The organism is Massilia sp. (genome assembly GCF_031995545.1).
Taxonomy (GTDB): domain Bacteria; phylum Pseudomonadota; class Gammaproteobacteria; order Burkholderiales; family Burkholderiaceae_D; genus Telluria.
On record NZ_DAMAGA010000044.1, the window covers coordinates 1 to 40,635 of the forward strand.

The following is a 40,635-nucleotide window of genomic DNA, read 5'->3' on the forward strand; positions in this document are numbered from 1 at the left end:
ATCCGGCCTTCACGCTGCGCAACCCGAACCGCGAGCGCAGCCTGGTGTCGACGTTCTGCGCCAACAACCCGGTCGGTTTCCACGCCCCGGACGGCAGCGGCTACGCCTTCTGGGCCGAGCAGGTGATCGCGCTCGACGCGCTCAACCCGCAAGTGGCCAGCCGCCTGGCGCGCGCCATGGACCGCTGGCGCCGTTATGCGCCGGAGCTGCAGGCGCAGATGCAGTCGGCGCTGCAGCGCGTCGCGGGCCAGGCCACGCTGTCGAACGACGTGCGTGAAGTGGTGACCAAGGCACTGTCGAATTGATTAAAACGGTGGCCATCGTAGGGTTGGCGGCTCCGCCGCCGACGCGGTGATCGTTGGCAGCAAGATCATCCGGCGCGATATCGGAGCCGATAACAATCGACGCGTCGGCGGCGGAGCCGCCAACCCTACGTAGGGTGGATCGGGACGCGCAGTCGATTATTGGCAGTACCACACAAAAGAATTGAAACCAAACCTGAGGAAGTCATGAAACGCGTCAGTCTTACGCAATACCTGGTGGAAGAACAGCGCCAGCACCAGACCATCAACGCCGAGCTGCGCCTGCTGATCGAAGTGGTCGCGCGCGCCTGCAAGCGCATCAGCTATTCGGTCAGCAAGGGCGCCCTGGGCGAAGTGCTGGGCAGCGCCGATACCGAGAACATCCAGGGCGAAGTCCAGAAGAAGCTGGACGTGATCTCCAACGAAATCCTGCTCGAAGCCAACGAGTGGGGCGGCCACCTGGCGGCGATGGCGTCCGAGGAAATGGAAACCATCCGCCAGATCCCGAGCCGCTATCCGAAGGGCGAATTCCTGCTGCTGTTCGATCCGCTCGACGGCTCGTCGAACATCGACGTCAACGTCTCGATCGGCACCATCTTCTCGGTGCTGAAAGCCCCGGAAGGCATGGAGTCGCCGACCGAGCAGGACTTCCTGCAGCCGGGTACCGCGCAAGTCGCCGCCGGCTACGCCGTGTACGGCCCGCAGACCATGCTGGTGCTGACCACCGGCAATGGCGTGCACTGCTTCACGCTCGATCGTGAGCAAGGCTCGTGGGTGCTGACCGGGAGCGATATGCAAATCCCGCCGGCGACGAAAGAGTTCGCGATCAATATGTCGAACCAGCGTCACTGGCATCCGCCAGTGCAGCGCTATGTCGAAGAGCTGCTGGCCGGCTCGACCGGTCCGCGCGGCAAGGATTTCAATATGCGCTGGATCGCCTCGATGGTAGCCGATGTGCACCGGATCCTGACCCGCGGCGGCGTCTTCATGTACCCGGCCGACCGGCGCGACCCGTCGCAGCCGGGCAAGCTGCGCCTGATGTACGAAGCCAACCCGATGGCCATGATCGTCGAGCAGGCCGGTGGCGCCGCTACCGACGGGCAGGGGCGCATCCTGGACATCCCGCCGACCAAGCTGCACCAGCGCGTGCCGGTGTTCCTGGGCTCGAAGGAAGAAGTCGAGGTCGTGACCGGCTATCACGCCGGCTGAACACCTGACCCGGCAAATGATCCGGGAACTTGCCGGGCACTGTAGAAATACAGACTAGCAAGTTTACGGGATTGTTTGCTAGAATATGGTTCTTTCATCAGTACCGCCTGCTTGCGTAAGCAGTGGAACGGTACAGGCGAAACCCAGGTTTCGCCGCTGTAGCTCAGTCGGTAGAGCAGCGCATTCGTAATGCGAAGGTCACCAGTTCGATTCCGGTCAGCGGCACCAAGTCAGTAAGCAGTATCAGGATGTGCAAGAAACCCGCCTTCTCACAGGAAGCGCGGGTTTTTTTTGCGTCCACGCCACTGGCGCATCCAGCTCGGCGTGTGTCTACACCTTTCCAGACATGCGCGACCACCGGTGGCCGGTGAGCCGCTCGAGTTCCTGGAGGAAGCCGGGCGACAGTTCCGGCCAGTTCCAGAATTCCAGGCCGAGCGTGCCGAGCAGCAGATCATCGTGCTCCCATGCCGGGACCGGCTCTTCGCAGCCGCATCCGGTGCACGCCAGTTCTCCCGCGCCGCCTTCAGACCATTCCTGGCTGGCGGCAAAGTAGTCATCGATATCGCGCTCGGCAGCGCAATGCGGACAGCGCGCCGGGCCGAAGGTGCCTTGCGCGTTGGCGAACCCATTGCGCTGCGTGTAAAGCTGCACGCCGTCGGGGCACGTTCCGCTATCCTCGCCGTCGGTGCCGGTCGCGCTGCAAGCGCGCATGAAGTGGCGCCCGGGCGGATAGGCAGGCGTCCCGAGGCCGCAATCGCTGATGTCGGACTCGATGATTTCCTGTCCGATCAGCCAGGCAACGACGCGCGCGCCGAGGCGCTCGGCGTCTTCGCTACGGGTGGTCTCGCGATCGACAACACTTTGCGTGTGCATGCCCATGGGCTGCGCCTTTCCTGGTCGGGTCCAAGGTAATCAAGACAGCGTGACAGCCACTGCGGCAGTACTGCCGGCTGAGAAGCTTACTCTACAGGCAAGCGGGGAGCGGTACACGTCGAACAAGGGCGCTGCACGGAATTACCCGTTGTGCATCGGCCATCCAGTTTTCTCCACGGAGGCAATTGCTGCGAACAATTGTTTCCGTGTGTCTTTTGAAAATTCGATTTTTTACAATCCTCTTAGAATGGCCCTCCAACATACGAGGAGGACCTATGCCAAAGAAAGATGTACCGGGAATCGGAGAATACGGCGGCCCGGCCGGCGGCTGGGGCGCGCTGCAGGCGGTAGCCAAAGCGCTGCGCGGCCAGATGTCGACCAACCGCACCCCCATCATGCTGCAGGTGAACCAGCCGGAAGGCTTCGATTGTCCCGGCTGTGCCTGGCCAGATCCGCGCCACGGTTCGTCCTTCGAATTCTGCGAGAACGGCGCCAAGGCGGTGTCATGGGAAGCGACCAACAAGAGGGTGACGCCGGACTTCTTTGCTCAGCACACGGTCAGCGAGCTGTGGCAGTGGGAAGACTTCGCGCTCGAGTGGGAAGGACGCCTGACCCATCCGATGATCTACGACGCCGCCAGCGACCGCTACGTGCCGATCGCCTGGGAGGAGGCGTTCCGCCGCATCGGCGAAGAGCTGCGCCGCCTGCCGGACCCGAACATGGCCGAGTTCTACACCTCGGGCCGCGCCTCGAACGAGGCGGCCTTCCTGTACCAGCTGTTCGTGCGCGAATACGGCACCAACAACTTCCCCGACTGCTCGAATATGTGTCACGAGGCCACCAGTGTCGGCCTGCCGCAATCGATCGGCGTCGGCAAGGGCACCGTGACGCTCGAAGATTTCGACCATTGCGATGCGATTTTCTCGTTCGGCCACAACCCGGGCACCAACCACCCGCGCATGCTGGCCACGCTGCGCGCAGCGTCCTTGCGCGGCGCGCCGATCGTGGTCTTCAATCCGCTCAAGGAGCGCAGCCTGGAACGCTTCAAGTCGCCCCAGCACGCGCTCGAAATGGTGGGCAAGGCGGTGCCGATCGCTTCGCACTACTACCAGGTCAAGGTCGGCGGCGACGCAGCGGTGGTGAAGGGCATGATGAAGGCGCTGCTGGCGATGGAAGAGGCGCGCGGCGGCGTGCTCGACCGCGCCTTCATCGACGAGCACACCGAAGGCTTCGACCAGCTGGTGGCCGACATCGAAGCCTGCCCGTGGGACGAGATCGAGCACATCGCCGGCCTGTCGCGCGCCGACATCGAAGCGGCGGCCGAGGTGTATGCCAAGGCCGAGCGCGTGATCCTGTGCTACGGCATGGGCATCACCCAGCACCGACATGGCACCTGCAACGTGCACCAGCTGGCCAATCTGCTGCTGATGCGCGGGAACATCGGCAAGGAAGGCGCCGGCATCTGCCCGCTGCGCGGCCACTCCAACGTGCAGGGCGACCGCACGGTGGGCATCACCGAGATTCCGAGCCAGGGCTTCCTCGATTCGCTGGAACGGGTCTTCAATATTCCGATGCCGCGCGAAAAGGGGCACGGGGCGGTCGAGACCATCGAGGCCATGCACGCGGGGCGCTCGAAGGCGCTGATCTGCCTGGGCGGCAACCTGCCGCTGGCGATGCCCGATCCGCAGGTCTGCTTCGAGGCGATGCGCAAACTCGACCTGTCGGTGCACATCGCCACCAAGCTCAATCGCTCGCACCTGATGGTGGGCAAGACCACGCTCTTGCTGCCGTGCCTCGGACGCACCGAACTCGACGTGCAGGCGAGCGGGCCGCAATCGGTGACGGTCGAGGATTCGATGTCGATGGTGCACGCTTCGCGCGGCTCGCTGCCGCCGGCGTCGGAACACCTGAAGTCGGAACCGGCCATCGTCGCCGGCATCGCGCGCGCAACCAAGCCCGACAGTACGATCGACTGGGAAGGCTATGTGGGCGACTACAACCGCATCCGCGACGCGATCGAGGCGGTGTTCCCGGACTTCGACGATTACAACGCGCGCGTGCGGGTGCCGCATGGCTTCCGCCTGGACAGCCCGGCATCGCGCCGCCAGTGGCGCACGCCGTCGGGCAAGGCGCAGTTTTTGGTGGGCAAGCACGACGAGAAGGGACCGCTGGCGCGGCCCGAGGCCAGGGACACGCTGGTGCTGGCGACAGTGCGCAGCCACGACCAGTACAACACCACGATCTACGGCAAGAACGACCGCTACCGCGGCATCACCGGGCGGCGCGACATCATCTTCGTCAACGAGCAGGACCTGGCCGAACGCGGGCTGGCGCATGGCGACGTGATCGACATCGAAGCGGTGGCGGCGCACGACGGCGCCAGCGAGCCGCGCATCGTGCACGACTTCGTGGCAGTGGCGTACGACATCGCGCGCGGGTCGGTGGCGGCCTATTATCCGGAAGCGAACGGGCTGATCGCGCTGGGCAACTTCGACCGCCAGAGCGGGACGCCGTCGTATAAATCGGTGCCGGTGGTGCTGCGCAAGGCGCGTTCGGGGGCGGCGTCGATCGACGTCGGGCGGCAGGAGGATGTGGCGGCGGCCTGAGGCCGTTGTTACCGGGGCGGTCGCGGGACCGCCCTGTTTCGCTGCAGCGCCGTTAGTCCGGGACGCTGTCCTCGGTCGCCGCTTCCTGCAGGCCGCGCACCAGGCTCGACATGCTCGGGTTGTCGACGAACACGCAGCGCTTGCCGTGGCGCTTGCAATGGTCCTTCACGCGCCAGTAGGCGCTGTGGCTGATGCAGCCGGTCTGGCAGATGACCAGGTCGGCCGCCGCCAGGCTGGCGTCGAGCTGGCTGCTGCTGTCTTCCAGGCCGCCGTCGTGGTGAGCGAACTGGGCGCCGACGCGCTCGATCATGTTGCGGTACACCGGGATGCTGCTGCTGCGTCCGCCGACGCAGAGGATGGCGCGGTTTTCCAGACGCACCGGCGCCGGAGACACAGGTTCCGGGACGATCTCGATGACCGGTGCGGCGGTCGGCGCCGGCGCCGGGGTCGGACGCGCCGTCTTCAGTTCGGCCAGCTGCGCACGCAGCGACTGTTCGCGCAATTCCATCTGCGCCACCCGCTCGGCCAGGCGCTCGCGCGTGTCCAGTTCCGGCACCGCGGCCTGCACGCGCGCCAGTTCCGCGCGCAGCTGGGCGATCTCGGCATCCTTCGCGATCAGCGCGGTGCGCGCGCTCATCAACAGGGCATCCTGGCGTTCGGCTTCGAGCTGTTTTTCCTGCGTCAGCGCGTTGCAGCGCTCCTGCAGGCGCGTGGTTTCGCGTTCCAGCCGCGCGTTGTCGAGCACCACCGCATTGAACTTGTTGATGTCGGCGCGCGCGCAGGCGCCGGCCTGGTGCTGCACCATGTGGATGTCGCGGCACATCTTTTCTTCGAGCGAGACGGTGCAGCGCGGATGGGTCAGCCCGGCCCAGAACGCCCCGGCGACATCTCCCGCCGTCACCGCCGCCGTCCACAGCGCCTCGACCTGCTCGGTCGTCTTGGCCGCGCGGAAGCGCTGGATGTGCTGCACATAGCGCCGCTCCAACTCCTTCTGCACCGCCTCGGCGACCGGGGTGCGCAAGGCGCATTCGCTGACGGTGCCGACGTGGATATCGTAATCGTCATGCAGCACCCGCCCGCCGGTCACTTTCTCGACCAGCTTGCGCAAGCCATTCAACGGCAAGCCGACCCCGATCAGCGGGCAATGGCAGGCATGAGAAAGCTCCCACACGCGCCTGCGGCGCGAGCTCTGCTGAGTCTCAGCGGGGCAGGGCTGAGTCGAAGCGTGTTTGTCGCACATGTCGTTCCTCTCGATGCAATGAGTCTGCAAGCCGGGAGGCACCACCTCCCATCAGATGATAATGATTCTCATTTATATTCTATCGAACTCCCGTCATGACGCAAGCGAAATCTGCATGCATACCCCGTTCACCCTGGACAAATAGGGTCAGAGTCAAATTGTTGACCAACATCTTCCGAGCATTTGCAACTAGGGATTCAGTTAGCACCGCGCGCACTCACGTGCAATTGCCAATGGTGGTGACTCTGTCCCCAATTATTTGAATTTGTGAGAAATTGCTCAACAATTTGACTCTGACCCTAATTGTTTGGGGTGCCAAAAATTGTCGGGTGATATCAAAAACGGCGGTTCGTTGAGCTCTCGAAACTTCGTTTCTGTAGAGATGTATAAACGGCCTTCAATCGACCCCAAAACAATGAGGGTCAGAGTCAAATTGTTGAGCAATTTCTTCTTTACCTGAGCCGACGGAAGTGGCTCCTGGTCACGCTGACCCTGGGCAATTGGCCAACAATTCGACTCTGACCCTCATTGTTGGCTTTTGCGAGAAATTGCTCGGTAATTCGACTCTGACCCTATTTGTTGGGGTGTCAGGCGGGGAGGGTGATGGTGGCGGTGAGGCCGGTGGTTGCGTTGTTGGTCAGGCGCAGGGTGCCGCCGTGGGCTTCGATGCAGGTGCGGGCGATGCCCAGGCCGAGGCCGACGCCGCCGTTGGCGGGGCTGCTGCCGGGGGCGGTGTCACGGCAGCGGGCGCTGTCGAGGCGGGCGAAGGGTTCGAACACGCGCTCCAGCTGGTCGGCAGGGATGCCGGGGCCGTTGTCGATGATGGCCAGGACGATGTCGCTGCCGGTGCCGCTGACTTCCGCGGCGCTGGCGCACAGGGTGACGTCGGTGCCGTGGCGGACGGCGTTCTCGGCCAGGTTGCCGAGGGCGCGCCGCAGCGCCAGCGGACGGCAGCGGTAGGGGAGCGATGCGGGGCCGGCGTAGCGTACGCATACGCCGGGACGAGCCAGCTCGCCGGCCAGCTCGCGCATCAGCTGCGCCAGGTCGGCGTCGACCGCGGCTTCGCCAATGCAATCGTCGGCGGCGAAGCGCAGGGTCTGCTCGACCATTTGCCCCATCGTCTCCAGCGTGCGCCGCATCGCGCTGCGCAGTTCGGCGTCGTCGATCAGTTCGGTACGCAGGCGCAGCGAGGTGATAGGGGTGCGCAGGTCGTGGCTGATCGCGGCCAGCATGCGCGTGCGGTCTTCGGTAAAACGCTGCTGGCGCTCGGCCATCAGGTTGAAGGTGGCGGTCAGTTCGCGCGCCTCGCGCGGGCCGGTCACCGGCAATGGGCCGTCGTGCTCGCCGCGGCTGAAGCGCTCGGCGGCGCGCTCCAGGGCGCGGATCGGACGCAGGATGCGGCGGATGAAGGGCAGTGCCACCAGCAGCACCGGCAGCGTGCTCACGGGGATCGAGAAGTGCAGCGGCCGCCACCACGGGCTGGAGCCGGGCGACTGCTGGTAGCCGACCAGCCAGCGCCCATCGGGCAGCTGCACCGAGACCAGCATGCCGGCCTGCGCCGCGCCGCCGCTCTCGCCCGGCGCATGGTCGGTCAGCTGCACCCAGCTGCGCGGCGCCGGCGCGCGCGGCAGGCGCTGCGCCAGTGCGCGCGCCTGCGTCTGCTCGGCGGCGTTCATGTCGGGGCCCGATCCGCTGGCGCTGGAAGCGAGCCAGAAACGCGCCGTTGGCGAACTGATCGCCGCCAGCATGTCTTCGGCGCGATCCGGCGCCAGGCGCAGCGACTGGTAGATGCCGGCCACCCGGTCGAGCATGTAGCGCGCCGCCAGCGGATGCATGCTGTCCGGCGCCATATGCCGCACCGCGATCGCCGCCAGGTGCGCCACGATCACGGCCAGCAGCATGGTCGCGATCAGCTGGCCGCCCATGGTGCGCGGCAGGATGCGCGCCACGATCCGCTTCATCGCTTCCATCATTGCGCACGCCAATGCCATGACGCTGCCGCCACCATCAATCCACTCACGACGCCAGCGCCTTCACATCGGCAGTGAACACATAGCCATCGCCCCACGACGTCTTGAGCAGGCGCGGCTTGCGCGGATCGCTCTCGAGCTTCTTGCGCAGCCGGCTTACCTGGCTGTCGATGCTGCGGTCGAAATTCTGCACGTCGCCGTCGCGCGTCAGGTCCAGCAATTCGTCGCGGCTGAGCACCGTGCCGGCGCGTTCCACCAGAACGCTCAATAGACGGAACTCGGCCCCGCTCAGCGCCACCGGCTCGCCATTGGCGTCGCGCAGCTCGCGCCGGTCCATGTCCAGCGTCCAGTGCGCGAAGCTGTAGCTGCGCGGCGCGCGCCAGTTGCCGGCGGCGCGTCCCAGCTGGCCGAGGCGGCGCAGCATGCCCTTGATGCGCGCCACCAGTTCGCGCGGGTCGAACGGCTTCACCACGTAGTCGTCGGCGCCCATCTCGAGACCGGCCACGCGGTCGGCCTGGTCGGCCATCGCGGTGAGCAGGATCACCGGCGTGGCCGTGGTGCTGGCCAGGTGGCGGCACAGCGACAGGCCGTCTTCGCCCGGCAGCATGATGTCGAGCACCACCAGGTCGACCTGGTGCTGGCGCAGCAGGGTGCGCGCGCAGGCGGCATCGGCGGCGGTGAGCACGTCCAGGTCATGCCGGCGCAGGTAGGCCGCGAGCGGGTCGCGGATGTCGGCGTGGTCGTCGACCACCAGGATGCGGGAAGGGTGTACGGGTTGATTCATTGCGTCGCTGCCAATGTTTGCCACAACTTGACAAACTTTCTGAGGGTTAAGTGCATATGATAATGATTATCATTCGCGGCGACCGCGGTGGCAAGCCTTTACAGCGCCATCGGAAAAGATCGGACGCCGGCAGTACCGGATTTTGAACGACAGAGAGAGAAAAGAGCGTATGCAGTACACGACTACGGGATCCACGGTCTTGAAGAATACCCGCCGCACCGCCATCGCGGCCGCCTTGCAATCGGTGCTGGCGATCGGCTTTGCCCATGCCGGCCCGGATGCCCCGGCCTACAATGGTCAGGCCGCCGGCGCCGCCGGCACCGTATCGACCGTGGTCGTCACCGCAGCAGGCTTCGAGCAGTCGGCGCTGGACGCGCCGGCCAGCATCACCGTGATCACCCGCGAAGAGCTGGACAAGCGCCCGTTCCGCGACCTCACCGACGCGCTGCGCGACGTGCAGGGCGTGACCATCACCGGCGTCGCCAACGAACAGGACATCCTGATCCGCGGCCTGCCCGGCGCTTATACGCTGATCCTGGTCGACGGCAAGCGCCAGAGCACGCGCGACGCCCGCACCAACGGCAACGCCGGCTACGAACAGAGCTTCATCCCGCCGCTGGAGGCGATCGAGCGCATCGAGGTGGTGCGCGGCCCGATGTCGTCGCTGTACGGCTCCGACGCCATGGGCGGCGTGATCAACATCATCACGCGCAAGGTCGCCAAGGCCTGGGGCGGCTCGCTCGGCGTCGACGGCACGCTGCAGGAGCACGGCGACTCGGGCAATTCGACCCAGGGCCAGTTCTTCCTGAATGGCCCGCTGGCCGGCAATGTACTCGGCCTGCAGCTGTGGGGTAAACAATATAAACGCACCGAAGACGAGGTCCTGAACGGCTTCAATGGCGCCAACGACCGCGACCTGACCGCGCGCCTGAGCTGGACCCCGAATGCGGCGCACGACGTGCTGCTGGAAGCCGGCACCAGTGAACTCAAGCGCCACAGCTCGGGCGGCGGCGTGCTCGCTGCCACTGCGGCCGACACGCGCCAGAAGCACACGCGCGACCATTATTCGCTGTCGCACAACGGGCGCTGGGGCTGGGCCACCTCGCAGGTCTCGTTCACCAACGAGAAGGGCCAGCGCGAGACCTTTGCCGAAGACCGCAACGGCGACTTCATCCGCAACGCGCGCGCGCCGGAGATCGAGAACTCGGTGCTGGACGCGAAACTGAACACGCGCCTGGGCAGCCATTTCCTGGTGGTCGGCGGTCAGTGGAACCGCGCCGAACTGACGGACCAGAACCCCGGCCGCCGCACCGGTGTCGATGAACACTTCAGCATCGTCCAGAAGGCCGTGTTCCTGGAAGACGAATGGAGCCTGACCGATACGCTGTCGCTCACTGGTGGCCTGCGCGCCGACGACCATGAAATCTACGGCAACCATTGGAGTCCGCGCCTGTACGCGGTGTGGCACGCCGACGAACGCGTCACGATCAAGGGCGGCGTCTCGCGCGGCTTCAAGGCGCCGGACCTGCGCAGCATCGCGCCGGGCTACGCCTACACCACCGGCGGTGGCGGCTGCACCTATGGTCCGAACGGCACCTGCGGCGTCATCATCGGCGACCCTAACCTGAAGGCCGAGACCAGCACCAGCTACGAGATCAGCGCCCACCTGGATACCAAGACCGGCGTGCAGGCCAACGCCACGCTGTTCTACACCGACTTCAAGGACAAGGTAGCCAACGCCCTGATCTACAACGCCGACGGCAGCATCGCGCGCTGGTCGGAAGACCCGGGCTACCGCCTCTGGTACAGCTACAACATCGACAACGCCACCATCCGCGGCCTGGAGACCGGCCTGACCTGGCAGGCAAATAAAGCGCTGTCGCTCAAGGCCAACTACACCTACACCGACTCGAAGCAGAAGGGTGGCAGCTACGACGGCTACGCATTGACGCGCACGCCGAAGCACCGCGGCACCCTGCGCGCCGACTGGGCCGCCACGCCGGCGCTCGACCTGTGGGCCTCGGTCACCTACAACGGCAAGGAAATCAACGCCGCCGCACGCTCCGGCAGCAATGGCGTGACGCTGCCGAACGGCGCCAAGGAATACGGCGACTACACCCTCGGCGACATCGGTGCCACCTACGACTGGAGCCGCAATGTCGTGCTCAAGGCGGTGCTGTTCAACGTCAGCGACAAGCGCCTGGACGAGCTGACCTACAACACGGTCGGCGACGGCCGCCGCCTGTGGCTGGGTGTGACCACCCGCTTCTGAATCGCCCGAAGGTGCATGGCCGGGCAGGACGCCCCGCCACGCACCAGAATTTATTCAACAACCTGAAAACAGAGACACCATGACCATCAAGAACACCATCCAGCGCCGCCGCGCCATCGTCGCCATCGGTGCCGCTTTCAGCCTGGCCTTGGGCGCACTGCCGGCGCAGGCCCAGTCGACCGTGCAGGTCAAGCACGCCAGCGGCACCACCGCGGTCCCGGTCAATCCGAAGAAAGTAGTCGTGCTCGACGCCACCACGCTCGACAACCTGTCGGCGCTGGACGTGAATGTCGCCGGCGTGCCGACCATGAGCACCACCGCCAAGCCGCTGCCGCGCCACCTGGCGCGCTACAACGCGGCGCAGAAGGTCGGCACGCTGTTCGAGCCGGACTACGAAAAGATCTTCGGCCTCAAGCCCGACCTGATCATCGTCGGCGGCCGTTCGCAGGCCAAGTACGCCGAACTGGCCAAGATCGCGCCGACCCTTGACATGACGGTCGACCGCACCAAGCTGCTGGACAGCGCCAAGGCCAATGTCACCACGCTGGGCAACCTGTTCGGCAAACAGGCACGCGCCAAGGAACTGACCGGCAAGCTCGATGCCTCGATCGCCAACCTCAAGTCGCAAGCCGCCAATGCCGGCACCGGCCTGATCGTCCTGACCACCGGCGGCAAGATGAGCGCCTACGGCCCTGGCTCGCGCTTCGGCATCCTGCACGACAGCTTCGGCATCAAGCCGGCGGTGGGCAAGCTGGATACCTCGAACCACGGCCAGGCGATCTCGTTTGAATTCATCCAGAAAACCAATCCGGACTGGCTGTTCGTGATCGACCGCGACGCCGCCATCGGCCGCGAAGGCGCCTCGGCCGCCAAGTTCCTGGACAATGAACTGGTGCGCCAGTCGACCGCCTGGAAGAACAAGCAGGTGGTCTACCTGGATGGCTTCAACTGGTACACCCTGGGCGGCGCCGGCATCACCGCGATGCAGGAAAACGTCGACCAGCTGTCGAAGGCACTGAGCGCCAAATCGGGACGTTGATCGTATGACGAGAAGTGATCCGCCGCGCCGCGGCGGGGAGCGATGATGGCTGCATCGTCGCTCCATAAGCACGCGCACGCGCCTGGAAAGGCGCGTGCGCTTTCGCACATCTGGCTGGCGCTGCCGATCGTCCTGACGGTGGCGCTCGTTCTATCCAGCGTGGCCATCGGCGCCGGCGACTTCAGTTTCGCCGGCGTGCTCGCGGGCCCCGGATCCGACGCCTGGAATCTGCTGATGGTCAGCCGCCTGCCGCGCACCCTGGCCCTGCTGCTGGCCGGGATGTCGCTGGCGGTGGCCGGCCTGATCATGCAGATGCTGGTACGGAACCGCTTCGTCGAACCGTCCACCGCCGGCACCATCGAGTCGGCCACGCTGGGCGTGCTGGTGCTGGCCCTGCTGGCGCCCGACACGCCGGTGTTCGGCAAGATGCTGGTCGCCGCCGGCTTCGCGCTGGCCGGGACCTTCCTGTTCCTCGGCCTGCTGCGCCGCATTCCCCTGCGCTCTCCGTATCTGGTGCCGCTGGTCGGCCTGATCCTGGGCGGCGTGGTGCAGGCGGTGACCACCTTCTTCGCCTACCGTTACGACATGCTGCAGACGCTGCACGCGTGGACCGTGGGCGACTTTTCCGGCGTGCTGCGCGGACGCTACGAGCTGCTGTGGATCGGCGCAGCGCTGACCTTCGCCGCCTGGCTCGCAGCCGACCGGTTTACCGTCGCCGGCATGGGCCAGCAGTTCACCACCAACCTGGGGCTGAACTACAAGCGGCTGACGTTCTGGGGCCTCCTGATCGTGGCCTGCATCTCGTCGGTGGTCGTGGTCACGGCCGGCAGCATCCCGTTCCTGGGACTGATCGTGCCGAACGTGGTCAGCATGATCTTTGGCGACAATATGCGCCGCTCGGTACCGTGGGTCGCGGTGCTGGGCGGGCTGTTCGTGCTGGCCTGCGACATCGTCGGACGCCTGGTGGTGTTCCCGTACGAGATCCCGATCGGCACCGTGGTCGGTTCAATCGGCGGCGCCCTGTTCCTGTTCCTGTTGTTGCGAGGTCGTCACCGTGGCGAGTAAATCATTCACTAGCAGCGTCACGCCGCCGGTGCGCCTGGCGTTGCTGGCGACGCTCGCCCTGAGCGTGGTCGCTGCCTTCATGCTGATCGGCGCCGGCGGCAACTGGAGCTTCGTGCTGCCGTTCCGCGGCGCCAAGCTGGCGGCGATGGTGCTGGTGGCGTACGCGATCGCGGTGTCGTCGGTACTGTTCCAGACCATCACCCACAACCGCATCCTGACGCCGTCGATCATGGGCTTCGATGCCCTGTATTTGCTGATCCAGGCCGCGATCGTGTTCAGCCTCGGCATCGATCCACTGGGAGACACCGGCAACGTCAACCTGCGCTTCGCGGTCGAGGTGATCCTGATGACGGGCTTCGCCTGCCTGCTGTTCCGCGCGCTGTTCAACGGTGCGGCGCACAGCCTGCACCTGATGCTGCTGGCGGGAATCGTATTCGGGCTCTTGTTCCGCAGCCTGGCCAGCTTCGTGATGCGCCTGATCGACCCCAACGAGTTCCTGGTGCTGCAGGACCGCATGTTCGCCTCGTTCAATGCGATCCAGACCGGCCTGCTGTGGGTGGCGGCCATCGCCATCGCGCTGGCGTCATTAGTGGCGTGGCGCCTGCGCCGGCGCTACGACGTGCTGGTGCTGGGGCGCGAGATCGCGGTCAACCTCGGCATCGACTACCGCCGCACGGTGATGCTGACGCTGGCCCTGATCGCCGTGATGGTGTCGGTATCGACCGCGCTGGTGGGGCCGGTGACCTTCTTCGGCCTGTTGGTCAGCAACCTGGCCTATGTCACCGCCGGTTCGTCGAAACACCGCTGGCTGCTGCCGGTGGCGGTGCTGTGGGGCGTGGTATTCCTGGTCGGCGGCCAGGTGCTGCTCGAGCGCGTGCTGGAGTTGAATGCCACCGTCAGCGTCGTCATCGAATTCGTCGGCGGCCTGTTGTTCCTGTTCTTGATCACCCGAAGAAAGTCGCACTAATGATCGAAGTATCCAACATCAGCAAGCGTTACCAGGACAGCATCGTGGTCGACGACGTGTCGCTGACGCTGCCCGCCGGCGGCGTCACCGCCATCATCGGCCCGAACGGCGCCGGCAAGTCGACGCTGCTGTCGATGATCAGCCGCCTGCTGCCGATGAGCGCGGGGCGGGTCCTGGTGGACGGCATCGACGTGGTGCAGGGCGACAGCGCCCAGCTGGCGCGGCGCCTGGCGATCCTGCGCCAGGACAACCACCTGCCGATGCGCCTGACGGTGCGCGACCTGGTCGCCTTCGGCCGCTATCCGCACACCAAGGGCCGGCCGACGGTGGAAGACGCGGCCCACGTCGAGCGCGCACTGGGCTACCTCGGGCTGGAGGAACTGGCCGAGCGCTACCTGGACCAGCTCTCGGGCGGCCAGCGCCAGCGCGCCTTTGTCGCCATGGTGCTGTGCCAGGACACCGACTACGTGCTGCTGGACGAGCCGCTGAATAATCTCGACATGCGCCACGCGGTGGACATGATGCGCCTGTTGCGGCGCGCGGCCGATGAACTGGGCAAGACCGTGATCCTGGTCCTGCACGACATCAATTTTGCGTCGTGCTACGCCGACCGCATCGTCGCCATGCGGGCAGGGAAGCTGGCCTATGTCGGCACGCCGCAGGAACTGATCCGGCCCGAGGTATTGAACGACCTGTACCAGCTTGCCATCCGGGTGCACGAAGTCGACGGCCAGCGCATCTGTGTCTATTACTGAAAGGACGGCCATGGAACGCTGGGTCGTGTATGCCTTCCTGTCGATGCTGTTCGCCGGCGTCACCGCCGTCATTGCCAAGCCGTGATTGAGCGGCATCTCGGGCGACCTCGGGATGGCGGTGCGCACCTGCTTCGTGTTCGTGTTCGTGCTGTTGTTCGCTGCCGCCGTGGTGCCGGCGCGCGAGCTGCAGGCGCTCACCGCCAGCAATATCGCCTGGCTGGCCGGATCGGCGGTGGCCACCGCGCTGTCGTGGATCTTCTACTACAAGGCGATCAAGGAAGGGCAGGTGTCGACCGTGGCGCTGATCGACAAGGGCAGCGTGGTGATCGCGCTGCTGCTTGGCTGGCTGTTTTTGCAGGAGGCGATCACGCCGGCCAAGCTGCTTGGGGGTGGCTTCATCGTGGTCGGCCTCCTGGTGATCGCGCGCGGCTGAAGAAGCGTCCTCTGCTACACTGGTCCGACTACCGTTTGTATCGACCATCGCTTGAGCAAGACACCTCCCTTCGCCGACCTTCCGCCCGTCCTGGCCGGTCCCATCCTGCGCCGTATCGAACCCGGACGGCTGGTGCTATGGCTGGCCGGGAGCACGCCGCTCGACCTGACCATGGTACTGGCGGCGCCCGGTGGCGCCGAACAGCGCATCGTGCTCGATGAGAACAGCTGCCGCCTGGTGCGCGTCGGCCGCGCCGCCTGGATCCACCTGATCGACGTCACGCTGCCTGAAGCGCTGCCGCAGGACACGCTGATCGATTACGACCTGCTGACCGGCGAAGACCACGGCATCGCGCACTGGGCGCCGCACCTGCTGCACGACGGCCAGGCGCGCCCGACCCTGGTGCTGCGCAGCCGCATGGACGACATCCTGTACGGCTCCTGCCGCAAGCCCCATCACCCGTCGCGCGACGGCCTGGCGCGCGGCGACGCCTTGCTGGCCGAACGTATCGGGCAGGCCGACGCCCGCCCCGCGATGCTGATGCTGTGCGGCGACCAGATCTACTGCGACGACGTCGCCGGCCCGATGCTGGCGGCGATCCACGCGCTGATCCGGCGCCTCGGCCTGTACGGCGAATGTCTGGAGGGCGCGACGGTGGAAGACAGCGAAGCGCTGTACGCCCACGCGAAGTGCTATTACCGGCGCGAAGACCTGCTGCCGGGTTTCAAATCGAACGACAACCTGCGCGACCGCTTCTTCGGCGGCACCGAAAAGCCGGTCTTCACCACCGCCAACGCCCACAACCACCTGGTGACGCTGGCCGAGATCATGGGGATGTACCTGCTGACCCATTCGCCGCTGGCGTGGCAGGTGGTGGCCGGGATGCCGGCGCCCGCCTGCGCACAGGACGAGCGCTCGGCCGAGCGCTGGCAGCGCGAGAGCGCCATCATCGCCGACTTTTGCGCCGAACTGCCGCAGGCGGCGCGCCTGCTGGCGCACGTGCAGACCCTGATGATCTTCGACGACCACGACGTCACCGACGACTGGAACCTGTCGGCCAAGTGGGAAGCCACCGCCTACGGCCACCCGTTCTCACGCCGCATCGTCGGCAATGCCTTGACTGCCTACCTGCTGTGCCAGGGCTGGGGCAACCGGCCCGAGGCCTTCACCGGGGTGCTCGACCAGATGGATACGCTGTTCGCCGCGCCCGACCACAAGGACCGGCTCGACCCGGCGCTGCAGGACGCGCTGGTGGACCGCCTGCTGGCCTTCAACTGCTGGGACTACACGCTGGAGACCGAACCGGCGGTGATCGTGCTCGATACGCGCACCCGGCGCTGGCGCAACCGGCGCGTGCCCGGCCATCCGTCCGGCCTGATGGACTGGGAGTCGCTGACCGAGCTGCAGGTGAACTTGATCGGCAAGAAGGCGGCGGTGATTGTGTCGGCGGCGCCGATGTTCGGGGTCAAGCTGATCGAGGTGGTGCAGCGCATCGCCACCTATGTCGGCCTGGCGCTGACGGTGGACGCCGAGAACTGGATGGCGCACCGCGGCGCGGCCAGCGCCATGCTGAACATCTTCCGCCACTCGCGCACGCCCGGCAATTACGTGGTGCTGTCGGGCGACGTGCATTATTCCTTCGTCTACGACGTCGAGGTGCGCTACAGCGACCGCGTGCCGCACATCTGGCAGATCACCAGCAGCGGCATCAAGAACGAATTCCCGGCGCGGCTGCTGGACTGGCTCGATCGCCTGAACCGCTGGCTGTATTCGCCGCGCTCGCCGCTGAACTGGTTCACCAAACGGCGCGCGCTGGCGCTCAAGCCGCGCCTGCCGGACCAGCGCCGCAGCGGCGAGCGCCTGTGGAACGGGTCAGGCCTGGGCCAGGTGTGGCTCGACGCGCATGGCCGGCCGGAGCGCATCGTGCAGCACAATGCGGATGGCCGGCCGTCGACCCGCTTCCTGCCCCAGGGTCAGGCCGAGGACAAGGGGCCGCCGCCCGCCGCCGGCGCCGCGGCCAGCGCCAGCGGGAGCGCACGCGCCCAGCGGTTGACCGACAGCGAAAAGCTCAGCGCACGCACCTGGTGATACCAGCCGGCGGGCACGTACAGCAGCTCGCCCGGCTCCATGATCACCTCGATCGGCGCCGCCTGGCGCGCCAGCGGAAAGCGGTCATAGTCCGGCGCTTCCGGATCGAACGGCGAGCCGAACAGCATCGGATTGGCTTCGCGTACGTATAAAAATTCATCGTGATGCGGCGGCACCAGGAAGATGCGCTTGCGGCCCCAGACCTGGGCAAAGATATTGTCGTCGTAGTCGCAATGCAACGGCGTCACCGTGCGCGCCGGTCCGATCCAGAAGCGCGGCGGCCCCATTTTGTCGAACCAGGACGGCCAGTGGCACAGCGCGTTGAGTTCGCGCAGCTCGAGGTTGCCGACGTAGGGCGGCAGCGAGTCGTCGCCGGTTTGTAGCGCCAGGTAGTCGCGCATCGTCATGTCCTGCATCGCGCGGTCCGGGGCGAAGGCGGTGTTGACGTAGTCGCCGATGCGGGCGCGCACCGGCGCGTCGCCGAATCGCTCGCCGAGCACCCCGGGCGTCAGCGCGGACAGCGGCCAGCGCCCGACCAGGCCGGTGACGACGAAGGGCAGGCCGGCCGCGGCGCGCTCGCGGAAGGTGGCGCCGTCGGGACGGGCGATGCGGGACACTTGCGTCATGACCGGCAGCGTGCGCGCGGCGGCGCGGATGGCGTCGCGCATCGCCGCGATCGAGGCCACGCCACGTACCTGCGCGTCCTTTTGTTCGCGCGACTGCTTCACGCCGCCGTTGTCGGGCGTGTCCTGGCGCCAGGGGCGGATCGGGGGCAAGCGCTGGGCGGCGCCGGCCGGGGCCGGGGAGGGTGGCGTGGGGTCTTTCTGTGCCGACATACTTGTGTTTCCGATGATCTCTACTCTTGCATATGGTAACCGCCAGACCCGGTCCTCTGCATGGTTTTAGAGGTTTTGCGGATCGATGGAACGGCTCTGTTAGTCAGCGCACTGTGAGCAAGCGGCTGCGCATTGTACTTTTTGTATCACGACGCAGGTGGTCCGATACTGCGCTCGTGACGGCCGCCACGAGCGGTCGACCGAGGACGAAATGCCGGCCTGGACGATCTCTGGAACTTTTACGCTGGTGCCTGGTCAGGAGTACAAGAAACTGACCTTGGGCATAAAGCTAGATTGCCATTGACGCACCGCAGGTCGTTTTCGTTACCGCGCTTGTATCGGACTGAATCAGGGAAGAATGTGGTGATAGTCGATTTTCGGTCTACTCCGCGTTGGTCAATATTTTTATGAGGGATACATCATGGATAATCAAAAGTCTAACGAAGGTAAAGGCAGCGACGTGAACAACGCAGGTTCGAGCATCGGCAAGGATTCGAGCCTGAACAAGGGCTCCACCGCATCGTCGGGTACCCAGCAAAGCGCTTCGTCGAGCGGCAACCTGGGCTCGTCGTCGTCGTCGATCTCGTCGTCGCCAAGCAGCGCCGCCGGCAGCAGCGGCTCGCTGGGCAACAGCGCACTGGGCACCAGCGGCAACAGCGCCAGCACCACCTCGGGCTCGGCATCGGGTTCGACCTCGGGTTCGACCGGCTCGACCACCGGCACCCAATCGTCGTCGGCATCGGCCGCCGACAAGCTGGGCGAAGCCAAAGACCAAGCCGCTGACAAGCTGGGCGAAGCCAAGGACCAGGCCGCCAGCAAGCTGGCCGACGTCAAGGAACAAGCCACCAGCAAGTTCAACGATGTCAAGGCCGCGGTCACGTCGATCACCCCAGAGAAAGTGCATGACGGTATCGACAAGGCAGCGCAAGCCGCCCAGCCGATGGTCGACCGCCTGGTCAGCTCGGCACACGCCGGCGTCGACCGCGTCACCGGCCTGCTGAGCAACGCCCAGCAATCGCTGGGCGACCGCACCGGCCAGCTGTCCGAGAAATACTCGGACCTGTCGACCCAGGGTAAAGAGTACGTCCGCAACAACCCGGGCAGCGCCCTGCTGGCCGCCGTCGGCGTCGGCTTCATCCTGGCCAAGCTGCTGGGTGGTTCGAGCGACCGCGACGAATACCGTTCGTACCGCAACTACCGCGACTGATTCGCGGCGGTAGCGTAGGCGCCTTGCGGCGCCGCGTACCGAAAAGCCCGTCCGGCATATGCCGGGCGGGTTTTTTTTCGCCTCCAGCAGAGCTGCGCCGATCCGCTTATCATTCACCGATGCGATTACACGATGTTGCCTGATGCGGCCATCGACACCGCCACCGATCGGCCGAACAGGCCACCCCTGAAAGGATAAGAATGTCAGTACTGAATCAAAAGCTGGAATGGCGCTACGCCACCAAGAAGTTCGACCCGGCGCGCAGCGTGCCTGCCGAAAAAATCGAGCGCATCATCGAGGCGATCCGCCTGGCACCGACCTCGAGCGGCCTGCAGCCGTTCGAGCTGCTGGTGGTCACCAATGACGAGATCCGCGCCAGGATTCGCGACGTGTCGTGGAACCAGGGCCAGGTGACCGACTGCTCGCACCTGCTGGTGTTCGCGGCCTGGGACGACATCACGCCCGAGCGCGTGAACATGATGTTCGACCTGACCAACGAAGTGCGCGGCTTCAGGAACGAAGGCTGGGAAGCCTACCGCCAGCAGCTGCTGGGCATCGTCGGTGCGCGCGGCACCGAAGCGAATTATCAGGCGGCGGCGCGCCAGGCCTATATCGGCCTCGGCATCGCCCTGGTCGCGGCGGCGTTCGAAGAAGTCGACGCCACGCCGATGGAAGGGTTCGATCCGGAAGCGGTGGACGCCATCCTCGACCTCAAGTCGAAGAACCTGCGCAGCGTGATCCTGCTGCCGCTCGGCTACCGCGCGGACGAGGGCGACTGGCTGGTCAATTTGAAGAAAGTGCGGCGCGAGCGCAGCAAGTTCGTTACCGAGATCAAGTAAGCGGTAACATCAAGGGCCGGCGCCGTAGTGCGCCGGTTTTTTTTCGCGCCGTCATCGGCGGCGCCGGCACCACCTTCCCCCCCCCGATTTAACGCTTTCTTAACGTCTCCCTAACGCGGCAGTGACGACAGGCGTCCTAGCATGCCTGCTGCATGAGCCGCGCCTGGATCGTCGATCCATGCGCTCCCTTTCCAACGCCGGGCCAACGTGCCGTGGCTGCGCAAGATCACGAATCCATGAATACCGAGAAGCTTCCTCTTTCGCAAGGCGTGGCCGTCAGCACGCGGCAGTCCGTGGCAGGCACCCCCCGGCCATGGCGCCTGGCCGTACTGGCCGGCCCCTTCGCCAGCCTGCTGGCGCTGCTGCTGGCCGGTCTCCTCGTCCTGTCGCTGTCGCGTCTGGCGCTGGTTGCCTGGCAATGGCAGCGGGTGCAGGCCACCGGCATCCTGTTCGAGATCCTGGTCCAGGGCGTGCGCGCCGACCTGATCCTGCTGGGCTACCTGCTGGCGCCGCCACTGCTGCTGGCGCCGTTTCTGGCACAGCGCCGCAGTTTCGCGCTGTGGCGCGCCGGGTCCGCCATCTGGGCCGGTGCGGCGCTGGTCTTCATCGTGTTCATGGAACTGTCGACACCACAGTTCATGATGCAGTACGACGTGCGTCCGAACCGCCTGTTCATCGAATACCTGAACTATCCGCAAGAAGTTTTCTCGACCTTATGGAACGGCTTTCGCACCGCGTTGCTGCTTGGCTGCGCGCTGACCGCCATCCTTGGCGTGGGCATGGTGCGGCTGATGCGGCGTACAGCCGCCGCCATGCAGCCATGGCCGGCGCGCCGGCTGTTGCTGGTCTGGCCCTTCCTATGCGTGCTGGCGATCATGCAGATCCGCTCGACCACCGGCCACCGCCCCGCCAATCCGGCGCTGTTCGCGCTCAGTGGCGACCCGCTGGTCAATTCGATCATCATCAATTCGCCGTGGTCGGTGCTCGAAGCGCTGCGCGCAATGGACAACGAAGCCAGGTCGTCCGAGATCTATGGCGAATTTCCGCGCGCGCGCGTCTTCCACGACGTCAAGGCCGCGCCGTGGCTACGCGATATCGCCTTTTCCGATCCCGAGCTGCCGACGCTGCATGTCCAGCAAGCCGCGATCGTGCGCGACAAGCCACTGAACCTGGTGATCGTGCTGCAGGAAAGCCTGGGTGCGACCTTCGTCAAGTCGCTCGGCGGCCTGGCGGTGACGCCGGAGCTGGAGCGGCTCAAGGACCAGGGTTGGTGGTTCGAGCAGCTGTATGCCACCGGCACCCGCTCGGTACGCGGCATCGAGGCGGTGGTGGCCGGCTATGCGCCGACGCCGGCGCGCAGCACGGTCAAACTGTCGCTGGCGCAGCGCAATTTCTACACGCTGGCCGACGGACTGGGACGCCAGGGTTACCACACCGAATTCGTGTATGGCGGCGAGGCCCACTTCGACAATATGCGCAGTTTTTTCACGGGCAACGGCTTCCAGAAGATCGTCGATATCGGCGACATGAAACCGTCCTTCGTCGGCAGCTGGGGCGCGTCGGATGAAGATTTGTTCGACAAGTCGCTCGAACGTCTGGGCCAGCTGCAGGCCCAGCGGGTGGAGAGCGGCAAGCCATTCTTCAGCCTGATCTTCACCTCGTCGAACCACGCGCCGTTCGAATTCCCGGACGGGAAGATCACGCTGCACGACAAAGAAAAGCAGACCGTCAACAACGCGGTCAAGTATGCCGACCATGCGCTGGGCAATTTCATTCGCGCTGCCAGGAAACAAGCCTACTGGAAGGACACCGTGTTCCTGATCGTGGCCGACCATGACAACCGGGTGTACGGCAACAGCCTGGTGCCGATCAAGAAATTCCATATTCCCGCCCTGATCCTGGGCGCCGACGTCGCGCCGCGCCGCATCCAACAAATTGCCAGCCAGATCGACCTGGCACCGACGCTGCTGTCGCTGCTGGGCGTATCCAGTACCCATCCAATGATCGGGCGCGACTTCGTGAAGGATGGCACGTCGCCGGGGCGCGCCCTGATCCAGTACAACGACGTGTTCGCCTATCTGGACGAAGCGGGCGCGACCGTGCTGAGGCCGGGCCACGCGCCGCTGGCGGGCAGCTACGACGCCGTGCGCGGCGAATTTGCCGCGCGCGCCGCCCCTGCCGCGCAGGCCCGGATCGACCAGGCGATGGCGCATGTGATGCTGCCGTCGCTGCTGTACCGCGAGCAGCGCTACCGGGTGCCATGAGCGGTCATCGGTGCCAGGCGTCCGGCGGCATCGTGGCGCCGCGCCGCCTGCCATTGCAGTGCGAAAATCACCCCCAGCAAGATCGTACAGGCGACCCACATCGACCACAGCGTGTGGGTCAGGAAGTGGGCGCCGCGCATCTGCTGCAGCCAGCCGCTGGCGCCGCCGAACGCCAGCGCCATCAGCGCGACCACGGGCGCCCCACGCCGGCGTGGCAAACGCGCCGGCAGCCAGTACACCGCCAGCGCTACCAGCCATAGCGAAGCCGATGCATGGCCGGCAGGCAGGCAGTGGCCGGCCTCGATACCGGCCGGCAGCGCGTCGAACAGGCGCAGGTAAGGCTGATTGCCGCCGTAGCGCGCCAGATCCCACGGACAGTGCGACATGCTGGCGCGCTTGAGCAGGCTGACCGTCAGCGGCACCAGCAGCGCGCACGCGGCCACCACGCGCAGCCGCAGGCGCGCCAGCGCGTCGCGCCGGGCGCGCGGCCTGGCCAGGTCGATCACGGCGGCGCCGATGAAAGCGAGCGCCGCCAGCGTCGACAGCGCTTTGAGGATGACATGGTTGAAGGTATCGGCCAGCCAGGCGTCGCGCCATGGAAAGGTGCGGGCGCTGGCGTCGTACAGCCAGTCGGCCAGGCGCAGGTCGATGTCGCTGTACTGGCCGATCCAGGCAATCGTCGCTGCCACCAGCGCCAGCAGGGCCGCGAGGAAAGCGCCGCTGCCGCCATCGAGCAGCCGCGGACGCTCCAGGTGATCGGATTCAGTCATGCGTCGGTGTGCGGATGCAGGCATGGAACAGATCCAGGCGTGGATTGAGTACTGCCGTGCGGATGTCCAGCATCCCCAGTACCGAATGGAACACGTTGTCGTGCGACAGGGCCTGGCCACGGCGTGCGTTGAGGCAGGTGCGATCGATGCCGAAGCGCGCACTGAAGCCGTCCGACATCCACAGCATCATCGGCACCCGCGTCTGTTCGCCCGGCGCCAGCATGTAGGGCGCACCGTGCAGGTAGACGTTGTTCTCGCCCAGCGACTCGCCATGGTCGGAAAAATACAGCAGCGCCGTGTCGACATCCTGCTCGCGTGCGAGCTCGCGCAGGCGCTCGATGGCGCTGCCGAGCACGTAGTCGGTGTACAGGATGGTGTTGTCGTAGGCGGCCTGGATCGACGCGCGCGAGCACTTCTCGAACCGGCCGCCGTCGCACACCGGCCCGAAGCGGCCGAAGCCTTGCGGATAACGGCTGGCGTAGGCCGGGCCATGGCTTCCTTTCTGGTGCAGCACCAGCACCGTGTCCCTGGCGCCCGCGCGCATCAGCCCGGGCAAGCCGTCGAGCAGGCGCTCGTCGTAGCACTCGTCACCGCGGCAGCGGCTATCGTGTGGCGTCGGCCGCGACACGTCCTGGTAGGCAACCCGGTCGCACACGCCCTTGCAGCCCGAATTGTTGTCGCGCCAGATCACGTTCAGGCCCGCATGCGCCAGCACGTCGAGCAAGCCCTCCTGGCTGGACGCCCTGGACTGGCTGTAGCCATCGCGCCCCAGGTTCGAAAACACGCAAGGCACCGATACCGCGGTGGCGGTGCCGCACGAGCTGACATTGGAAAAATTGACCAGGCCGTCGACCCGGGCCAGACGCGGATTGGTCTGGCGCGGGTAGCCATTGAGCGAGAAGCTGGCGGCGCGCGCCGTTTCGCCGACCACGATCACGGTCAGGGTCTTGCGCGTCTGGCCGGCCCAGGCCACGCCCTTGACCGCGTCGCGGCCGAGCGGCGCCACCACCACCGGTCGGGCCCAGCGGCCATGCAGGTAGCCGTGCACCGCCTGGATCACGTTGGTCGGCACCAGCAGGAAGCGCAGCTCGCGGTGCTCGTGCAGCGCCGGTGCCAGGTTCTTGAACAGGCACATCAGCAGCAGCGCGGCCAGTGCCAGCGAGCCGCCGGCGATGCCGGCTTGCCGCAACAGGCCGCGCACACCGTGCGCGAAGCGGATCCGGGCGCGCGCTACCCACAGCGACGGCAGCACGCCGAGCACGGCGACACGCACAGCCAGCCGCCAGTCGAGCAGTTCGAATGCCTCGCGGGTGTCGGTCTCGAACACGTTCTGGATCATCGCCTTGTCGATCACGATGCCATACGTGGCGATGAAGTGGCTGGCCACCGCGGCGCCCAGCAGCAGGGCGATCAGGACCGGCTTGGCCACATAGCGGAAGCTGGCCGCGGTCAGGCAGGCATTGAAGAACAGGACCACGATCAGGAAGGTGCCGGCCAGCAGCGGCAGGCTGGCATGTGACAGGCCGCCGGCGGCGCCGATGAAGGCCGACCAGAAGCGGGCGTTGGCGGCTGCGGCCAGCAGCAGCGCCACCAGCGCTACCACGACGGACGCGTCGATGCGTCGTGCGAAAAATTTGTTCACGCGTGAACCCCATTGGACATGGCGGCGAGGAGCCGCCGCCTGTTCCTCAGGATAGGCAGGGACGTGTCAGGCGCCGGTCAAGGCGGCGTTAGGATCGCGTTAGGTTCCCCTGAGCCGGGACGGCTGGGCGTCCTGGGCGGGAAAGGCGATCGTGAAGCGGCTGCCGCCGCCGCTGCGCTGCTCGTAGTGGAGCGTGGCACCCAGGTATTCGCAGATGCGGCGCACCAGCGACAAGCCCAGGCCGGTACCGGCCGAGCCGCTGGAAGGCGCACCGCGTTCACCTGGCTCGCCCGGCTCGCCGGCGTCGAGCGTGGCGCGCACCGCCGCCGGCAGGCCGGGACCGGTGTCGTCGACCACCACCTTGCCCGGCTCCAGCCATACCGTGACGGCGCCGCGCTCGGTGTACTGGCAGGCGTTGCGTACCAGGTTGCCGATCGCCGAGATGCACAGCTCGGCCGGCGCGCGGACCTCGATCGCGGCGCCGCCGGCGCAGCGCAGCACGACCGGCTTGTCCGCCACCATCGGCTGCAGGCGTTCGGTTTCACGGCGCGCGATGTCGCCCACCGAGACCGGCGCCAGGCGTGCCAGTTCGGGTGCGCGCGCCAGCAGCAGCAAGACGTTGACGCATTCGGTCGCCTCCCGGGCGGCGCGGTAGATGCGCTCGGCCGGGGCACGGCTGGCCGCCATTGCGCCGTCGTGCAGCATGACTTCGGCCGCGCCCATGATCACCGTGAGCGGGGTGCGCAGCTCGTGGCTGACGTCGCCGGTGAAGAAGCGTTCGCGATCGAGGAAAGCGCGCAGTTCGGAAGTATGGGCGTCGAGCGCGCGCGCCAGGATGCCCAGTTCGTCCTTGCGTTCGGTGAGCGGCAGGCTGGCGCTGCCCTGGGCCACGGCGTCGGCCAGTTGCTGTATCGGCACCACGATGCGGCGCCCGACGAACCCGCCCAGGCTGGCGGCCAGCAGCAGGAAGCCGAGGAACAGGGCGGCGAACATCGAGTACACCACCAGTTCGACCTTCTCATAATCGCTCTCGTAGTCGACCACCACATATGGCCCCAGTTCGGCGCTGCCCGACAGCACCTGCAGCCCGATGCCGTCGACGTCGACGCTGGAGACGCCGGCCGGCAGGTGGCGCAGTGCCGGGGGGATGGCGTCGCCCTGGTGGAAGCGCAGGCCGGCAGGCAGGTCGACTTCGAGGCCGGCGGCATGGCGCGGCACCGCCCACTGCGCCACATCGGCCAGGCGGTTGTCGACCAGGTGCACCTCGATACCTTCGATCGCCAGCGCGGCCAGCCCTGCGCACAGGAGCGAAAGCACGACGCCGAACAGGACGAAGACGGCGATGATACGCCGGCTGAGCGAATCAGCCGCGCGCATCGGGCCCGCTACCGGTGGCAGACGTGGATGCCTCGGGCAGCATCAGGCGGTAGCCGACGCCCGGTACGGTGTGCACCATCGGCTGCGCGAAGGGCTTGTCGAGCGCCTGGCGCAGCGCGTGGATATGGGTGCGCAAGGCGTCGCTTTCGGGCCGGTCGTCGCCCCATACCGCCTGTTCCAGCGTCTCGCGGGTGACGATGCGCGGGGCCGCGGCCAGCAGGCAGCGCAGCAGGGTGTAGCCGGTCCTGGTCAGCGTGATGCGGGCGCCGTCGCGCGACGCTTCCTGCAGCTCCGGGTCGAACGCCAGCGGGCCGAAACGCAGTGCGCTGGACAGCGTGTGGCTGCCGGCGGCGCGCCGCTGCAGGGCGCGCAGGCGCATGTCGAGTTCGATCATCGAGAACGGCTTGACCAGGTAGTCGTCGGCGCCGCTGTCGAAGCCGGCCACCTTGTCGGGCAGGCTGTCGCGTGCGGTCAGCATCAGCACCGGCGTCGCCAGGCGGAATTCCGAACGCAGCTTCTGGCACAGTTCCAGCCCGTTCAGGCCGGGCAGCATGATGTCGAGCACGATGACGTCATAGCTGTTTTCCGACAGCAGGGCCAGGCCCGCGTAGCCATTGCGGGCCGAGTCGAGCGTGTACCCTTTCGGTTCCAGGAAACCGTACAGGTTGGCCAGGATGTCCGGATTGTCTTCGACGATGAGAATGCGCATGGCGGATATTGTAAGAGCATTTGCGCGCCCGGCGTGCCGGGCGGGCAGCGTCAGCCCGGGGTGTGCTGTTCCACCTTGGCCGGCGCGGCGGGCATCTGCTTGCGCCGCAGCCGCCGTCCCTGGCGCTTCATCCAGCCCTCGAAGTCGTCGACGTAGGTGTACACCGCCGGCACCACCAGCAGGCTCAACAGCGTCGAGGTGATCAGGCCGCCGATCACCGCCACCGCCATCGGCGAGCGGAAGCTCGGGTCGCCCGACAGACCCATCGCCAGCGGCAGCATGCCGGCGCCCATCGCGATCGTGGTCATCACGATCGGGCGGCTGCGCTTGTGGCAGGCGTCGACCAGGGCGTCGAAGCGTTCCATGCCGGCTTCGCGCGCCAGGATCGCGTAGTCCACCAGCAGGATCGAGTTCTTGGTCACGATCCCCATCAGCATGATCAGGCCGATCATGGTCGGCATCGACAGCGCGTTATTCGTCAGCAGCAGCGCCACGAAGGCGCCGCCGATCGACAGCGGCAGCGCCGCCAGGATCGTCACCGGCTGCATGAAGTCCGAGAACAGCAGCACCAGCACGCCGTAGATGCAGAGCACGCCGATCGCCATCGCCACGCCGAAGCTGTTGAACAGCGCCTGCATCTCCTGGGCGTCGCCCAGTTCCGCGATCTGCACCGAGGACGGCAGCGACCCGAACACCGGCAGCGCGCGCGCCTCGGCGTTGACTTCGCCCAGCGAGCGGCCCTGCAGCTCGACGTCGAGCGTGACGTTGCGGCTGCGGTTCAGGCGGTCGATCTGGGCCGGGCCGCTGTCGACCGTGATGGTGGCCACGTTCGACAGCAGCACCGGGCCGTTCGCGCCCGGCACCGTCAGGCGCCCGATGGCGTCCAGGTCGGCGCGCACGCTATCGGGCAGCTTGACCCGGATCGGCACCTGGCGCTCGTCCAGGTTCATCTTGGCCAGCGACTGGTCGTAGTCGCCGGCGGTGGCCACGCGCACCGTCTCGCCGATCGAGGCGGCGGTGACGCCCAGGTCGGCCGCGCGCGCAAAATCGGGACGCACGATGATCTCGGGCCGCACCAGCGAGGCGCTGGAGCTGACGTTGCCGACGCCGGCCAGGGTGCGCAGCTGGCGCTCGGCCTCGCGCGCGCTGGCGGTCAGCGCCGCCGCGTCTTCGCTGCGCAGCACCAGCTGCAGCTTGGTGCCGGTGTCGGGCGCGCCGACCGTGAAGCGCGCACCCGGAATCGGCGCCAGCGCTTCGCGGATGCGGCGCTCGATGTCGTCCAGGCCGACCTTGCGCTCGTCGCGGTGCACGGTGGTGAGGGTCAGCACCGCGCGCCGCGCTTCGGCCGCGCCGCCGGGAGCAAACGCGTCGCCGCTGGAGCCGCCGCCGATCGAGCTGAACACGCCCTTCACGCCGGTGACCTTCATCGCTTCCAGGCGCACCCGCTCGGCGACAGCGCGGGTATCGGCCAGCGTGGAACCCGGCGCCAGTTCGACGTTGATCTGGGTCTGCGAGCGGTCGTTGGGCGGCACGAAGCCGGTCGGCAGCAGCGGCACCAGCGCCAGCGAGCCGGCGAAGAACAGGGCCGCGCCCAGCATCGTCAGGCCGCGGTGGCGCAGGCACCACTGCATGACGCGCAGGTACCAGCGCATCAGGGCGCCGTCCTGCGGCGCGTGACCATCGGCGCCGTGCGGCTTTTTCGGCGCCTTCATCAGGTAGGCGCACATCATCGGTGTGAGCAGGCGCGCCACCAGCAGCGACGCCAGGATCGCCAGCACCGCGGTCCAGCCGAACTGCTTGAAGAACTTGCCGGGGATGCCGCCCATGAAGGCGGTCGGCAGGAACACGGCGACCAGGGCGAAGGTGGTGGCGATCACCGCCATCCCGATCTCGTCGGCCGCTTCCAGGGCCGCCTGCATCGGGGTCTTGCCCATGTGGAGGTGGCGCGAGATGTTCTCGATCTCGACGATCGCATCGTCGACCAGCACGCCGACCACCAGGGCCAGCGACAGCAGCGTGACCATGTTGAGCGTGTAGCCGAACAGGTACTGGCCGAGGAAGGCCGGAATCACCGACAGCGGCAGCGCGGCGGCCGCGATCAGGGTCGCGCGCCAGTCGCGCAGGAACCACCACACCACCAGCACCGCCAGCAGCGCGCCTTCGTACAGCATGTGCATCGAGGCGTCGAAGTTCTCTTCGACCGAGAACGAGTTGTCGATCACTTCGCGCAGCACCAGCTTCGGATTCTCTTTCTGCAGCACCGCCACCGCTTCGCGCGCGCCGGTGGCGACGTCGATCTCGCCGGCGCCGCGGGTGCGGAACACTTCGAAGGCGACCACGCGGCGGCCATCCTGCTCGGCCACGGCGCGCGGTTCGGTGACGGTGTCGAGCACACGCGCCACCTGGTCCAGGCGCACGTGGCGTCCGTCCGGCAGCGGGATGTCCATCGTGCTCAGTTCCTGCGCGGTGCGCACGGTGGCCAGGGTGCGCACCGATTGCTCGGCGCCGCTGATGTCGCCGCGTCCGCCCGGCGCTTCGCGCTGCACGTTGCGCAGCTGGCGCGACACGTCCAGCGCCGATACGCGCAGGGCGGCCATGCGGGCGTCGTCCAGTTCCACGCGCACTTCGCGCGCCACGCCGCCGACGCGCTTGACCGCGCCCAGGCCCGGCACGCTGAGCAGGCGCTTGGCGACGTCGTTGTCGACGAACCAGCTCAGGTCCTGGTCGTTCAGGCCCGAATCCTTGGCGGCCGCCACCGTGAAGGTGGACACCACGCGGCCGGCGGTGGTGGTCTTGGTGACGCTCGGGTCACGCATCTCGGGCGGCATGTCGGCGCGCACGCGCGAGACCGCGTCGCGCACGTCGTTGACGGCGTCGGACGAATCGCGTTCGAGGATGAATTCGACGGTGACGGTGGCCACGCCATCGAGCACGCGCGTATAGATGTTCTTGATCCCCTGCAGGGTGGCGATCGAGTCTTCGAGCTTGCGCGCCACTTCGGTCTCGAGCTGGGCCGGCGCGGCGCCGTCGAGGGTGGCGGTGACGGTGACGATCGGCAGTTCGATGTCGGGGAAATCCTGCACCTTGCTGGCCTTGAATGCCAGCAGCCCGGCCACGGTGAGCAGGGCGAACAGCATGATCGCCGGGATCGGATTGCGGATCGACAGGGCGGAGAAATTCATCGCGCTATCCTTACTTGGCCGCAGTGACGCGTGGGGCTGCGGCCGCCGGTGCAGCGACCGGGTTTGCCACCGGGTTTGCCACATTCCGTACCAGGTCGCCGTCGTTGAGGAAGCCGGCGCCGCTGACCACCACCGGCACGTCGGCACTCAGGCCGCCGGTGATCTCGACCCGCTCGCCCAGGCGGCGGCCGGTGGTCACCTTGACCTGGCTGACGCGACTGTCCTGGTTCAGCCGGAACACGTAGCTGAAGCCGTCGCGCACGGCGATCGCCTGCTGCGGCAGGGTCAGCGCGTTGGAGGCGCCCAGCTCGAAGCGGCCGCTGGCGAACATGCCGGCCTTCAGCGGCGCGTCGGCGGAGAGCGACGGCGGCAGGTCGACGTACACCAGCGCGATGCGGGTTTGCGGATCGACCGACGGCGCCACGGTGCGCACCTTGCCGGCGATCTCGCCCCCGCTGGCGGCGCGCACCACGGCGCGGCTGCCGGTCTTGATGCGGCCCAGGTCGGGCGCGGTGATTTCGGCGCGCCATTCGAGGCGGCCCTGGCGGATCATGCGGAACATCTCGGCGCCGACGCCGACCACGGCGCCGACAGTGGCGCTACGCGCCGAGATCACGCCGCTGTCGGGCGCCAGCACCTGCGTGTATTTCAGGCGCAGCTGCTGCTGGGTCAGGGTCGCCTTGGCCGACAGCACGCGCGCGTTGGCAGTGCGTTCGGCGGTGAAGTACTGGGTGACCTGCTGGGCGCTGAGGGCGCCCGAGCTTTCTAGCTTGCGTGCGCGGTCGGCGTTGGCGACCGCCTCGGAGGCATTGGCCTGCGCTTCCTGCACCGCGGCGCGCGCCTGGTCGACTTCGGCGCGCACGGTCTCGTCCGAGAATACCGCCAGCACCTGGCCTTTCTTGACCACGTCGCCAACATTGACGCGCACTTCGGTCAGGCGCAGCCCGCCGGACTCGCTGCCGATCACCGCTTCCTGCCAGGCCGCGATGCTGCCGTTGGCGTCCAGGCTGATCGGCAGACGGGTAGCGCTGGCGCGCGCGGTGGTGACGGTCAGGGCGGGGCGCTGGGGCGCGGCTTTTTCGTCCTTGGCGGTGGCGCCGTTGGAGGTCGCCAGCGCGAACAGCGCGCACAACGCGGCGGCGCCGGCGGTCAGGGCAAGGGCACGGGGATGTCGGAACGTTCTCATGGTCTCAAACACTTTTAGGTAAGCAACTAAGTGTAGCAAATGCCGCTTCCCGGACGGCGGCGCACGAGATGTAATTACAAACAATTACAGCTCGCTGTGGAGCGGCGGTGCAGGTGGTGGATACGGTTCGACCGCGATCGGGGGGATTGATGCGGGGGCTTGTTGTGTGTAACTCACACACCAGAACGGCAAGGAGTGTTTTGAGATTGCTCAAACTCACGAAACTGGCCGGGATCGTGGCTGAAACCGAGGGATACCGGGCTATCGTGCATGGCGCAGTGCGTCAAAATGTGTCGAAAGCTGACACTGTTAGAGCGCTTCCTCTATTGAAACAACTACAGTAGATCTACCGTATTGCACTGCACAATAAGTTGGGCTATATTGGAACTGTCTCCTCCAGTTTTCTCCGAAAATTGGATTCCCGCCCGCTAACCCCCAGGTTTCGCGGGCGTTTTTTTTGCCTGGAAGCGTTACCTCATTCAGGCGTTCTCGCCCTGGAACCCATTCGCGCGCCAGGTTAGCACCAGCGTATCGCGGTGCCCATGCTCGCCCAGCGGCTGGATCGGCGTCGATTCGTGGATCACGGCAGCGTCGTCCAGCAGCAGCAGGGTCCAGGGTTCGAGCATGGTGAAGCGCTGGCCGTTGGGGCCGTCGGCGTCGAAGACGCGGGTTTCGCCACCCTTGATGTTCGCGCGCCCAATCAGCATCACGGCAACGAAATCGACGCCGTCGCGGTGCGCGCCTTCCGGTGTCGGGCGGCCGATGCCGTCGGCGGTGTCGATGCGGAACTGGTGCGCTTCGACGTACCACGGGCGCTGGCCGCGCACTTCAGAACATACGTTGCCGAGCGCGCGCAGCAGGCGCTCCCAGCAGGGGTTGGCGACGGTCTCGCCTTCGACCGGGGCGAACAGGCGGTGCATGCCGCCGTGCAGGGCGTTGTATTCGACCGGCTGCCAGTGGGCGCGGTGCGGCGTCTGGCTCAGTGCGGCGCCGTCGTCGATGAAGCAGGAGTGGCGCCGGCGCCGGTAGCGGCCGCCGTCTTTCAGGTAATTGTCCAGCTCGAGACGGTTCCAGCTCGGCACCAGGGTGTCGAGTTCGGCGATGCTGCAGCCGGCAAGAAAGGCCACGTCTGCGGGACGCAGCAGGGCGTAGCCGCTGCCACGCAGCGCGTCCGTCAGCTGCGACGGTGCGGTGTAGGGAGGTTGCGAAGTAGTCATCCGGCTAGCGTAGCATTTTTCAACGCAGCCGGTCAGAGGCTGGCCGGTTCTTGACCAGCCTCAAATGAAGCGAGCACAGCTTGATTCAAGCGCGACATCGGACGCGCCAGGCGGCGCGTCCGGCACCGATCAGCGCGCCGGCTGTTCCAGCCGCTGGCGCATGAAGGTCAGCGAGTGCACCGCGCCGCCTTCGTTGATGTTGACGGTGTTGACCTGCTCCGGTAGCAGGTCCATCAGCACGCCCTGGCGGATGACGGCGGTGCGCGCCAGGGGCGATTGTTCCAGTTCCTGGTACACCGTCACGCTCTGGGCGTCGACCGTCATGCCGACCCATTTGACAGGCAGGCGCTTGCCATCCTTGCCGGCCAGCCAGAACTGGCTCTCGATGTACTTGCGCAGCACCTGCTGGTCTTCCGGCTCGCCCAGGTCGAACTGGCGTCCGTGGCGCGCCAGCAGCAGCGCGTCGATGTCGTGCGCCGTGTAGGTGTGGACGATCTCGGTGCTCTTGGTGCGCGCGTTGTACGAGATGTCGGTCATGCCGAAGTGGAAGCGATGTGCGCCCGCTGCCGCGCTCACGCACAGCAACAGAATCGCAAACAGGCTTTTCAAGTTACGGGGTGTCATTCGGCGGCCTTCGGTGCAGCAGCGCTCTTCAGCGGCGTACGCGCATCACGCATCAGGTTACTTGGATCGGTGTCGGTCTTGAACAGTTCCAGGCGCGACGGCGTGGGTTTGCGCGGCCAGCTGTTGTTGCTGACGTCGATGTCGGCGGTTTCCCAGTACGGGTCCTGGGTCAGGCCCACGATCGGCTCGTCGGTGATGAACAGCTTGGTGATCCTGGTCGGCGAATAGCGCCATACCTCGGCCGGGATGCGCTCGACCGTCTTCTTGCCGCTCTTGAGTTCGAGTTCGACGATCAGCGGCATCACCAGCCCGCCCTTGTTACTGAAGTCGACCAGCGTCAGGTGCTTGCCTTCCTTGAGCAGGTCCTTTTGCCAATCCTCCAGGCCGGCCATGGTCTCGGCGTACTTGTTGCGGTCCTTGTTGGTGATCGTGGACTCGTCGTTCTCGTTGTAGAAGTCCTTCAGCTCTGGATGTGCATCGACGCGGCGCGCCATCCCCTTGTTGCGCTGGTCGGTCACCGACACCGGCTGGCCGGCTTTTTGTGCACGGGCCCAGGCTTTTTCGGTCTCGGGATCCTGGCTCGACACGGTGTACTCGGTCATGCCGTCGACGCTGATGTCGACCGCGTCGGTGGTGTAGAACCAGCCGCGCCAGAACCAGTCGAGGTCCGTACCGGAAGCGTCTTCCATGGTGCGGAAGAAGTCGGCCGGCGTCGGGCGCTTGAACTTCCAGCGCTCGCCGTATTCTTTAAAAGCGAAGTCGAACAGCTCGCGCCCGAGGATGGTCTCGCGCAGGATGTTGAGCGCGGTCGCCGGTTTGGCATACGCGTTGTTGCCGCGCTGGAGGGTCGATTCGGCGTTGGTCATGATCGGCGCCTGGTTCGTGCTGCGCATGTAGTCGACGATGTCGCGCGCCTCGCCGCGCCGCGCCGGGTAGTTTGCCTCCCACGCGTCTTCGGCCAGGAATTGCAGGAAGCTGTTCAGGCCTTCGTCCATCCAGGTCCACTGGCGCTCGTCCGAGTTGACAATCATCGGGAAGTAGTTGTGGCCGACCTCGTGGATGATCACGCTGATCAGGCCATACTTGGTGGCGCGCGAATAGGTCAGCTCACCGGTCTTGGCGTCCTTGGTCGGACGGCGGCCGTTGAACGAGATCATCGGGTATTCCATGCCGCCCACCGGGCCGTTGACCGAGATCGCCACCGGATACGGATAGTCGAACGAGTACTTGTTGTACTGCTCGATGGTGTGGACCACGGCCGGCGTCGAATACTTTTCCCACAGCGGGTTGGCTTCGGCCGGGTAGTAGGACATCGCCATCACATCCTGCTTGCCGCTCTTGATGCCTTGCGCATCCCAGATGAATTTGCGGCTCGATGCGAACGCGAAGTCGCGCACGTTCTTCGCGTTGAAGCGCCAGGTTTTGGTATTGTTGGCGCGGCCTTTTTCGGTGGCCATCGCTTCGGCCTGGGTTACGATCATCACCGGCTTGTTCGAGCTGCGAGCCTGCTTCAGACGATCGCGTTGGGCGGCCGTCAACACGTCCCCAGCGTTCTGCAGTTCGCCGGTCGCCGCCACCACGTGGTCGCCCGGCACCGTGATCTGCACGTCGTAGTCGCCGAATTCGAGCGTGAATTCGCCGTCGCCCAGGTATTGCGCGTTCTGCCAGCCGGCCATGTCGTAGTAGGCCGCCATGCGCGGGAACCACTGGGCGATCTCGTAGATGTCGTTGCCGTCCTTGAAGCGCTCGAAGCCCATGCGGCGGCCCAGCACGTTCATCTCGGGGATGTTGAAGCTCCACGTGACATTGAACGAGGTGCGCTGGCCGGGCTTGAGCGGCTGCGGCAGGTCGATCCGCATCATGGTCTTGTTGATGGTGTGCGGCAGGGCGCGGCCGTCGCTGCCGGTCACGCTGGCGATGTTGATGCCGCCGGCGAAGGTACGCGACGCGAGCTGAAAGCGCAGCGCCTCGAACTTGACGCCGTCGTTGCCGCGCGCCTGCCAGGCGCTGCGCGAAGGCAGGGTCGAGATGTTGCGGTTGTCCGAGTCGCCCCGGAACATGTTCTGGTCCAGCTGCACCCACAGGTAAGACAGCGTGTCCGGCGAATTGTTGTGATACGTGACCGTGCCCGAACCGCTCACCGCGCGCTTGGCTTCGTCGAGCGTGACGCGCAGCTTGTAGTCGGCGCGCTGCTGCCAGTAGGCGTGGCCCGGCGCGCCGGAGGCGGTGCGGGTCTCGCCCGGCGTCGGCAGCAGCTCGTCGAGCCGGCGGAATTTGTCGTCGAAGGCCGGGCCGGCGGCCGAGGCGGTGACCGAGAAACCAAGGAACAGGGCGGCGAGGCCGGCGTGCAGGGGCTTGAGCATCATGTGGCAGGTCTGAAAATGAAAGCACCGGCCGGCGCATCGGATGCGCCGCCGGTGTGGGGCGGGCGCATCGCTGCGCCCGCGCGGGTCAAGATGGAAGGTGAGCGATCAACGCGCAGGCGTGGCGGCTGGTGCCGGGGCCGGGGTCTGCGCTGGCGCCGCTGCCGGAGCAGCCGCTGGCGCCAGACCCGATTCCTGCTCCGGTGCCTTCAGCTTGGTGTTGAAGTCGCGCATCAGGTTGTTCTGGTCGGTGTCGGTCTTGAACAGTTCCAGGCGCGACGGCGTGGCTTTACGCGGCCAGCTGTTGTTACTGACGTCGGTGTCGGCGGTTTCCCAGTACGGGTCCTGGGTCAGGCCGACCATCGGTTCATCGGTGATGAACAGCTTGGTGATCTTGGTCGGCGAGTAGCGCCACACTTCGGCCGGGATGCGCTCGATGTACTTCTTGCCGCTCTTGAGTTCGATCTCGACCATCAGTGGGGTCACCAGGCCGCCGATGTTGCTGAAGTCGACCAGGTACAGGTGCTTGCCTTCCTTCAGCAGGTCCTTCTGCCAGTCTTCCAGGCCGGCCAGCTTTTCCTGGTAGGCGTTGCGGTCCTTGTTGGTGACGGTGAACTCATCGTTCTCGTTGTAGAAGTCCTTCAGCTCCGGATGCGCATCGACGCGGCGCGCCATGCCCTTGTTGCGCTGGTCGATGATCGACACCGGCTCGGCCTGGCGGCGTGCGCGCTGCCACGCTTTCTCGACTTCTGGATCCTGGCTCGACACCGTGTATTCGGTGATGCCGTCCACGCTGACGTCGACGTTGTCGGTGGTGTAGAACCAGCCGCGCCAGAACCAGTCGAGGTCCGTGCCGGAAGCGTCTTCCATGGTGCGGAAGAAGTCGGCCGGGGTCGGACGCTTGAACTTCCAGCGATTTGCGTACTCTTTAAAGGCGAAGTCGAACAGCTCGCGGCCCAGCACCGTCTCGCGCAGCACGTTCAGCGCGGCGGCCGGCTTGGCATAGGCGTTGTTGCCGAACTGGAGGACCGATTCCGAGTTGGTCATGATCGGCACCTGGTTACGGCTCTTCATGTAGTCGGTGATGCGGCGCGGTTCGCCGCGGCTGTCCGGCCAGTTCTCTTCCCAGGCCTGCTGCGCCAGGTATTGCAGGAACGAGTTCAGGCCTTCGTCCATCCAGGTCCACTGGCGCTCGTCCGAGTTGACGATCATCGGGAAGTAGTTGTGGCCCACTTCGTGGATGATCACGCCGATCAGGCCATACTTGGTGCGCTGCGAATAGGTGATCTCGCCGGTCTTCTTGTCCTTGACGGGACGCGGACCGTTAAACGTGATCATCGGGTATTCCATGCCGCCCACCGGGCCGTTGACCGAGATCGAGGTCGGGTACGGGTAGTCGAACGAGTACTTGTTGTACTGCTCGATGGTGTGGATGATCGCCTGGGTCGAGTACTTCTCCCACAGCGGGTTGCCTTCCTTCGGGTAGTACGACATCGCCATCACGTTCTGGTTGCCGCTCTTGACGCCCTGCGCATCCCAGATGAACTTGCGGCTCGAGGCGAACGCGAAATCGCGCACGTTTTTCGCCTTGAAGTGCCAGGTCTTGGTGGCAGTGCTGCGGCTTTTCTCGGCCGCTTCGGCCTCGGCCTGGGTCACGATGATGACCGGCTTCTTGGCGGTGCGCGCCTGTTCCAGACGCTGGCGCTGGGCGGCGGTGAGGACTTCGCCCGGGTTCTGCAGTTCGCCGGTGGAGGCCACGATGTGGTCGCTTGGCGTGGTGATGCGCACGTCGTAGTCGCCGAATTCGAGCGTGAATTCGCCCGAGCCCAGGAACTGCTTGTGCTGCCAGCCGTAGACGTCATAGTAGGCCGCCATGCGCGGGAACCACTGGGCGATCTCGAACAGGTCGTTCTTGTCGTCGAACTTCTCGTAACCGGAGCGGCCGCCCAGCACCTTCTGTTCGTTGATGTTGTAGCGCCAGTCGACGCTGAAGGTCACGCGCGCGCCGGGTTTCAGCGGCTGCGGCAGGTCGACCCGCATCATGGTCTTGTTGATGGTGTATGGCAGGGCGCGGCCGCCGCTGTCCTTCACCGCCAGGATGTCGAAGCCGCCGGGGAAGGTGCGCTGTTCCAGCAGCGAGCGCAGGGCGTCGAACTTGGGACCGGTCTGCGCGGTCTTGCCGGACCAGGCCTCGCGCGACGGCAGGATCGCGGTCGAGCGGGCGTCGGAATCCTGGCGGTAGATGTTCTGGTCCAGCTGCAGCCAGAGGTATTTCAGCGTATCCGGGGAATTGTTGTAGTAGGTGATGGTGCCGGCGCCGCTCAGCGCGCGGCGCGATTCGTCCAGTGTGGCGCGGATCGTGTAGTCGGCGCGCTGCTGCCAGTAGGCGTGGCCCGGGGCGCCGGAGGCGGTGCGGATCGTGTTCGGGGTCGGCAGCAGCTCGTCGAGCTGGCGGAACTTGTCATCGAACGGTGCGGCGGCCAGTGCCGGGGTGGCGGCAATCGTGGAAAACGCCGAGGCAACGAGGCATAGCGCTGCCACGCGGGTAGGCAAACGGGACATGGTTCCCCTGGATTTGTTGTTGAAATAAGAAAAGAATTCTAGCGTTGATATTCATCAACTGCTTGGCCGATTTGTAAAAAACCTGAAATATGTGGTTTTCGGCCAGCTTGTCTAGACAGCCGGGCATGCATACGTCATGCAGATGGCATGGACAAGTGCGTCACGCGGCCGGCATGACGAACGTGAACGTGGTGGTGCCGTCGCGCGACGAAACGCAGATGGTGCCGCCGTGCGCGCGCACGATCTGGTCGACGATGTACAGGCCCAGTCCCAGCCCGTCATTGCCGGTGCGCGAGATGGCGCGCCAATAGGGCTTGAACAGGTGTGACATCACGGCCGGGCTCAGGTCCGGGCCGCCGTTGCTCACTTCGAGCACGAAGCATTCGTCGGTATCGATGCGCGCCGTGACCACCGCCGGATGCAGCTTGTCGCCATGTACCAGCGCGTTCTTGAGCAGATTCGACAGCAGTTGCGCCAGGCGCTGGGCGTCGCAGCGCAGTTTCAGGCGCGGCGCGATGTCGGCAATGATGGTGCGGTCGGGATTGGCGGCGCGCAGTTCTTCGACCACCTGCTCCAGGATCTGATCGACGTCGGTGTGCTTGCGCAGGTCGAGCGCCAGGCCGTCGCCCATGCGTCCGCGCGTGAAGTCGACCACGTTGTCGACCAGGCCCTCGATGCGCAGGGCGCTGGCACGGATGCGGTCCAGCGCATGCACGGTATTCGCTTCTTCATGGCGCCGGCGCAGCAGCTCGACCCGGTTCAGGATCGCGTTGAGCGGGGTGCGCAGGTCGTGCCCGAGCACGGCGATGAACTGCTCGCGCAGTTCGGCGGTCTCGCGTTCGCTCAGCAGGTCCGAGCGCGCTTCGCGCAGCGAGCGCTCGGAATCGAGCTGGTTCGAGATCAGTTCGGCGAACAGGGTCAGCGTGGCCAGGGTTGGCCCGTGCGACAGCGGCAGGGGTTCGGGATCGGTGCCGCACAGGGTGCCGAAATACAGGCCGTCGCGGCGGAAGATCGGGATCGAGAAATAGCTCTTGTAGCCATTGAGCAGCGGGATGTAATTGCGGAAACGCGGCGGGCAGTCGCGTACATCGTCGATGACCACCGGCTGGCGCGTGGCGTGCACTTCCTGGCATACCGTGGAGCCGATCTCCAGCTGGTCGCCCGGCTTGACGCCGAAGTCGATCAGGTCGTGTACTGCGCAGGCGGTCCAGCTGGTGGCGGTGACATGGGCGACACAGGCAAAGCGCACGCCGGTGAGTGCCGCCACGGTTTCGAGCACGCGCGGCACGACACTGATGGCCTGGATTTCGCTGACGTGTTGTAAAACATTGTCCACCATGCCCTGATCGTGATTAATTGCAATTTTTGTATCCTAGCACGCATTAGTGCGTGCCCGGAGTACGGTGCAGGGCTGGTTCGGGTCAATAGCGGGGCGGGAAATATCGGTTCATACCGGTTCACGCACGGCCGGTCAGGCCAGCCAGCGTCCCTCGACGTAGACTTGCTCGTCGCCCAGGAACACGGCGTCGGTCACCGCGAACACGTCGATGTGAAAGCGCGCATCCTTGCGCTTGAATCCCGGCTTGGTGTACACGCCGTGCTTGGCGCCGAGCGACAGGTGGATGCCGCACATGCGCTCGTAGGTGCCGATGTCGTCCACCCGCAGCTCGCGCGTGAAGGCGCGGTTCAGGCCGAAGCCCAGCTCGCGCACCCAGACTTCGCCTTCTTCCGCCGTGATGTTGTCCAGCACCTGCTGGAATTCGGGCGTGGCGTTCTCGGTGGCCACCACGCGCCCGCGTTCGACCACCAGCGTCACCGGCACTTCGGGGTGATTCGAGCGGTAACTGATGTCGCCAAATACGTGCACCTGCACCCGGCCGTGCACCGCTTCCAGGTCGAGCGCTTCGGTGAACACTTCGCCGATCGGGAACTGGCCGCCGACGTTATTCATCTCGCTGTAGTCGCCGATATTCAGCTTGGCCGGCTCGAAGGGCGAGGCGAAGGTGAGCGTCTCGCCGCCGCCGACCACGCGGCCATGCGGGGCGCGGTCGATGCGCTCCTTGAGCGCGCGCCCGGTGCCGCGGAAGTAGGCCGGGTCGTAGGCCAGCGCGTCGATGTAGTGCTCGCCCTGGATGCCCGGCATGCGCGACAGGTGCACGTGCTCGATCACCTTCAGGCCCAGCTTTAACAGCTCGACCCTGATGCGAAAGCCATCCAGCCGGAAGTTGGTCGACTGCAGCAGCACCACCAGCTC

Annotated in this window: 30 protein-coding genes and 1 tRNA gene; 14 read left to right on the forward strand and 17 right to left on the reverse strand. The window is 66.1% G+C overall.

The window, feature by feature from the left end:
• The 3 genes from RTQ83_RS21240 to RTQ83_RS21250 form a co-directional block, all read left to right on the forward strand.
• Positions 1 to 305, forward strand: a 305-nt coding sequence (locus RTQ83_RS21240; protein ID WP_312519082.1) for an aminopeptidase N C-terminal domain-containing protein, incomplete at its 5' end; no start/stop codon positions are given.
• Positions 306 to 509: 204 nt separating this feature from the next.
• A complete protein-coding gene (locus tag RTQ83_RS21245) occupies positions 510 to 1,511 on the forward strand; it encodes a class 1 fructose-bisphosphatase (protein WP_312519085.1) in 1,002 nt (333 codons plus the stop codon).
• A gap of 152 nt (positions 1,512 to 1,663) precedes the next feature.
• Positions 1,664 to 1,739, forward strand: a tRNA-Thr gene (locus RTQ83_RS21250).
• 102 nt (positions 1,740 to 1,841) lie between these two features.
• On the opposite strand, the gene RTQ83_RS21255 is transcribed toward RTQ83_RS21250, so the two are convergent.
• A complete protein-coding gene (locus tag RTQ83_RS21255) occupies positions 1,842 to 2,390 on the reverse strand; it encodes a hypothetical protein (protein WP_312519088.1) in 549 nt (182 codons plus the stop codon).
• Between the two features lie 269 nt (positions 2,391 to 2,659).
• On the opposite strand from RTQ83_RS21255, the gene RTQ83_RS21260 reads away from it, so the two are divergent.
• Complete coding sequence (locus tag RTQ83_RS21260) at positions 2,660 to 4,990, forward strand: FdhF/YdeP family oxidoreductase (RefSeq protein ID WP_312519091.1); 2,331 nt, start codon at positions 2,660 to 2,662, stop codon at positions 4,988 to 4,990.
• A 52-nt stretch (positions 4,991 to 5,042) separates the two neighbouring features.
• Here the strand turns inward: RTQ83_RS21260 and RTQ83_RS21265 are convergent, their stop codons facing one another.
• From RTQ83_RS21265 to RTQ83_RS21275, 3 genes are all read right to left on the reverse strand, one after another.
• Positions 5,043 to 6,161, reverse strand: a complete 1,119-nt coding sequence (locus RTQ83_RS21265; protein ID WP_312519094.1) for a DUF2325 domain-containing protein — start codon at positions 6,159 to 6,161, stop codon at positions 5,043 to 5,045.
• Positions 6,162 to 6,817: 656 nt separating this feature from the next.
• A complete protein-coding gene (locus tag RTQ83_RS21270; protein WP_312519096.1) occupies positions 6,818 to 8,203 on the reverse strand; it encodes an ATP-binding protein in 1,386 nt (461 codons plus the stop codon).
• Positions 8,204 to 8,246: 43 nt separating this feature from the next.
• On the reverse strand, positions 8,247 to 8,984 hold the full coding sequence (locus RTQ83_RS21275; protein WP_312519098.1) for a response regulator: 738 nt from the start codon (positions 8,982 to 8,984) through the stop codon (positions 8,247 to 8,249).
• Between the two features lie 199 nt (positions 8,985 to 9,183).
• On the opposite strand from RTQ83_RS21275, the gene RTQ83_RS21280 reads away from it, so the two are divergent.
• The 7 genes from RTQ83_RS21280 (at position 9,184) to RTQ83_RS21310 (ending at position 17,603) form a co-directional block, all read left to right on the forward strand.
• The gene (locus RTQ83_RS21280) at positions 9,184 to 11,256 is read left to right on the forward strand and encodes a TonB-dependent receptor domain-containing protein (protein ID WP_312519100.1); all 2,073 of its coding nucleotides are present in this window, start codon (positions 9,184 to 9,186) and stop codon (positions 11,254 to 11,256) included.
• A gap of 79 nt (positions 11,257 to 11,335) precedes the next feature.
• Positions 11,336 to 12,295, forward strand: coding sequence for a siderophore ABC transporter substrate-binding protein (locus tag RTQ83_RS21285; protein WP_312519103.1), 960 nt, complete (start codon positions 11,336 to 11,338; stop codon positions 12,293 to 12,295).
• A gap of 42 nt (positions 12,296 to 12,337) precedes the next feature.
• Positions 12,338 to 13,360 carry an ABC transporter permease gene (locus RTQ83_RS21290; RefSeq protein WP_312519106.1) on the forward strand — a complete coding sequence of 341 codons (1,023 nt, stop codon included), beginning with the start codon at positions 12,338 to 12,340 and terminating at the stop codon, positions 13,358 to 13,360.
• Positions 13,350 to 14,327, forward strand: a complete 978-nt coding sequence (locus RTQ83_RS21295; RefSeq protein WP_312519108.1) for an iron chelate uptake ABC transporter family permease subunit — start codon at positions 13,350 to 13,352, stop codon at positions 14,325 to 14,327. The genes RTQ83_RS21290 and RTQ83_RS21295 overlap by 11 nt, the downstream gene beginning before the upstream one ends.
• Complete coding sequence (locus RTQ83_RS21300; RefSeq protein WP_312519111.1) at positions 14,327 to 15,082, forward strand: ABC transporter ATP-binding protein; 756 nt, start codon at positions 14,327 to 14,329, stop codon at positions 15,080 to 15,082. The genes RTQ83_RS21295 and RTQ83_RS21300 overlap by 1 nt, the downstream gene beginning before the upstream one ends.
• Positions 15,083 to 15,167: 85 nt before the next feature.
• Positions 15,168 to 15,515, forward strand: a complete 348-nt coding sequence (locus RTQ83_RS21305; RefSeq protein ID WP_312519114.1) for an EamA family transporter — start codon at positions 15,168 to 15,170, stop codon at positions 15,513 to 15,515.
• A 171-nt stretch (positions 15,516 to 15,686) separates the two neighbouring features.
• Positions 15,687 to 17,603, forward strand: a complete 1,917-nt coding sequence (locus RTQ83_RS21310) for an alkaline phosphatase family protein (protein WP_409456141.1) — start codon at positions 15,687 to 15,689, stop codon at positions 17,601 to 17,603.
• On the opposite strand, the gene RTQ83_RS21315 is transcribed toward RTQ83_RS21310, so the two are convergent.
• Positions 17,489 to 18,439 carry a cupin-like domain-containing protein gene (locus tag RTQ83_RS21315; RefSeq protein WP_312519119.1) on the reverse strand — a complete coding sequence of 317 codons (951 nt, stop codon included), beginning with the start codon at positions 18,437 to 18,439 and terminating at the stop codon, positions 17,489 to 17,491. The two genes, RTQ83_RS21310 and RTQ83_RS21315, sit on opposite strands and share 115 nt — an antisense overlap.
• A gap of 421 nt (positions 18,440 to 18,860) precedes the next feature.
• On the opposite strand from RTQ83_RS21315, the gene RTQ83_RS21320 reads away from it, so the two are divergent.
• The 3 genes from RTQ83_RS21320 (at position 18,861) to RTQ83_RS21330 (ending at position 22,749) form a co-directional block, all read left to right on the forward strand.
• On the forward strand, positions 18,861 to 19,646 hold the full coding sequence (locus tag RTQ83_RS21320; RefSeq protein ID WP_312519123.1) for a hypothetical protein: 786 nt from the start codon (positions 18,861 to 18,863) through the stop codon (positions 19,644 to 19,646).
• A 200-nt stretch (positions 19,647 to 19,846) separates the two neighbouring features.
• Positions 19,847 to 20,485, forward strand: coding sequence for an NAD(P)H-dependent oxidoreductase (locus tag RTQ83_RS21325; RefSeq protein ID WP_312519126.1), 639 nt, complete (start codon positions 19,847 to 19,849; stop codon positions 20,483 to 20,485).
• A 293-nt stretch (positions 20,486 to 20,778) separates the two neighbouring features.
• Entirely contained in the window at positions 20,779 to 22,749 is a 1,971-nt protein-coding gene (locus RTQ83_RS21330) for an LTA synthase family protein (RefSeq protein WP_312519129.1), read from the forward strand.
• Here RTQ83_RS21330 and RTQ83_RS21335 read toward each other — a convergent pair.
• From RTQ83_RS21335 to RTQ83_RS21390, 12 genes are all read right to left on the reverse strand, one after another.
• Positions 22,734 to 23,519, reverse strand: coding sequence for a phosphatase PAP2 family protein (locus RTQ83_RS21335; RefSeq protein WP_312519132.1), 786 nt, complete (start codon positions 23,517 to 23,519; stop codon positions 22,734 to 22,736). The two genes, RTQ83_RS21330 and RTQ83_RS21335, sit on opposite strands and share 16 nt — an antisense overlap.
• A complete protein-coding gene (locus RTQ83_RS21340; protein WP_312519135.1) occupies positions 23,512 to 25,161 on the reverse strand; it encodes a phosphoethanolamine--lipid A transferase in 1,650 nt (549 codons plus the stop codon). The genes RTQ83_RS21335 and RTQ83_RS21340 overlap by 8 nt, the downstream gene beginning before the upstream one ends.
• Positions 25,162 to 25,260: 99 nt before the next feature.
• On the reverse strand, positions 25,261 to 26,538 hold the full coding sequence (locus tag RTQ83_RS21345) for a HAMP domain-containing sensor histidine kinase (RefSeq protein ID WP_312519138.1): 1,278 nt from the start codon (positions 26,536 to 26,538) through the stop codon (positions 25,261 to 25,263).
• Entirely contained in the window at positions 26,525 to 27,247 is a 723-nt protein-coding gene (locus RTQ83_RS21350; protein WP_312519141.1) for a response regulator transcription factor, read from the reverse strand. Before RTQ83_RS21350 ends, RTQ83_RS21345 begins: the two co-directional genes overlap by 14 nt.
• Before the next feature lie 50 nt (positions 27,248 to 27,297).
• The gene (locus RTQ83_RS21355; protein ID WP_312519143.1) at positions 27,298 to 30,429 is read right to left on the reverse strand and encodes an efflux RND transporter permease subunit; all 3,132 of its coding nucleotides are present in this window, start codon (positions 30,427 to 30,429) and stop codon (positions 27,298 to 27,300) included.
• Positions 30,430 to 30,439: 10 nt separating this feature from the next.
• The gene (locus tag RTQ83_RS21360) at positions 30,440 to 31,615 is read right to left on the reverse strand and encodes an efflux RND transporter periplasmic adaptor subunit (RefSeq protein WP_312519145.1); all 1,176 of its coding nucleotides are present in this window, start codon (positions 31,613 to 31,615) and stop codon (positions 30,440 to 30,442) included.
• 479 nt (positions 31,616 to 32,094) lie between these two features.
• Positions 32,095 to 32,832 carry a 2OG-Fe dioxygenase family protein gene (locus tag RTQ83_RS21365; RefSeq protein ID WP_312519148.1) on the reverse strand — a complete coding sequence of 246 codons (738 nt, stop codon included), beginning with the start codon at positions 32,830 to 32,832 and terminating at the stop codon, positions 32,095 to 32,097.
• Between the two features lie 129 nt (positions 32,833 to 32,961).
• Entirely contained in the window at positions 32,962 to 33,441 is a 480-nt protein-coding gene (locus tag RTQ83_RS21370; RefSeq protein ID WP_312519150.1) for a DUF6702 family protein, read from the reverse strand.
• Between the two features lie 11 nt (positions 33,442 to 33,452).
• A complete protein-coding gene (locus tag RTQ83_RS21375; RefSeq protein WP_312519152.1) occupies positions 33,453 to 35,822 on the reverse strand; it encodes a M1 family metallopeptidase in 2,370 nt (789 codons plus the stop codon).
• A gap of 105 nt (positions 35,823 to 35,927) precedes the next feature.
• Positions 35,928 to 38,381 carry a M1 family metallopeptidase gene (locus tag RTQ83_RS21380; protein ID WP_312519154.1) on the reverse strand — a complete coding sequence of 818 codons (2,454 nt, stop codon included), beginning with the start codon at positions 38,379 to 38,381 and terminating at the stop codon, positions 35,928 to 35,930.
• Between the two features lie 160 nt (positions 38,382 to 38,541).
• Positions 38,542 to 39,720, reverse strand: a complete 1,179-nt coding sequence (locus RTQ83_RS21385; RefSeq protein ID WP_312519156.1) for a GAF domain-containing sensor histidine kinase — start codon at positions 39,718 to 39,720, stop codon at positions 38,542 to 38,544.
• Positions 39,721 to 39,852: 132 nt separating this feature from the next.
• On the reverse strand, positions 39,853 to 40,635 hold a 783-nt coding region (locus RTQ83_RS21390; RefSeq protein ID WP_312519159.1), incomplete at its 5' end, for a hypothetical protein.

Excerpts from the sequence above, each read along its gene's own strand:
- RTQ83_RS21275 (WP_312519098.1), bottom strand. The coding sequence starts at position 8,984 with ATGAATCAACCCGTACACCCTTCCCGCATCCTGGTGGTCGACGACCAC.
- RTQ83_RS21315 (WP_312519119.1), bottom strand. The coding sequence starts at position 18,439 with ATGTCGGCACAGAAAGACCCCACGCCACCCTCCCCGGCCCCGGCCGGC.
- RTQ83_RS21375 (WP_312519152.1), bottom strand. The coding sequence starts at position 35,822 with ATGATGCTCAAGCCCCTGCACGCCGGCCTCGCCGCCCTGTTCCTTGGT.
- RTQ83_RS21255 (WP_312519088.1), bottom strand. The coding sequence starts at position 2,390 with ATGGGCATGCACACGCAAAGTGTTGTCGATCGCGAGACCACCCGTAGC.
- RTQ83_RS21335 (WP_312519132.1), bottom strand. The coding sequence starts at position 23,519 with ATGACTGAATCCGATCACCTGGAGCGTCCGCGGCTGCTCGATGGCGGC.
- RTQ83_RS21245 (WP_312519085.1), top strand. The coding sequence starts at position 510 with ATGAAACGCGTCAGTCTTACGCAATACCTGGTGGAAGAACAGCGCCAG.
- RTQ83_RS21360 (WP_312519145.1), bottom strand. The coding sequence starts at position 31,615 with ATGAGAACGTTCCGACATCCCCGTGCCCTTGCCCTGACCGCCGGCGCC.
- RTQ83_RS21270 (WP_312519096.1), bottom strand. The coding sequence starts at position 8,203 with ATGATGGAAGCGATGAAGCGGATCGTGGCGCGCATCCTGCCGCGCACC.
- RTQ83_RS21300 (WP_312519111.1), top strand. The coding sequence starts at position 14,327 with ATGATCGAAGTATCCAACATCAGCAAGCGTTACCAGGACAGCATCGTG.
- RTQ83_RS21320 (WP_312519123.1), top strand. The coding sequence starts at position 18,861 with ATGGATAATCAAAAGTCTAACGAAGGTAAAGGCAGCGACGTGAACAAC.
- RTQ83_RS21260 (WP_312519091.1), top strand. The coding sequence starts at position 2,660 with ATGCCAAAGAAAGATGTACCGGGAATCGGAGAATACGGCGGCCCGGCC.
- RTQ83_RS21380 (WP_312519154.1), bottom strand. The coding sequence starts at position 38,381 with ATGTCCCGTTTGCCTACCCGCGTGGCAGCGCTATGCCTCGTTGCCTCG.
- RTQ83_RS21290 (WP_312519106.1), top strand. The coding sequence starts at position 12,338 with ATGATGGCTGCATCGTCGCTCCATAAGCACGCGCACGCGCCTGGAAAG.
- RTQ83_RS21345 (WP_312519138.1), bottom strand. The coding sequence starts at position 26,538 with ATGCGCGCGGCTGATTCGCTCAGCCGGCGTATCATCGCCGTCTTCGTC.
- RTQ83_RS21355 (WP_312519143.1), bottom strand. The coding sequence starts at position 30,429 with ATGAATTTCTCCGCCCTGTCGATCCGCAATCCGATCCCGGCGATCATG.
- RTQ83_RS21350 (WP_312519141.1), bottom strand. The coding sequence starts at position 27,247 with ATGCGCATTCTCATCGTCGAAGACAATCCGGACATCCTGGCCAACCTG.
- RTQ83_RS21310 (WP_409456141.1), top strand. The coding sequence starts at position 15,687 with ATGGTACTGGCGGCGCCCGGTGGCGCCGAACAGCGCATCGTGCTCGAT.
- RTQ83_RS21365 (WP_312519148.1), bottom strand. The coding sequence starts at position 32,832 with ATGACTACTTCGCAACCTCCCTACACCGCACCGTCGCAGCTGACGGAC.
- RTQ83_RS21325 (WP_312519126.1), top strand. The coding sequence starts at position 19,847 with ATGTCAGTACTGAATCAAAAGCTGGAATGGCGCTACGCCACCAAGAAG.
- RTQ83_RS21385 (WP_312519156.1), bottom strand. The coding sequence starts at position 39,720 with ATGGTGGACAATGTTTTACAACACGTCAGCGAAATCCAGGCCATCAGT.
- RTQ83_RS21285 (WP_312519103.1), top strand. The coding sequence starts at position 11,336 with ATGACCATCAAGAACACCATCCAGCGCCGCCGCGCCATCGTCGCCATC.